The following is a 56,269-nucleotide window of genomic DNA, read 5'->3' as shown; positions in this document are numbered from 1 at the left end:
CTCCTTATTCTTTTTTTCTATGGCCACCACATCCAACGTCGACCAGTTGTTCGCGCAAGCGATTCAGTTCCACAACGAGGGCAAGCTAGCTCAGGCCCTGCAAGTCTATGAACATGTGTTGCGGCTCGAACCCCAGCATTTCGACGCCCTGCACAACACCGGCATCGCCGCCTTCCAGAGCGGCAATTTCGAAGTGGCGGCCAGCTTCTTCCGTTCCGCGCTGAAGCTCGACCCCGATCATGCCGACGCCCACAACAACCTGGGCAACGCGCTGCGCGAGATGCAGCTGATGGAGGACGCGCTGCGCAGCTACGACCGCGCGCTGGCGCTGACTGGCGGCGACGCCAACACCCATTTCAACCGCGCCGTGACGCTGCAGTCCCTGATGCGCGCCGACGAAGCGCTGCAAAGCTACGACAAGGCGCTGGCGCTGGACGCCAACGACGACCAGGCCTGGAGCAACCGCTCGACCCTGCTCTGGCAAGCCAAGCAATACGACCTGGCGCGCATCAACGCGGAGCAGGCGCTCGCGCTCAACCCGCACAACATCGAAGCGCACAATAATTGCGGCAATATCTTGCAGGACCTGGGGCAAGCCGAGCAGGCCGAGGAAAGCTACCGGCAGGCGCTGGCGCTGCTGCCGGAGTACGCCGACGCGCATTACAATCTGGGCCGCCTGCTGCTGGCCGAAGCGCGCCATGCGGAAGCGCTGCACAGCCTGGACCAGGCGGTCAGCCTGCATCCCCAGTTCGTGCAAGCCCACCGCCAGCGCGCGCTGGCGCTGCGCCGGCTGGACCGGCCCGATGACGCGCAACGCGCCGAGGACGACGCGTCGGCGCTGCAACGCCAGCTGACCGCCGCCTACCGCCAGCGCGGCCAGGAACTGGAACAGCTGGGACACTACGAATCCGCCGCCGCGCTGTACGCCACCGCGCTGGAATTGGACGGCGGCGACGCCGAGCTGCGGCAGCTGCACGCGCGCGCGCTGGCCAACACGCGGCAACGCGAAGAAATACTGACCGGACTACGCCAGGCGCTCGAACTGAAAATGGAGCGCGCCGCGCGCCATGCGCCACCGGAGCTGGTGCAAAGCATGAACCCGGCGGAAGATTACGAAAAGGCGCGCATCGCGCTCGAGAAGCTGACCAAGATGGCGCCCGCCAATCCGCGCGCCTACGTCAACCTCGGCAGCATCCTGACCAGGCTCGGTTTGACGGACCAGGCGATGGCCAACTACGAACGCGTGCTCGCGCTCGATCCCGACTCTGCGCTGGCCCACTGGAATCGCGGCTTGCTGCTGCTGGGCCGGGGCGACTATGAACGCGGCTGGCAAGGTTACGAATACCGCTGGAAGGCGAAAGATCTGCCGCTGTCCAAATACAAGCGCAACTTCCTCAAGCCGCAGTGGACCGGACGCGAGTCGCTCAAAGGCAAAACCATTCTGCTGCACGCCGAACAGGGGCTGGGCGACGCCATGCAGTTCTGCCGTTACGCGACCCTGGTCAAGCAACGCGGCGCCCGCGTGGTGCTGGAGATGTTCCCCAGCCTGGTGCCGCTGATGGCGTCGCTGCAAGGCGTGGATCAGATCGTGCCGAGCAAAAGCCCGCTGCCGCACTTCGACTATCACATTCCGCTGTTGAGCCTGCCGCTTGCGTTCAATACCCGGATCGACAGCATCCCGACCGCGACCTCGTATCTGGCCAGCGATCCGGCCAAGCGCGAACAATGGAGTCAGGTGCTCGGCAGCAAAACCCGCCAGCGCATCGGCGTCGTGTGGAGCGGCAACGTCACGCACGGCAACGACCACAATCGCACGTTGCCGCTGTCCGTGCTGGCGCCGTTGCTGACGGAAAAGCACGAGTTCATCTGTCTGCAAAAAGACATCCGGTTGGAGGACAAGGAGTTGCTGGACACGCTGCCGATCCGCCAGGTCAGCCATCTGCTGAACGACTTCAGCGACACCGCCGCGCTGTGCGACCTGATGGACGTGGTGATCACGGTCGACACCAGCGTGGCCCACCTGGCCGGCGCGCTGGGCAAGCCGGTGTGGGTGATGCTGCCGACGCCGTTCGAATGGCGCTGGCTGGAACACGGCGAAACCAGTCCGTGGTATCCGACCGCGACGCTGTACCGCCAGGAACGCATCGGCGACTGGCGCCCGGTGATCGACGCCGTGGAAGCCAGCCTGAATCAACTGCCGGCCACTGCCGACGGCGGCCCCGCCTAGCCCACCGTGCCGATGATGCTCACTTCGCGGTTTTCCGGGATCTCGTTGTAAGACAACACGTGCAGGCCCGGCGCGAACAGGCGCGCGTAGCGCGCCAGCAGCGGCCGGATCTGCGGCAGCACCAGCAGCAGCGGCGGCGTCGCCTGCTGCTTCATCTGCTCGCGCGCGACCGGCATGTTGACCTGCAATTGCGCCAGCAGGTGCGGGTCGATCGGATAATTGTCCAGCACCACCTTGCCGCTCTGGCGCGCCTGGTTCAATGAACCCAGCAGCATATTCTCCAGGTCGCCGCCCAGGTTGAAGGCCTGCATCTCGGTCTTCTGCCCGAACAGCCCGGTGACGATCTGCCGCCGCAAGGCGCAACGCACCTCGGCCGCCAGCAGGATCGGGTCCTTGGTGGTCTCGGAACTGTCGACCAGCGTGGTGGCGATCGGTACGATGTCCTTCAGCGACACGTTCTCCGCCAGCAGCACGCGGAACACGCGCAGCATCTGCGTGTGCGTCAGCGCCTTGTCCAGCGAACCGGCCAGTTTAGGCGACAGCGACGCCAGCCGCTCCATCAGCGCCGGCACGTCCTCATGGCGGAACAACTCCGGCAGGTATTCGCGGATCAGCTTGGACAAATGGGTGGCGATCGCGCTCGGCGCCTCGACCACTTGGTAACCCAGGCCCAGCGCGTTGGCCTTCTCGCTGGTCTCGATCCAGGTCACCGGCATGCCGTAGGCCGGCTCGATGCCGGGGATGCCGTCGATCTGGCCGTAGATGTTGGGCGACGGGATCGCCATCAGCCGGTCGGCGAACACTTCCGCCTGCGCCACCACGCTGCCCGACAACATCACCGAATACTGCGACGGCTTCAGCCCCAGATCGTCGCGCACCACGATGGTCGGCAGCAGCAGCCCCATCGATTCCGAGATGCTCTGCCGCACGCCCTTGACGCGCTTGGTCAGCGGCTCGCCGTGCGCCTTGTCGATCAGCGCCACCAGCTTGTAGCCCAGCGCCACCTGCAGCTGCTGCACCGCCGGCAGGCTGTGCCAGTCGAGGTCGGGTGCGCGGTCGTCGCGCAGCGCGGCCTCGATCGCGTCGAGATTGGCGGTGTCGGGCTTGGCGACCTTGGTCAGCAGCTTCCAGCCGACATACGCCAGCACCGCCGCGAACGGACCGAACATCTGCCATGGCATGCCCGGCACCAGCGCCAGGATCAGCATCATGCCGGCCGCGCTCAGCATCACCTGCGGCGAGGTCAGCACCTGGCTGCCCACCTGCTGTTCGAAGTCGCCAGAATCCGAGATCCGGGTGACCAGGATCGCGGCGGCGGCCGACAGCAGCAGCGCCGGGATCTGCGCCACCAGGCCGTCACCGATGGTCAGCAGCGCGTATTGCTTGAAGGCGTCGCCGAACGACATGTCCTGCATGATCGAACCGATGGCGACACCGCCGACCATGTTGATGATCAAAATCAGGATGCTGGCGACCGCGTCGCCGCGCACGAACTTGGAGGCGCCGTCCATGGCGCCGTAGAAATCCGCCTCGGCGGCCACGTCCTGGCGACGCGCCTGGGCTTTTTCCTGGTTGATCAGGCCGGCGTTGAGGTCGGCGTCGATCGCCATCTGCTTGCCCGGCAAGGCGTCCAGCGTGAAGCGCGCCGACACCTCGGAAATCCGCTCCGCGCCCTTGGTCACCACCATGAAGTTGATGATCATCAGGATCACGAACACCACGATACCGACCACGTAGTTGCCGCCGATGACGACCTTGCCGAAGGCCTCGATCACCTGGCCGGCGGCGGCTGTGCCCTCATGGCCGTGCAGCAGCACCACCCGGGTCGACGCCACGTTCAGCGTCAGCCGCATCATGGTGGTGGCCAGGATCACCGTCGGGAACACCGAGAAATCCAGCGGCCGGCGCGCCGACACCGAGACCAGGATCACGATCAGCGCCAGCACGATGTTGAACGTGAACATCACGTCCAGCAGCACCGGCGGCAACGGCAGGATGATCATCGCCAGGATCACCAGCAGGAACGCCGGCGTGGCGAACTTGTGGCGACGCGCTTCCGCCACCAGCCTGTTCAGAAAATTCATGTCTCGCTAACCTCGCTCATCGATTTGGGCACTACAACTTCTTTTGGATAATCCGGCTGGGCGGCGCGGCGCCCGGTGCGGAAGGCTTGCAACTGCAGCACATAGTTCAGCACCTGCGACACCGCCTGGTACAGCTGCACCGGGATCTGCTGGTTGACCTGGCTGGTGTTGTAGACGGCGCGCGCCAGCGGCGCCAGCTCCATCACTTCGATCTTGAATTCGACCGCGATCTGGCGGATGTACAGCGCCATCTCGTCGACGCCCTTGGCGATCACGTACGGCGCCTCGGCCTTGGCCAGGTCGTACTTCAGCGCCACCGCGTAGTGTTCCGGGTTGACGATCACCACGTCGGCGGTCGGCACCGTCTTGCGCGCGCTGCGCCGCGCCATCGCCCGCTGCAGCTGGCGGATGCGGTTCTTCACCTCCGGCCGGCCCTCGGAGGACTTGTGCTCCTCCTTCTGGTCCTGCTTCGACATGCGCTGGTTCTTGGCGAAGAAATACGCCTGCGCCGGCACGTCGATCAAGGCGAAGATGATAAACACCGCCACCAGCGACATCAAGCCGTCCAGCATCAGATTCGAGCCCGACATCAGCGCCTGCCCCATCGGCAGGTTCTGCAACTGGGTGTAGTCTTTCACGGTCGAGCGCGCCACGTGGATCAGCACCGCGATCAGCACCCCGGCCTTGCCGATCGACACCAGCAGCTCGAACGCGTGCTTGCCGGTGAACAGCTTGCCCAGGTTGGCGACCGGGCTCATGCGTGAAAACTTGGGCGCCATGTTCTTGGTGCTGGCGACCCAGCCGCCCGGCACCATCGCGCCCAGCACGATGAACAGCGGCACCACGAACAGCGGCAGCAGCATCTTGATCAGCAGCCACATCGAGTTGCTGAACGCGGTCGACATGGCGTTGTCGATCGCGCCGTCGCTGTCGAACGGGGCGAAGCTTTGATGGAAGATCTCGTTGAATTCGGCCATGTAGGTCGGCAGCAGGTAGACGAACAGCTTCAGGCTGACCAGGATGCCGATCGCGGTCGACAGGTCGCGCGAACGGACCACCTGCCCTTCTTCGCGCGACTTCTTCAGCTTCTGTTGTGAAGCCTTTTCTGTTTTGTCGCCGGTGCTCGATTCAGCCATGGGCCGCCACCTGCATCTGCTGGCGGATCAGTTCCAGCACCATATTGGTCATGCGCACATAGTGCTCGGGAATGAAGCGCACCACCTGCGCCAGCATCATCAGGCCGAAGATGGTGATCACCGAAAAGCCCAGCGCGAACAGGTTCAGGCTGGGCGCGACGCGGTTGAGGAAGCCGAAGCCGATCTGCACCACCAGCGTCGAGAACACCACCGGCAGCGCCAGCAGCATCGCCGCCGAGAAGATCCAGGCCACGTTGTAGGCGACCGCCTCCAGCAGCATCGGGCCGTAGCCGTGGCCCAGCGGCCAGGCCTTGAAGCTCTGGCCGATCACGTTGGCGATCACCAGGTGGCCGTCGATGGCGAAGAACACCATGATCGCCAGCGTCGACAGCAACGCCGACACCACGTCCGACGATTGCCCGTTCATCGGATCGTTCATCACCGCCATCGACATCCCCATCTGCGACGACACCATGAAGCCGAGCACGCCGATCACCGACATGGCGAAGTGGAAGGCCAGCCCCAGCACGAAGCCAATGATGGCCTGCTCCAGCGTCGCCACCACGCCGTGCAGCGAAAACGGATTGATCGCCGCCGGGCCCCAGTCGACGCCGCTGGTCAGCGGCAGCATCAGCACCGCCAGCACCAGCGCGATCAGGATCCGCACCGTGACCGGCGTGACCGCCTCGCCCAGCACCGGGGCGCCGATGAACATCGCCAGGATGCGGCAGAACGGCCACCAGATCGCGGTCAGCATCGGCAGCAATTGGGCGAGGACGGATTCCATGGCGGAAAGGCTAGCCGACCAGGGTGGCGGCGCGGGTAAAGATGGAGACGCAGAAGTCCATCAGGTAGGTCGCCATCCAGCGCCCCATCAGGATGATGGCCAGCAGCGTCACCAGCAATCTGGGCAGGAAACTCAGCGTCTGTTCGTTGATCTGCGTGGCGGCCTGCACCAGCGCCACCAGCAAGCCCATGATCAGGCCGGGCACCACCAGGATCACCACCAGCAGCATCACGATGTGCAGCGATTCGACCACCAGGTCGACCGCGATTTCGGGCGTCAGCATGCGTGCTTTCCTTTCAGTACGCCTGCACGCTGGTGACCAGCGTGTTGACGGTCAGCGTCCAGCCGTCGACCAGCACGAACAGCAGCAGCTTGAACGGCAGCGAAATGACCAGCGGCGACAGCATCATCATCCCCATCGCCATCAGCACCGACGAGACCACCAGGTCGATCACCAGGAAGGGAATGAACAGCATGCAGCCGATCTGGAACGCGGTCTTCAGTTCGGACAGCACGAACGCCGCCAGCTTGACGGTGAAGGCGTGCTCGGACGGGGTGGCGATCTTGTCCTCGCCGGCCAGGTGCGAGATCTGTTGCAGCGCGGCCTTGCTGGTCTGCGCCAGCATGAAGCGCGAGATCGGCTTCTCGGCGATCTGCAGCGCGGTCTCCAGCCCGATCTTGTCCTGGTCGTAGGGGATGAAGGCGTCGGTCCAGATCTGCTCGCCGATCGGGCGCATCACCAGCAGGGTCAGGATCAGCGCCACCCCGGTGATGACCCGGTTCGGCAGGCCCTGCTGCAAGCCCAGCGCCTGGCGCAGCAGCGACAGCACGATCACGAAACGGGTGAAGCTGGTCATCATCATGACCATCACCGGGAGCAAGCCCAGCAAGGTCATGATGATCAGGATTTGCATCTTGACCGTCAGTTCGGTCTTCGCGCCCGGCACCACGTTGGCCAGCAGGTCGACCGCGTGGGCCGGCGCCGCCGCCAGCGCCAGCAGCAGCGCGGCCAGCGGCATGCCCCACCACAGGCGGCGCTTCATCCCCCAGGTCATGGAGTCATCATGTCCAGATTGAGACCGTCCAGGTCGATCACTTTGAGGCCGTAGTTTTCGCCGGCCACCACCACTTCGGCGCGGCCGATGGCGGTGCCGTTGACCTTGATCACCAGCGGTTCGCCGGCCAGCACGTCGAGTTCGACCACGCTGTCCGGGCCGATCGCCATCAGGTCCTGCAGCGAGATGCGGGCCGAACCGACTTCCAGCGTCAGCGTCACCGGGATCTTGCGCATCATCGCCGGCAGGTCGCGGCGCGGCGCGGCGGCCGGCACGTCGGTCAGCTCGGTGCCGACCTGGTCGATGATCATCTCTTCGGACAGGTCGTCCAGCAGGGCATCGCTAGGGTTGGCTACGTTCATGTTCATCATTATTCGGCGTCTTCAAAAGAGGTTAAACAGAGTTTGCCCTTGTGCTCGGTGACCGCCGCGGTGAACAGGCGGGAATCTTCGAGCAGGACGTCGGCCCTGGCCAGGCTGATCGGGATCACGTCGCCGACCTGCAGGTCGAACAGGCTACCCAGTTGCACTTCCTTGCTGGCCAGGCGGCCGGTCAGGCCGACCTGCAGCCGTTGCGCCAGCGGCGGCGGCGCCTTGGCCTTCTTGCCGGCGTCGCGGTCGCGCAGCAGGCCGCGCAGCACGCCGGCCATCAGCTGCTTGTCGAGCGCGAACCAGAAGCGGCCGGTGGCGCCGCCGGCGACGTCGGCCAGCGTGACCACGATGGTCCAGCTGCCCTTGGCCGGATGCGCGCCCGGGGCCGGCTTGAAGCCGGCGTCGGCCGCCTCGGCGGCGCCGTCGGCGGGCGCCGGCTTGTCGCCGGCGGGCAGGTTGAGTTCGATGCGTCCGGCCAGCGTGCCGGCCAACTGTTGCCCCAGCACCACAGCCAAACGTTCTTCGGTGGCGGTCACTTTGACCGCGCTTTCATCGACCGCGACGGCCGATTCGCTGGCCTTGGCGTTGCCGTAGCGGTAGTTGAGCACGCTGAGCAGCACCTTGCGCTCCAGCGAAAAGCCGATCTGGCCGGCCGGCGCGGCAAAGCTGAGCCAGCGGCCGCGCGCGTCGCTGGCCTCGAGCCGGCTGAAGGCGACGTCGTCGACCTGGAATCCGCCCCAGTAGCGGCGGTTCATATTGAGCCGCATCGACTGGGCCAGATCGTCCCGCAACTGCGCCGCGAAAATGTGCAGCAGGTGCACCGGCCGCCCCAGCAGGGTCGGGTCCAGCACTTGATGTTGCGTCTGTTTTGTCATTGTCATGTATGGCCCATGTCGGGTATTTCTGCGCTACTCCGCCATCATCGCACTATCCAGCCAAAAACTGGTTACTTCCAGCGCAATTTTTTGTTGCTTTGCGGATTGGAATGCCGATCCGGTAGCACAGGATACATCAAAATTCACATTATTGCTATTGAACAATATTTGACTTTGTAAATTTCCGGAGGGTAAATTCCACTTTACAAGAATGTTGCTAGCCGGTAAGCTTAAAGCATGTAGTTGCGGTCTTACGCTGCTCTGCAACAAACATCAACTGCACACGCTTAGTGAATGATTCATAACGAATTTTGCCACAAGAAAACTGTTTTGATACTGAATTCACAGCACGGTGCAATAAGATTACTTCCAGTAAGTAAATCGATAAGAAATCAGGACATCGACCCCCATGCGGCGTCGGCGTTTGACCGACAGGCCTACACTATCTTTTTTACAAGACTGTGACATGGACCCGGCGCTTACTCGGCTTATATACAACGGAGGGCTTGCTGCTTTCCGGCAATCTCGATAAGGTAGGCATGTGGGACAAATGTGGGAACGAACGGGGGTGGCAAGATGAGTAACGGATTTTCCAGCCTGATCCAGGCTGACCTGGCGTCGCTGACCAATGCGGCGCACAGCCTGGCCAACAGCAGCGGCACCATCGCCGCCGCCAACCAGTTCGGCGCCCAGGATGCGCAGGCGGGCGGCTCCTTCGCCCAGTCGATGCAGGAAGCGATCGGCAGGGTCAACAACCAGGACGCGGCGGCCGGTCAACTGATGGCCGACGTCGACGCCGGCAAGAGCGACGACCTGGTCGGCGCCATGCTGTCGAGCCAGGAAGCCGGCCTGTCGTTCCAGATGCTGATGCAAGTTCGCAACAAAGTGATGGGCGGCTTGGACGAGCTCATCAAATTACCGCTGTAACGTTTCCGCGAAAGCACACCCCGTGATTAACACCTTCAAGTCCGCCTTTGAGCGCTGGCGTGCGAGCCCGGCCGCCATGTCGCTGCCTCCGAATCTGCTGAAAAACCTGTACCCCCTGCTGTTGCTGGCGATCGGCGTGACCGCCATGGTGTTGATGTACCTGTGGAGCGACCAGTCCGGCTACAAGCCGGTGTTCGGCGCCCGCGAGCGCGTCTCGGCGCCCGACATGATGGCGGTGCTGGATACCGACCACATCCCTTACCGCCTGCATCCGGAAAGCGGCCAGGTGCTGGTGCCGCAGTCGATGCTGGGCAAGGTGCGCATGCTGCTGGCCGCCAAGGGCGTCACCGCGCAGCTGCCGGCCGGCCTCGAACTGATGGACAAGAACGACCCGCTGGGCGTGTCGCAGTTCGTCCAGGACGTGCGCTTCCGCCGCGGCCTGGAGGGCGAACTGGCGCAATCGATCATGACGCTGGACGCCATCTCGCACGCGCGCGTGCACCTGTCGATCGCCAAGTCGACCTCCTTTGTCTCCTCCGACGGCGAGAAATCGTCGGCCTCGGTGGTGGTGGCGCTCAAGCCCGGCCACATCATGTCGCCGGAAGCGATCGCCGCCGTGGTCAACATGGTCGCCGGCAGCGTCGCCAGCCTGAACCCGCAGCGCGTCAGCCTGGTCGACCAGACCGGCAACCTGCTGTCGGCCCACATCGACCTGACCGACGGCTTCGACGCCAGCAGCAACGGCAACGACGCCGGCAAGCGCTACCAGGACGAGGTCAAGGCCAACGTCAAGAATCTGCTCGGCCCGGTCATCGGCGACGACAACTACCGCATGTCGGTCGCGGCCGCCGTGGACAACGACAAGGTCGAAGAAACGGTGGAGAAATACGGCGCCGATCCGAAGGTCACCAGCGAAGCCATGCGCGAAGAGCAGGACCGCAACCGCCAGGTGATGGGCGTGCCGGGCACGCTGTCGAACCGGCCGCCGCCGGCCAGTCCGAATCCGGCCGACGCCGCCAAGCCGGCCGCCGATCCGTCCGCCCTGCCCGACGGCAGCGCGCGCAAGAACGCCACCACCCGCCAGTACGCCTACGACCGCAGCATCGTCCAGACCAAGCGCAGCCGTGGCCGGCTTGAAAAGCTGAGCGTGGCCGTGGTGCTGGCGCAGGCCGCCGCGCCGACGCCGAAGACCGGCTGGAGCGCCGCCGAGATCGCCAACATCGACAAGATCCTGCGCAACGGCCTGGGCATCAACGCCGCGCGCGGCGACCAGCTGGTGGTGTCGGCGATGAACTTCCCGCCCAAGGCCGCCGTGCCGCAATGGTGGGAAGAGCGCGACAACATCGTCGACATCAGCACCTACGTGATCTACGGCATCGCCGCCCTGCTCGGCTACTTCCTGCTGCTGCGCCCGATCATGCGTCTGGTCACCATGCGCTTCACGCCGGATCCGAAGGAAGCGGCGCGCATCACCGCCGAACGCCGCGCCGCCGAAGCGGCCGCCGTGGCCGCCGCCAAGGAAGCCAAGGAAGCGGCCGCCAAGGAAGCCGGCGTGCTGCCGGGTCCGGCCGGCGCCGGCGCCCCGGCGCTGCCGGGCGCGGCCCAGCAACCGGGCATGCCGGTGGTGCCGCTGCTGGAAAACTACGACCTGCCACCGCCCGGCTCCGCCGTCGACGTCATGGTCGACCACCTGAAAGTGCTGGCCGCCAAAGAACCGGAACGGGTCGCCGAAGTCGTCAAACAATGGATGCAGAAAAATGGCCGATCTCAATAACATGGACGACGAGTCCGAATACAACGCCGGACCGGCCAAGCTGTCGCCGGTGGAACAGGCCGCGATCGTCCTGCTGAGCATAGGCGAGGAGCCGGCCGCCGCCGTGCTGCGCTGCCTGTCGCGCGAGGAATTGCTGGAGGTGACGCAGGTGATGTCGCGCATGAGCGGCATCAAGGTGGAGTCGGTCAAGACCGCGATGCAGACCTTCTTCGACGACTACCGCCAGCAGTCCGGCGTGCACGGCGCTTCGCGCAGCTACCTGAAGCGCTCGCTGGACCTGGCGCTGGGCGGCGACCTGGCGAACACGGTGCTGAACAACATCTACGGCGACGAGCTGCGGCCGAAAATGGCGCGGCTGCAATGGGCCTCGCCGAAATGGCTGGCCGACTACATCTCCAACGAACACGTGCAGATGCAGGCGGTGTTCGTCGCCTTCCTGCCGGCCGCGCTGGCCGGCCAGATCATCGACGCGCTGCCGCAGGACGGTCGCGACCTGGTGCTGCTGAACCTGGCGCGCATGGAGGAAGTCGACCGCGACCTGCTGCAGGAGCTGGACGACCTGGTGGTGCGCTGCCTGTCCTCGTTCGATTCGCAGAGCACCAGCGTGGAAGGCATCCGCCAGACCGCCGAGATCCTCAACCGGCTGCCGAGCAACCGCGCCCAGATGGTCGAGCTGCTGCGCGCCCACGATCCGGACGTGGTGTCCAAGATCGAGCTGTCGATGTACGACTTCTTCATCCTCGGCAACCAGTCCGAGGTGGCGATCACCCGCATCATCGAGGAAGTGCCGCTGGAACAATGGGCGATCGCGCTCAAGGGCGCCGAAGTGTCGATCCGCGACGCCGTGCTGAAGACCATGCCGAAACGCCAGGCCCAGGCCTTCGAGGACATGATGCGCCGCGCCGGCCCAATGCCGATGTCGCGCATCGAGCAGACGCGGCAGGAAATCATGGCCAGCGTCAAGGCCCTGGCCGACGCCGGCGAGATCGAGATCCAGCTGTTCGCCGAACAGGTGATCGAATGAAGCAGTTCCGCGCCTACCGTTTCCCGCCGCTGGCGCAGTTCACCAACATGGCGCACCAGCGCGCGGCGGCGCAAAGCCACAACAACGGCAACGACGGTGGCGCCCAGTGGGCCGCCTCGGTCAGCGAGGGCTTCGAACAGGGCCAGCGCGACGGCTACGAAATCGGCCTGGCGCGCGGCCAGGAGGACGGCTTTGAAACCGGCCGCCTGTCCGGCCAGGAACAGGGCCGCGAGGAAGGCCGCCACGAAACGCTGGTCGCCTACGACCAGATGGCGCGCCCGGTCGACGCCATGCTGAAAAGCCTGAAGAAGCTGCGCTCCGACTACCGCGCCGCGCAGCGCAAGGAAGTGGTCGACCTGGTGGCCAAGGTGGCGCGACAGGTGATCCGCGCCGAACTGGCGCTGCAGCCGGTGCAGCTGATGGCGCTGGTCGAGGAGACGCTGGCGTCGATGCCGCCGACCCGCGAGGAGATCGACGTGTTCCTCAATCCGGAGGAATTGAAGCGCATCGCCGAACTCGATCCGAAGCGCTCGAAGCGCTGGAATCTGATTCCCGACGCCCGCCTCGACGCCGGCGAGTGCCGCATCAAGGCTGGCGATAATGAAGTTGATGCCGGATGTCATCAACGTCTTGCCGCTGTCATGGAACAGGTCGATAATCAATTGCAGGCCGCCGACGGCGGCGACGAATCGGAGAGCGACGAGTGATAGCCGACGCCTTACGCAACCTGGAGCTGGGCTCCGTGCCGATGGCGACCCCGACCGGCCGCCTGGTCGGCGCGTCCGGCTTGTTGCTGGAGGCCGTAGGTTGCCCTTTGCACACCGGCCAGCGTTGTCAGATTGAGACAGTCGGCGGCGAATGGCTGGACGCGCAGGTGGTTGGCTTTCGTGACAAGCTTTCCTTCCTGATGCCGTTCAAGAAAGCGATCGGCCTGACCACCGGCGCGCGGGTGTTGCCGCAGCCGGAAAAAGTCAGCCTGCAGATCGGCTCCAGCTGGCTGGGCCGCATGGTCAACGGCCTCGGCGAACCGATCGACGGCCTCGGCAAGCTGAGCGGCGACTTCCCGCTGGAGGCGCAGCCGCCGCGCATCAATCCGCTGAAGAAAAAACCGGTCACCGAACCGCTCGACGTCGGCGTGCGCGCCATCAACGCCATGCTGACGCTGGGCAAGGGTCAGCGCGTCGGCCTGATGGCCGGCTCCGGCGTCGGCAAATCCGTTTTGCTCGGAATCATGACGCGCCAGACCGTGGCCGACGTGGTGGTGGTCGGGCTGATCGGCGAACGCTCGCGCGAGGTGCGGGAATTCGTCGACATGTCGCTCGGCAAGGAAGGCTTGGCCAAGGCGGTGATGGTGATCGCGCCGGCCGACGAAAGCCCGCTGATGCGCATCATGGCGACCGAGCTGTGCCATTCGATCGCGGCCCATTACCGCGACCAGGGCAAGAACGTGCTGCTGCTGGTCGATTCGCTGACCCGCTACGCGATGGCGCTGCGCGAAGTGGCGCTGGCGCTGGGCGAGCCGCCGGCCACCAAGGGCTATCCGCCGTCGGTGTTCTCCAACCTGCCGCAGCTGGTGGAATCGGCCGGCAACGGCGAGAACCAGAACGGCAGCATGAGCGCCATCTACACCGTGCTGGCCGAGGGCGACGACCAGCAGGATCCGGTGGTCGACACCGCCCGCGCCATTCTCGACGGCCACATCGTGCTGACCCGCGAGCTGGCCGAGCGCGGCCACTACCCGGCGATCGACGTCGCCGCCTCGATCAGCCGCTGCATGACCCAGGTCATCAGCCACGAGCACATGCTGGCGGCGCGCGCGCTCAAGGCCAGCATGGCGCGCCACGACCGGGTGCGCGACCTGATTCCGCTCGGCGCCTACATGCCGGGCGCCGATCCGGTCACCGACAAGGCGGTCCAGCTGCACCCGCGGGTCGAAGATTTTTTGTGCCAAGGCACCAAGGAAGAGGCGCCGTTCACGCCTTGCGTAACGCAACTTGAGAAGCTGATGACATGAGCCAACACAATATCCGCAACCTGACCACCCTGGTATCGCTGCGCAACACGGAAGTCGAGCGCCTGCAGACCGAAATGGCGGAAAAGACCAGCCTGCGCGACCGTTACCAGAAGAACCTGGAGCGCCTGACCGGCCTGTACACCAACAGCGGCGCCAGCGGCAATCTGCACCCCGCCCTGGCCGGCAACTGCGGCGACTACAAGCAGGCGGTGATGCGGATGGCCGACAGCCACCGGCTCGACCTGCACATGCACGAGGCCGACATGGCGGTGTCGCAGCAGGCGCTCAACGCGGCCTGGGCCAAGCGCGAAGTGCTCGGCAAGGTGTTGGATAAACAGCAAAAGGTGGTGCTGAAAGAACAAAACGCCAAGGAACGCAAGCAGCACGACGACCTGGCGACGCAGTTGTGGTTGCGCAGTCAAAAATAACCACAGTTACAAAAAATAGTTAGAAATATTTTCATACGGAAACGATTAGGGTCGCCCTATATCAGGGTACACTTCATTTCATCCTTTCCAGGAGCAAGATCATGTCAGTTATCAGCAGCCCCGTCTACGACCCGGTGAAGTACTCCGAAGGCTTGGCGAACGACTACGTGGCCGGCGCCAAGGCCGCCAACGACGCGCGCACCGCGGCCGCCGCCGCGACCGCGACCGCGCTGGGCACGCTGGGCACGGCGCTGAGCGCTTTCCAGAGCGCGATGTCGGCGCTGCACTCGAACACCACCGCGATCACCGCCAACACCGCCGTCTTCAGCAACACCGCGATCGGCACCGCCACCGCCGGCGCCGACGCGGCCGCCGGCACCTACTCCTTCTACGTTGAAAAGCTGGCCACCGCCGGCCAGGTGTCGTACGACGTCGGCGACAGCGCCGCCGTGGGCGCCGGCTCGATGAACGTGATGCTGGCCGACGGCTCCAGCTTCCAGGTCAACCTGGCCAACGCCGACAGCAACGGCGACGGCACGCTGACCGCCAAGGAAGTGGCCGCCGCCATCAACGCCACCGCCGCCAACAACTCGCGCGTGACGGCCTCCACCCTGACCGTCAACGGCCAGGCCAAGCTGGTGCTGACCTCGGCCGAGACCGGCGCCGACAACGCGGTCGCCTCGATCGACGTCAGCGGCCTGGGCAGCGCATCGCTGCAGTCGCAGCTGTCCAGCGGCACCGTGCTGACCACCGCCAACGACGCCATCGTCTGGGTCGGCGGCACCAACGGCACCAAGGTGGAACAGGCGTCCAACACCTTCTCCGTGATCGACGACGTCAAGTTCACCATCACCGCCGCGCAGGCCACCGGCGCCGCCCCGGTCACGCTGACCGTGGCCGCCGACAAGACCAGCACCGCGACCAACGTGCAGACCTTCGTCACCGCCTACAACACCCTGCTGGCCGTGTTCGACAAGCTCAGCGCGGCCGGCGACCACACCGTGATCGAGCCCAGCACGCCGGACGGGGTGCCGACGCCGACCACCGCCGACGGTCCGCTGTACAACGACGCCGGCCTGTCCAACCTGCGCGACCGCCTGGGCGCCGCGCTGCGCACCGCCACCGGCGGCCTGTCGCTGATCAGCTTTGGCATTTCGTCCAACAAGGAAGGCGTGCTGACGCTCGACACCAAGCGCCTGGACAAGGCGGTCGCCGCCAATCCCGGCAAGCTGGAATCCTTGTTCGGCCGCGCCGGCATCGGCGTCGACGCCGGCGCGATGGGCGCGATGAACAAACTGGTCAGCACCTGGAATTCCGGCTCCAATAGCGTCATCAGCGGCCGCAAGGAACAGAACAGCCGCCTGCAAACCGACCTGGCGCAGCGCGCGGTGTCGATCAAGAGCCAGTTCGACAGCGCCTACAAGCGCTACCTGACGCAATTCACCTTGTTGCAGACGCTGCAGGCCTCGATGACCAACACCTCGAACATGTTCGAGGCGATGTTCTCCACCAGCAGCAATAATTAATCCTTAGCAAACGCTCCACGCATCATTACCGTACGGTGAACACCATGTTGAACCAGGAAGCCTACAGCAGTTACCACTCCACCAATCTGGACGCCCAGGTCGCACGGGCGTCGCCGATCGAGCTGGTGCTGGTGCTCACCGACGGCCTGCTCGAAGAGCTGGCGCGCGCGCGCGGCCACATCGTCGGCAAGCGCTACGAGCGCAAGGCCATCAGTCTCAACAAATGCACCGACATCATCAACGGCCTGTCGAGCTCGCTCGACTTCGACAACGGCGGCGAGGTGGTGGAAAACCTGGGGCGCCTGTACGAATACTGCGCCGGCCGGCTGTACACGGCCGGCGTCAGCCTCGACCCGACCATCATCGATGAAGTCACCACGCTGCTGACCACGATCAAGAAAGGCTGGCTGGGCGTGCAGGCCAAAAATGGATAGACAACGCACTTTGCTGCAAATGGCGCAGAAAATGAGCGCCGCCGTCGCCGCCGAAGACTGGAACATGCTGGCGGCGATGAACACGTTGATGACCACGACATTGCCGCAGATGGCCGCGCACGGTCCATGGAACGCCGGCGAACGCGCCGCCCTGTCGGCGCTGCGCCAGATCCATGACGAGGCGGTCAAGCGCTGCGACCGCGCCGCCGAGGATCTCGGGCGCCGGATGAATGAAATGCAGGCCAACCAGGAAGGCTGGCTGGCCTACGCCCTTTACAGCGACCAAGCAGATAACGGAATCAACGCATGAGCATGACTCTCTCGAACGCCGCCGCCGCGGCGAAAGCGGCGCAAGCCGAGCTGACCGCGCCGGTGGCCGCCAATAACGGCGCGGCCGCCGCCAAGCCGGCCGGCAACGGCAACGGCGCCAGCGTCGCCACCGCCAAGGGCAACACCGCCCCAGCCAAGCCGGCCGCGCAGGCGCAGGCCAAGCCGGTCACGTCCGGCAAAGCCGCCCAGCCCGCCCCGGCCGCGCCGCAGCAGGCCGCCGCCCAGCCCGCCCAGCAGCCCGCCGCCGACGTCGCGCCGGCCGCCGCCCCGGCCCCGGCCTTCGCCCAATTGCTCAACCTGGCCGACCTGGCCGCCGCCGTCGCCAGCGACGACGGCAGCGACACCAAGACCGCCGCCGACGACACCACCGGCTCCGGCAGCGGCGCCGCCGACAGCGTGCTGCCGGCCATGATCACCTCGCTGCTGAACCTGTCCGCCGCGCCGCCGGCCCCGGCCGCGCCAACCGCCACCGCCGCTCCGGCCGAAGGCGAGACCGCGCGCGTCGACGGCGTCGGCGCCGGTGCGACCTTGAACAACAGCGCCACCCGCCTGAACCTGTCGGCCGCCGGCGTCGCCGTCAACCCGGCCAGCGACGCCGCCAGCGTCGCGGCCCAGGCCGCCAACGCCGCGATCCAGGCCGCCGCCGCGCCGGCCGGCACGCCGCAAAATGTCTACACGCTGGCCAACAGCGCCACCCAGGCCGCCGCCGCGCGCCAGGGCAAGGCCGAAGCGCCCGCCCCGGTCGCCGCCGACGCCGCGGCACCGGCGCCCGCCCCGGCACCGTTGGCCGCCGCCGCGCCGAGCGACAACACCGCGCCCGCCGTCGCACAGAGCCTGCCGCGCGTGGCGCCGCGCGCCGCCGACAGCGCCGCCGCCGCGACCCCGGCCGCCGCCGCGCCGGCCGCGCCGCGCGCCACCACGCTGGCCCAGGACGACGCCGGCCGCGCCAGCGCCGTTCCGGCCTCCAACACCAGCGGCGTCAGCCTGGCACAGGCCGCGCCGGCCGCCACGCCGGCCGCCGCCGCCGCCACCGTCAAGCTGGCCGGCGCGCCGGAGCAATGGCAGCAACCGCTGCGCGAAGCGCTCGGCGACCGCCTGCAGGTGCAACTGCAACGCAACAACGATCACGCCGTGATCCGCCTGGAACCGCCGAACATGGGCAGCATCGAGATCTCGATCCGCCACAGCGCCGGCGCGCTGCAGGTGAATCTGTCGGCCAGCAACAGCGAAGTGGTACGCCAGCTCAACACCATCGGCGACAGCGTGCGCCAGGACCTGTCGACCCGCCAGTTCGCCGACGTCGCGGTGACGGTCTCGTCGTCGCGCGCCCAGGCCCAGGCCCAGGGCGACGGCGCGGGCGGCCGCAACGGCCAGCAGCGCGACCAGAACGAAGGCCGCACGCCCGGCCGCGCCCTGTCCGACGACGACAGCACGTCCACTTTTGCCATGACCGACCGGGAGTAATCCGTTAAATGAAGAACATGAAAATCATCATCGCATTCGTGCTGGTCGCCGTGGTCGGCGCAGCGGTCGCGGGCGGTGCAGTCTGGTACATGTCGAAAGGCGACGAGCCCGCCGCCGAAGCCAAGGGCAAGGACGGCAAGGAAGGCAAGAAAGTCGCCAAGAAGGAAGAGAAAAAGGATAGCCTGCCGCCGAAGTACCTGACGGTGGACAAGGTGATCATCATGCTCAAGCGCCAGCCCGGCGACAACCTGACCCATTATCTGTCGGCCGACCTGGTGATCACCACCGACGCCAAGCTGGAGAAGGAAGCCAAGGAAAACCTGCCGCTGCTGCGCAGCGTGGCGGTGCGCACCCTGTCCAACCTGCCGATGGCCACCGCGCAAGGAATGAGCATCGACCAGTTCGCGGCCGAACTGAACAAGGCATACGACGAGACCTTCGAGCACGAGGGCCGCGAAAAGCCATTCACCGAAGTCATGATTGGCAAACTCATCATCGAGTAGCGGCATTGAGCGGGCAAGCATGAAGACCAGTGGAGCGGGCATGGGATACGTAGAGCAATTCGCAGACGCTTATGCCGAAAGCTATGGCGAGGGCGGCGCCGCGCCGACCGCGCACAGCATGGCCGACGAGCAGAAGCATCTGCTGGCGTATGCGCCGCTGGTCAAGCGCATCGTGCGCCAGTTGAACTCGCAGATCGCCGGCGCCATCGACCGCGACGACATGGAGCAGATCGGACTGATGGGTCTGCTCGAAGCGCTGCGCCGCTACGGCGAGCCGGACGGCGCCTTCGGCAGCTACGCCAGCCTGCGCGTGCGCGGCGCCATCCTCGACGAACTGCGGCGCCAGGACTGGCGTCCGCGCGCGGTGCGCCAGCAGAGCCACAAACTGCGCGACGCGGTGCGCGCGCTGACCCGCAAGCTGGGCCACGAGCCGAGCGAAGCCGAGATCATGGCCGGGCTGGCGCTGACGCCGGAAGCCTACCAGGCCTACCAGATGGACGAAAACGCCGAGCTGATCGCCAGCTTCGACGAAGTGCTGCAGGAAAGCGTCAGCAACGACAGCGCGCCCAGCCCGGAAGACCAGTTGATGGTGCGGCGCAGCCTGGAGCAAGCCTTGCGCGGCCTCGACGAGCGCGAACAACGGGTGGTGCAGATGTACTACGAGTTCGAGCTCAGCTACAAAGAAATCGCCGCCGTGCTGGACCTGACCGACGCCCGCGTCTGTCAGCTCAACAAGGCGGCGCTGGGGAAGATGAAAGCAGTTCTGCAAAGCGCCTGACCGGCGCGGTGCGGCAAAGGATAGAAAAATGACGCGGAAAGGCGAATCATCATGCAGCAAATAGTCGGCATACTCATAGTTTTAGGCAGCGTCTTCGGCGGCTTCTTCCTGATGGGCGGCGCCTTCCATCAGATCTGGCAGCCGATCGAGCTGATCGTGATCGCCGGCTCGGGCCTCGGCGCGCTGGTGATCGGCAATCCCGGCCACGTGCTCAAGGAGATGATGACGCAGATTAAAAAAATCATCACCAAGAAAAAATACGACTCGGAATTCCAACGCCAGCTGCTGCTGCTGATGTACGAACTGCTGCAACTGGCCGCCGGCGGCCTGAAGGCGCTCGACGCGCACGTCGAGGCGCCGAAGGACAGCCCGCTGTTCCAGCGCTATCCGCGCGTGCTGGAGGAGCCCAAGCTGCTGGCCTTCATCGTCGACAACTTCCGCCTGATGGCGATGGGCAAGATCAACGCGCACGAGCTGGAAGGCGTGCTGGAGCAGGAACTGGAATCCATCCATACCGAGCTGGAGCAGCCGGCCAAGTCGCTGGGCAAGATCGGCGAGGCGATGCCGGGCTTCGGCATTCTGGCCGCCGTGCTGGGCATCGTGATCACCATGAACACCGTCAGCGAAGGCGCGACCTCGGGCGAGATCGCCGAGCACGTCGGCGCCGCGATGGTCGGCACCTTCATCGGCATTTTCCTCTGCTACGGCCTGATCGACCCGCTGTGCAACATGATGAAGCAGCTGGTCAGCTCGGAAAGCTCGAACAAGGAAACCGTCAAGGTGGTGCTGGTGACCCACGTCGCCGGCAAGCCGCCGCTGCTGGCGATCGACGCCGGCCGCCGCCTGGTCGCGCTCAACATCAAGCCGAGCTTCGCCCAGCTGGAACGCTGGATCAACGACCTGGAGGGCCGCGACAGCGCCCCAGCCGATGACAGCTCGCGTCGTGGAGGCCGTGGTGCTAAAGCCGCATGACAAGGCCGGGCATGAGCAAACCATCGTCAAGCGCGGCGGTGGCAAGCACAAGCACGACGACCACGGCGGCGCCTGGAAGGTAGCCTTCGCCGACTTTTGTCTGGCGCTGATGTGCCTGTTCCTGGTGCTGTGGCTGATGGCCGCGCGCAACACCGAGTCGCTGCAACAGATCCTGACCGAGGCCGACGGCGCCAAGACCGACCAGGGCAAGGGCGTGATGCCGGAGCAAGTCGGCGGCCCGCGCGGCAGCCTGATCGACCGCTTCCCGATGCCGCACACCGGCAGCACCGAGGAGCCCGGCGACCGCAAGGCGCGGGGCGAGGCCAACACCCGCACCAGCGGCGACAGCGGCGACACCGGCGCGCCGGCGGAGGAAACCAAGGTCAAGTACGACAGCCCGTCCGACCTGGCGGCGCTGTCGCGCGCCTTGACCAAGATGAGCTCGGACTTCGGCCTGACCTCCAACCTGGAAGCCATCGTCACGCCCTACGGCCTGCGCGTGATGTTGCACGACACCGACCGCCAGGGCATGTTCGTGCGCGGCAGCGCGGTGCCGACCGACAAGTTCCGCGCCCTGCTGCGCAAGATGGGTCCGCTGTTCCGGCAAATGGAAAACCAGATGCTGATCGTCGGCCACACCGATTCGCTGCAATACGCCGACACCAGCTACGCCGCCTATTCCAACTGGACGCTGTCGTCCAACCGCGCCATGTCGGCCCGGGCCCAGCTGCTGGCCGGCAGCATGAACCCGGAATCGGTGCTGCAGGTGGTGGGCATGGCCGACCGCGCGCCGCTCGACACCAAGCGGGTCGACGCCGGCGTCAACCGCCGCATCGAACTGCTGATCCTGACCACCGGCCAGGCCAAGACCATCGCCGCGATGTTCGGCATGCCGGAAAACAGCAATATGCTGATCCATGACGTCGACACCGCGCTGCCGGACGCCACCCTGCTGCAAAAGTTGCGCAACCAGCTCGGCGGCGGCGGCGACAGCCCGCTGCGCGATCCGCGCCGCAACAAATAAGAGTTCGTATGGAAACCAAGCCAACCAGAGGCACACGTATGAGAATCTCGACATCGACACCGGACGGCGTGGCCGTCCAGCGCGTGGCCGACAGCGCCCCGGCCGACGCCGCCGAAGCGGTCGGTCACGCGCCGGCCCCGGCGCCGCTGCAATCGGCCGTGATGCAACCCGCGCTGCAGGCGATGCGCGAGATGCCGGAAATCGACCAGGAAAAAATCGACATGCTGCGCGACGCGCTGGCCAAGGGCGAACTGCCGTTCGACCCGGCCAAGCTGGCCGGCCTGATCCAGCGTTTCCACGGGAGCGAACCGTGAGCGTGGCCGCCCTGACCCGCCAGGACGCCATGCGCCAGCTGTTGGACGGCATGGCGCAGGACCTGGTGGCGTACCAAGGCTTGAAGGACTTGCTCGGAAGGCAATTCGAGGCCGCGATCAGGCACCGCACGACCGAGCTCGGCACGGTGGCGGAGGCGATTTCGACGCTGGTCGACGAGCTGCAGGCGCGCCGTCAACACCGCGTGGCGCTGGTGCAACGTCTGGTGGGGCCCGCCGCCGGCATGCTGCAGGCTTTTGCCTTGCTGAAAAATGCCGGTCGGGAGAGAATGGAGGCGGACTGGAAAACGCTGGAACAGTCGGTAATCGAATGCAAGCGTCTCAGCAAGCGCAACAGCGATTTGATGGTTGAGCAATACAGCATCATGCAGCGCGTGCTGCATGGCGAGGAGCAGATTTATGCGCCAGCTTAGCGGGACGCAGGCCACCGCGCCCACCACCGCCACGGTATCGAACATGAGCGCCAGCCGCCCGACCGCGGCGCTGGGCGCCGCCGCGTCCCAGGGCGGCTTCAACGCCACCTTTACCCGGGTGCAGCACGATGTGGCCGCCTACATCGCCAACGGCGACGGCGGCTTCGCCAACGACGCCCCCGCCGCCTCGTCGGCCCAGGCGCTGAGCCTGCAGGCGATGGCGCTGCGCAACCGCAGCGCCGGCGCGATCGCCGGGGCAGGCGCCGACACCGACATCCAGCAACAATTCCTGGCCTCGATCAAGCCCTGGGCCGAGGAAACCGGCGCCAGGCTGGGGGTGTCGGCCGACGTGGTCGCCGCCCACGCCGCGCTGGAATCCGGCTGGGGCCGGCAGCCGCTGAAGACCGCCGCCGGCAGCACCAACAACCTGTTCGGCCTGAAGGCCGGCGGCGACTGGCGCGGCGCGGTCGCGGCCGCCAGCACCACCGAATTCGAACACGGCGCGATGCTGCGCAAGACCGAGACCTTCCGCAGCTACCCGGACGCGGCCAGCGCCTTCCGCGACTACGCCGACCTGCTGACCAGCAATCCGCGCTACCAGGCCGCGCTCAACACCGGCAGCGACGCGCGCGCCTTCGCCAGCGGCCTGGCGCGCGGCGGCTACGCCACCGATCCCAACTACGCCGACAAGCTGAGCAAGATCGCCACCCAACTGCAACGCGGCGGCGGCATCGCCCGCCTCACTCCGTCGGCGGACTGATGGCGGCGGGCATGTCGAGCGGTTCCACCGTCGCCGCGCCCGTCACCCGGGCCCGGATCACGGTGCCGTTGGCATTCTTCACCCGCACCGCGCTGCCGCGCGCGCCGCTGTCGAGCGCCTCGCCGGCCATGCTGACCTCGATCTGCTCGCGCCGCGCCACGATGCGCACCGGCTCGCCGCGCTTGACCATGGTCGGCGACGCCAGCAAGGCGCTGCGCAACACCTCGCCGCCGCGCAGCGCGCGCTTGCCGCTCAAGCCGACCGCTTCCTTCGGATCGGCGATGCTGTCGGCGATGGCGGAGATATCGTGGCGCTCCAGCAACACATCTTCATCTGCCAGAATTTTCCCCGCGCCAACATCGTTTGCCATCACGGCAATGCGCGCCGACACCTGGGCGCGCACGATGAACTCGTACCGCCAGCCGTCGGCGCCGGCGCAGACGGCGATGAAACGCATGCGCGCCGGCTGCCGCGTATCGGCCGCCTCGACCGTCACGGCCCGGCCGCACGGGGCCAGCGCCCTGCTGCCGCGCACCACGTTCAGGCTGAAGTTCGGCTCGACCAGGCCGGCGCCGTCAGCCCAGCGCTGCACATGCAGCTTCGCCGCCGCCTCGACGATGGCCGGCACCTGCTCGGCGGCGGTCGAAACCGGCGCCGCCAGGGGCGTAGAAATTGTGATGCAAAGCAGCAATACGCCGGTCAAACCAGTTACAATACATTTGTTGAACATGAGCAATACCTCTACTATGATGCCGAGAGCGGCGGCGCGTCATGCGCTCGGCCGCCATTCTACATGGGCGATGGCGGTTTGCACTCATGCGATAACGCAACACCAGTATCACCGCAAAGACAGTAAAGGGGAAGAACATGGGCATTAACTTCAAAGACGTGTCCGGCCTGCACGGCGACGCGCTACACCTGCGCTCCGACCGCACGCGCATCCTGGCTGCCAATATCGCCAATGAGAACACGCCCGGCTTCCAGGCCCAGGACATGGACTTCGCCGCCACGCTGGCCAACACCCAGGCCGAGGCCGGCGGCGACATCGGCGACGGCGGCGACAGCGCGCTGATGTACCGCGTCCCCTACCACCCCACCCGCGACGGCAACACGGTCGAGATCGGCGTCGAACAGGCCGCGTTCTCGCAGAACGCCACCGACTTCCAGACCAGCCTGACCTTTGTGAACATGAAGTTCAAAGGTCTGGCGAAAGCCATCAACGGCCAGTAAGAAGGAGCAGCGCATGTCGTTCAAGAATATTTCGGAAATCGCCGGTTCGGCGATGGCGGCGCAGTCGGTCCGCCTCAACACCATCGCCAGCAACCTGGCCAACGCCGACTCCGTGGCCGGCACCGAGGGCGAGACCTACCGCGCCCGCAAGCCGGTGTTCGCCACCGTCATGAGCGACGGCCCGGACGGCATGAACTCGGCCGGCGGCAAGGTGCAGGTGCTGGACGTGGTCGAATCGTCCGAGCCGCTGCGCAAGGTCTACGAACCGGGCCATCCGATGGCCGACGGCGAGGGCATGGTGTACTACCCCAACGTCAACCAGGTGGCCGAGATGACCGACATGATGTCGGCCTCGCGCGCGTTTGAAACCAACGTCGAAGTCCTCGGCCGCATCCGCACGATGCAGCAGTCCCTCCTTAAACTCGGTGAAGGTTAAGCCATGACAGTCAGTCTCCTCAACAACAACGGCGGCAGCGGCAGCGCCGACACCGGCACCAGCGTGTTCGGCAACAGCGCCAGCGAAACCTCCGACATGTTCACCAAGCTGCTGGTGGCGCAGATCCGCAACCAGGACCCGTTGTCGCCGACCGATCCGGCGCAATTCGTCCAGCAGTTGACCCAGCTGTCGCAGACCGAATCGCTGCAGAGCCTGACCAGCGTCACCACCGCCAGCGCCAGCGCGCTGTCGAGCCTGCAGGTGATGGCGCTCGGCGCCCAGGTCGGCGCCGACCTGATGATCACCACCAAGCAAGTCGTGCTGGACGGCGGCACCAAGGTCAGCGGCCAGACCGAGCTGACCGCGGCCAGCAGCGCGACCAAGCTGGTGCTGACCGGCAGCGACGGCGTGCGGCACGAAACGGACCTGGGCACGCAGCCGCCGGGCCCGCTCACCTTCAGCATCGATCCGGCCAAGCTCGGCCTGCCGGCCGGCACCTATGCGGTGGAAGTGACCACCAGCAGCAAGGAAACCCCGAGCATCGACATCCAGGGCCGCCTGAACAACGTGCGCCTGCTGGCGACCGGCGCGGTGCAGCTTAATGTCAGCAACATCGGCAACACCGGTTCCGACACCATCAGCGCGTTCAACGGCAAATCCGCCTCCGCCACTCAATCTGTTCTCTAAGGAAGGTCTCCACCATGAGTTTCGATATCGCATTGTCTGGCATCCAGGCCATCAACACGGCGCTGGACGTCACCAGTCACAACATCGCCAACGCCGGCACCTACGGCTACAAATCCAACCGCGCCAACTTCTCGACCCTGGTGGCCGGCAATCAGCTGACCGGCGTGACGGTGGGCTCGACCACGCAGAGCATCGGCTTGTCGGGCGGCATCCTCAACACCGGCAACACGCTGGACGCGTCGATCAACGGCCGCGGCTTCTTCGTCACCAAGGCCAGCGACAACAGCCTGCAATACACCCGCGTCGGCATCTTCAAGACCTCGACCGACGGCTACCTGACCGACGCCTCGGGCCGCAAGGTGCAGGGCAAGACCATCACCCCGCCGAGCACCGCGCTGGGCGCCGAAGGCGACCTGAAGATTCCGAACGGCGCGATTCCGGCGCAGGTCAGCACCGCCGCCAGCTACCTCGGCAACCTGTCGTCCGACTGGAAGGTCGCGGCCGCCTATCCGGGCGTGGCCACCGTCACCCCGGACACGCCGCCGGACAGCAGCACCTACAACCTGACCCGCGTCACCCCGCTGTACGACACGCTGGGCAAGCAGCACAGCCTGACCCAGTATTTCAGCCTGACGGCCGCGGGCACGGTGGCGGTCAACTACACGCTGGACGGCAACGCCATCCCGGCCACCACCACGCTGAATTTCGACACCGTCTCCGGCCAGCTGATCCCGGCCGATCCGGCGGTACCGAAGACCGTGGTCGACCTCGGCGACCTGAGCTCGCTCGACACCAGCGACGCCACGCTGTGGCCGAACTTCGTCAGCGGCGCCAAGATGGCCACCGACGTCACCATCGACTACACCGGCACCACCTTCTTCTCCGGCGAATCGACCACCGCCACCAACACCAACCTCGACGGCTACAGCTCGGGCACCTACGCCGGCATCGAGCTGGGCAACGACGGCTCGGTGATCGCCAAGTACAGCAACGGCCTGAAGCAGTCGGTCGGCAAGCTGGTGCTGGCCACCTTCGCCAACGAGGGCGGACTGACCCAGATCAACGACACCAGCTGGATCGCGTCGGCCGAATCGGGCATCGCCAACACCGACGTGGCCGGCACCGGCATGAACGGCAAGCTCAGCGTCTCCACGCTGGAACAGTCCAACGTCGACATCACCTCCGAGCTGGTCGGCCTGATGACGTCGCAGCGCAACTACCAGGCCAACTCCAAGGTCATCCAGACCGAGAGCACCATGCTGCAATCGCTGATGCAAGCGATCTAAGGAACGGCTGACGAATGGACGCGCTGATCTACACTGCCATGAGCGGGGCCGAACGGGCCCTGCGCGGCCAACAGGTGCACGCCAACAACCTGGCCAACATCGACACCGGCGGCTTCCGCGCCAATATGGAGCTGTCGACCTCGCAGACGGTCAACGGCTACGGCTATGACGACCGCCACCTGTCGCAGCTGCAGGCGAACTCGGTGTCGACCCGCCAGGGCACGCTGAAGTCCACCGGGCGCGACCTCGACGTCGCGGTGTCCGGCGCCGGCTTCCTGACGGTGCAGACGCCGGCCGGGGCCGAAGCCTACACCCGCGCCGGCAACATGGTGCTGGACGAAACCGGCACGCTGCGCATCAACGGCAACGTGGTGCTGGGCGAAGGCGGCCCGATCGCCATCCCCGAGTACAACAAGATCGACATCGGCGCCGACGGCACGGTCTCGATCCAGAGCCCCGGCACCACCACCATGCAGGTGATCGACAAGCTGCGCCTGGTCAAGGCCGAGGGTTCGGAACTGACCAAGAACGAGGCCGGCCTGCTGGTGACGCGCAACGGCGCGCCGCTGGCGACCGATCCGACCGTCACCGTGCGCCCCGGCCACCTCGAAGGCAGCAATGTCTCGGCGGTGGAGGAAATGGTGGCGACGATGAGCTTGAACCGCACCTTTGAAATCCAGATGAAGTTGTTCAAGGCCACCGATGCGATGGCCGAAACCGGTAACCGCCTGGTCGGCGGCTAAGCCGATCCACGTACCACCCAACAGGAGAATTCGATGAATCCAGCAATGTGGATCAGCAAGACCGGCGTGCAGGCGCAGGACCAGAAACTGCAAACCATCGCCAACAACCTGGCCAACGCCAACACCGTCGGCTTCAAGCGCGACCGCGCCGTGTTCGAAGACCTGTTCTATTCGGTCGAGCAACAGCCGGGCGCGCAGCGCGCCGACAACAACACGCTGGCGCCGTCCGGCGTGCAGCTGGGTAACGGCGTGCACCTGGTCGGCACCCAGAAGGTGTTCACCCAGGGCATCCTGCAAACCACCGGCAGCCAGTGGGACGTGTCGGTGATGGGCAACGGCTTCCTGTCGGTGCGCCAGCCGAACGGCGAAACCGCCTACACCCGCGCCGGCCAGCTGGGCAAGGACGCCAACGGCATCCTGATCAACGCCAACGGCCTGCCGCTGATTCCGCAGATCACCATTCCGGCCAACGCCACCGCGCTCAGCATCGGCGAGGACGGCACCGTGTCCGCCAAGTTGGGCGACAGCGCCACCCCGAGCCAGCTGGGCCAGCTGACCTTGACCAGCTTCATCAACCCGACCGGCCTGCTGGCCCTGGGCGAGAACCTGTTCGCCGAGACGCCGTCCAGCGGCACCCCGACCGAAGGCGCGCCGGGCACCGCGCAGTGGGGCATCCTCAAGCAAGGCACGCTGGAGGGCTCCAACGTCCAGGTGGTCGAGGAGATGGTCGACATGATCGCCGCCCAGCGCACCTATGAAATGAACACCAAGGTGCTGTCGGCCGCCGACAATATGCTGCAGTACCTGTCGCAGGCGGCACGCTGATGAAAGCCGCGCTGCCCACCCTGCTCGCGACGCTGTCGTTGGCCGGCTGTGCCGCGTTGCAGCCGCCGCCGGTGCGGCCCGGCCCGTCCGACGACGCGCCGACCGTGTCGCGCAGCATCGGCCCGAAAGGCACGTCCGGCGGCGTGTTCAGCTCCGACCTCGGGCTGTCGCTGACGTCGGACAGCCGCGCCTTCCGCGTCGGCGACGTGGTCACCATCAATCTGCAGGAAACCACGCAGGCCAGCAAGAAGGCCGGCACCAGCTATTCCAAGGATTCCAGCGACACCATCAACGCGCCGCAACTGCTGGGCAAGACCTTCCCCAAGGGCGGGCTGGGCCTGGGCGCCTCCAACAGCTTCACCGGCGACGCCACCAGCACCCAGCAGAACGCGCTGACCGGCGCCATCACCGTGATCGTGCAGGAAGTGCTGCCGAACGGCCTGCTGCGCGTCTCCGGCGAGAAAACCCTGACCCTGAACCAGGGCGAGGAATACGTCCGCCTGCGCGGCTACCTGCGCGCGGCCGACATCGACGCCGACAACCAGGTGTCGTCGCTGCGCATCGCCAACGCCCGCATCGCCTATTCGGCCCAGGGCACCCTGGCCGACACGCAATCGGCCGGCTGGCTGTCGCGTTTCTTCAACGGCCCGTTCATGCCGTTTTAAGCTTTTGAAGCCGTACCTTTTTTACCGGATGGTCCCATGAATTTCCGCTCGCTGCACCGCCTCCTTGCCTTGCCCTTGCCCCTGGCCCTGTGCTTCGCGCTGACGGCCGCCGTGCCGGCCCAGGCGGCGCAGGTGCTGCGCAACCTGGTCGCGGTCGAAGGCATGCGCGACAATCCGCTGGTCGGCTACGGCCTGGTGGTCGGCCTCAACGGCAGCGGCGACTCGACCCAGGTCAAGTTCTCCAGCCAGTCGGTGATCAACATGCTCAAGCAGTTCGGCGTCAAGGTGCCGGACGGCACCGACGCCAAGTCGAAGAACGTCGCCACCGTCATGGTGTCGGCGGTGTTCCCGCCCGGCTACCGCCGCGGCCAGAGCATCGACGTGGTGGTGTCGTCGATGGGCGACGCCAAAAGCCTGCGCGGCGGCGCCCTGCTGCTGACCCCGCTGCGCGCGGCCGACAACGAAGTCTACGCGCTGGCCCAGGGCAACGTGGTGGTCGGCGGCTTCAGCGCCCAGGGCAAGAGCGGCTCCTCGATCACCGTCAACACCCCGACCTCCGGCCGCATCCCGAGCGGCGCCGCGATCGAGCGCGAGATCGCCACCGATTTCTCGACCAAGCCGACGGTGCGCCTGTCGCTGCGCCATCCGCACTTCCAGACCGCGATCAACATCGTCGATTCGATCAACAAGCGCTTCGGCGACATCGCCACCGCCAGCGACGCCACCAGCGTCGACGTGGTGGCGCCGGCCAATCCGACCCAGCGCGTGGCCTTCATGGCCAAGCTGGAGGCGCTCAACATCGACGTCGGCGACGACGCGCCGAAAGTGGTGTTCAACTCCCGCACCGGCACCGTGGTGATCGCCGAGGGCTTGCGGGTGCGCGCCGCCGCCGTCACCCACGGCTCGCTGAAGGTGGTCATCTCCGAGAGCACCAAGGTCAGCCAGCCGAACGCGCTGGCCGGCGGCACCACCGTGGCCACGCCGCAATCCCAGGTCACGGCCGACCAGGGCGCGGCGCAGATGTTCAAATGGCCGGCCGGCGCCAAGCTGCAATCGATCATCGACGTGGTCAACAGCCTGGGCGCCTCGCCCGACGACATCATGGCCATCCTGCAGGCGCTGGACCAGGCCGGCGCCATCGAAGGCGAACTGGTCGTCATCTAAGGAATTCCCATGAGCTTCACGCCTCCTCCACTCGATCCCTCCCTGCTGCGCAAGGGCGTGGCCGGCAAACTGAACGACAGCTACCCGGTCGCCGGCGCGGTCCCGGGCGACAGCGTCGACCCGGCCTACCGCGCCAAGGCCACCGAGGCGGCGGTCAAGTTCGAGAGCTTCTTCATCGGCGACATGCTGCACAAGATGCGCGACGCCACCCGCGCGCTGGCGGCCGACGACAGCCCGACCAAGGACCGCATCAACGACGACATGCTGGACATGGCCGACAACCTGGTGGCCGACCAGCTGGCCGGCAAGCGCGCCTTCGGCGTGGCCGACGCCATCCTGCGCCAGTTGCTGCCGCAGCAGGCGCCGCCGGCGGCGACCGCCCCGGCAGTTGCCGGAACGCAAAATTTTAGCGCGACGCTTAATTCCGCCAAGTAAGCGGTCGCCTTTGCTAGATAACGGACCGGTGGCGGCAGCCTAGACACTGCGGGCAACTGGTCCTCCGGCCTTCACCAGGAAAGACCCCGCTACATGACCATCACCTACAACGCACTGTCGGGCGCCCTGGCCGCCCAGGCCGCATTGAACACCGTCAGCCAGAATCTGGCCAACGCGCAGACCAAGGGCTACACCCGCCAGGGCGTGCTGCTGGTGGCGATCGCCTCCGACCCCGGCGCCAAGTCGGCCGGCAACGGCGTGCAGATCGGCTCGCTGCTGCGTTTCAGCGATTCCTACAAGTCGCAACAGATGTGGCGCGCCGCCTCCGAGCTCGGCTCGCACGCGCAGACCCAGCCCTACCTGACGCAGCTGGAAACCGTGATGAGCGACAACAAGTCCAGCATCAGCTACGGCGTCGACAACTTCTTCAAGGCGCTCAACGCGGCCGGCGTCGATCCGACCTCGACCCCGCTGCGCCAGCAGGTGATCACCGCCGCCGATTCGATGTCGCAGCAATTCAACAGCATCTACAACCTCACCGCCACCCAGCTGGTGTCGGTGCAGCAGCAGCAAAGCGCGATCCTGCCGTCGCTCAACGAATCGCTGGCCGGCATCGCCGCGCTGAACAAGCAGATCATCGAAGTCGGCGCGTCCGGCAGCAACACCTCGGCCCTGATCGACAAGCGCGAACAGCTGATCGACGGCGTCGCCTCGCAGGTGGCGGTGGAAGTGATCACCAACCCGGACGGCAGCGCCAACATTTCCCTCAAGGGCGGCCAGCCGCTGGTGGTGACCAATATCTCGGCCACGCTGTCGTACCAGACCGGCACCGACGGCCCGACGCTGACGCTGAACTTCGGCAACACCAAATTCAAGCTGGACGATACCCAGGTCGGTGGCCAGCTCGGCGGCCTGGGCGACTACAAGAAAAACACCCTGCTGCCGCTGCAAAAGTCGATCGCCGACATCGCCGAGCAGATGAGCAAGAAGGTCAACGACCAGCTGGCCCTGGGGTTCAAGAACGCCACCGAGATGGGCCCGCCGCTGCTGGTGTTCAATCCGGCCAGCGCGCTCGGCCTGCTGCAGGTCGCGGACGGCTTCCAGACCGGCGACCTGGCGTTTTCCAGCGACGGCACGCCCGGCGACAGCGGCAACCTGCAACAGCTGATCGACATCAAGAGCCAGCCGATCACCGTCACCTCGCTGGGCACCGTGCTGCTGAACGACGCCGACACCCAGCTGGTGGGCAAGCTGGGCATCGACAGCCAGCAAAACCAGTCGCAGCTGCGCACCGCCACCACCATCCGCAACCAGTCCGAAGACGACTGGAAATCGACCAGCGCCGTCAACACCGACGAGGAAGGCATCAACCTGATCGAATTCCAGAATATGTACCAGGCGAACATGAAGGTGATCGCGGTCGCCAACACCCTGTTCGATTCGACTTTACAAATGTTCGGTTAAGGACAGCACCATGCGCATCGCCACCAGCCAATTCCAGGCCACCATGAACCGCGGCCTGCAGGACAACCAGAGCCAGATCGCCACCTTGACCGCCGCCATCGCCAGCGGCAACCGCATCCAGGTGCCGTCGGACGACCCGGTCGGCAACGTGCGCCTGTCGCGCCTGACCCGCGAGCAAGCCATCGTCGACCAGTACATCGACAACATCGGCGCCATCAAGATCCGCCTGTCGTCCAACGAATCCTACCTGTCGAGCATGGTCAACGATATCACCCAGAGCCACGACCTGCTGGTCTGGGCCTCGGACGGCAGCAACACGGCGGACGACCTGAAGGCGATGACCGCCACCATGACCTCGCTGCGCGACAGCATCTACTACAGCGCCAACGAAAAAGACCAGGAGGGCCGCTACATCTTCTCCGGCACGCTGACCGACCAGCCGGCGATCACCTACGATGAAACCGCCCCGGTCGGCTCGCGCTACAGCTACACCGGCAACAACGGCCAGCAGAAATCGGTGGTCGGCAACGGCATCAGCCAGGTCATCAACGTCGACGTCGACGGCCTGGAAAAGCTGCTCAACCAGATGGACACCACCATCACCGCGCTGGGCGCGCCCGACGGCAGCGCCGGCACCCCGCCATTGAACGAGGTCCTGGCCGCCAACATGGACGGCGCCGCCGCCGCGCTGGACTTCGTCGCCGGCAAGATCGCCACCTTCGGCGGCGCGCAAACCGTCATGGAAACGCTGGCCAACAACCACAACAACGTCGGCCTGTCGAACAAGACCGCGATCAAGAGCATCTCCGAGCTCGACATCGGCGAGGCCACCATTGAAATGAACGGCTACACGCTGGCCTTGCAGGCCTCGTACAAGGCATACTCGAAAATTTCCAGCCTGTCGCTGTTTAACATCCTGTAATCCAACCACCGGTCCCGCGCATGCAAATTTCTCCTTCCTCAACCCCCACCGTCGTCGTTCCCGGCGCCAACGCCGGCAATGCCAGCGCGGTGGACGGCACCTCCCTGGGGTTGAATGGAGAGAACGCGGCCACCGCCACGCCGGTCAATCCGACGCCGAACTCGGCGGCGCCGCTGCGTCGCGGCCTGGGCAACTGGGACCAGCCGCTGCAGGGCGACATCTCCGGCGCCCAGCAGGCGCTCGATTTCCTCGAACAAAGCGCGGCCCAGCTGCGCAACCTGAAGGCCGACCTGAGCTCGCGCCTGGCCGCGCGCCAGCGCGCCGACGGCGTGCTGGAGTCGCGCGTGCGCCAGTTCAGCAACACCTGGCGCAACCGTGGCAACGCCTCCGGCGGCACGCTGGACTCGCAACTCAATTTCAGCAACAAGGGCGCGAGCACCCAGTTCACGGTGCGCGGCATGAACCTGGCCAACCTGCGCGGCGGCGCGCGCGAAGTGCTGGCGATCTCCATCGGCGGCGGCCAGAATCTGCGCTCGGTGGTGCTGGAGCCGGGCCTGAGCGACGAGCAGATCGCCCAGCGCTTCGACGAGGCGCTGGCGCCGGCCGGCGTGCGCGTCAAGCTGGGCGACGGCGCCCAGCTCGAGTTTTCCACCCCGGAAGCGCAATGGGCCAATGTGCGCGACACCATCGCGGTGCAAGGCAGCGGCATCCGCTTCCCCACCGGCCAGCTGAACCGCGTCAAGGCCGAGGCCGAGGCGCCGGCGGTCGATCCGGACACCTGGCAGACCGCCGACATGGAAGCGATCCGCGCCACGCTGCAACAGGTGGTGCAGGCGCTGGCCCAGGTCGAACGCTCGATCGGCTCGGTGCAACAGGCGCTGAACCAGGTTAACGCGCGGGTACAGAGCGCGGCGCCGAAAGGCAGCAAGGCCGGCATGGACCAGGTGGCGCAGAATTTCGTCTCGACCGCCAGGCAGCCCGGCTACCAGTCGTTGCTGTCGATCACCTCGGCGCTGGCCGGCATCAGCCGCGAACGCGTGATTTCGCTGCTGAGCCTGCGCTAGTCGGGCAGCGCCACGCCGCGCCTGCTCAGCGCGCTCAGTTCCGCCGCCGGCATCGGCCGCGCATACACATGGCCTTGCGCGAAATCGCAGCCGGCCATCGCCAGCAGTCCGCTTTGCGCCGCCGTCTCCACGCCCTCCGCCACCACCCGCAGCCCCAGCTTGTGCGCCATCACGATCAGCGCCTCGCACATCGCCAGGTCGCCGCTGTCGCTTTCCAGCCGGCCGATGAAGCTGCGGTCGAGCTTGAGCAGGTCGATGCCGAAATGCTTCAGATGCGCCAGCGACGAATACCCGGTGCCAAAGTTGTCCAGCGCCACCTGCAAGCCCATTTCGCGCAACTCGCGCACCCGGCCCGCCACCTGGCTGCCGGGATCCAGCAGCACGCCTTCGCCGAGTTCGATCACGAGGTTGCGCGGCGCCAGCCCCAGCTCGGCGGTGTAGGTCAGCCAGCCGACGTAGAGCGCGGTGTCGCCGCGGAACTGCGCCGCCGATTGATTGATGCCGACCTTGAAGCCCGGCCCCAGCTCATCCTGCCAGGCGCGCGCCTGCCGCGCCGCCTGGCGGAACACCCAGTCGCCGATCTCCACCATCAACCCGCCCGCCTCGGCGCACGCCAGGAACTCGGCCGGCGCCAGCATGCCGCGTTGCGGATGGCGCCAGCGCAGCAGCGCCTCGGCCCGTGCGATCTTGCCGGTCTTCAGGTCGACGATGGGCTGGTAGTGCAACTCGAACTGGCTGTCGGCCAGCGCCGAACGCAGGTCCAGCGTCACCTGCCGGCGCGCCTGCGCCGCCAGCTGCAGGTCCGGCGTGAAATAGCTGTAGCGGTTGGCGCCGTCCTGCTTGGCCGCGTACATGGCCTGGTCGGCGTGCCGCAGCAACTGCTCCGGCGTGGCCGCGTCCGACGGGAACAGCGCGATGCCGATGCTGGCCGAAATCGACGGGCTGGCCGCGCCCAGCGCGAACGGCCGGTTCAGCAGCGCCAGCATGGACTGCGTGATGCGGTCGATGCCGCTGACCTGGTCCAGCCCGGACAGGATCACGACGAACTCGTCGCCGCCCAGCCGCGCCACCGTGTCCGAGGCGCGCACGCAGGTGGTGATGCGGCGCGCCGCCTCCACCAGCAGCGCGTCGCCCTGCTCGTGGCCCAGCGTGTCGTTGACCTGCTTGAAATTGTCGAGATCGATGAACAGCAGCGCCAGCAGCACGCCCTCGCGGTGCGCCTTCTTGACCTCCTGCGCCAGCCGGTCGTGCAGCATGTGGCGGTTGGGCAGCGCGGTCAGGTCGTCGAAATTCGCCTGGTGCCAGATCAGTTCGGCGGAGGCGCGCGCCGCCGTCACGTCGTTGACCAGCGCCAGCGCGCCCAGGTAGCCGCCGTCGGCGCCGAAGATCGGATTGGTGGCCAGCGTCACCCACAGCCCGCTGCCGTCCTTGCGCAGGAACTTGAATTCGCGCCGCTCGTCGGCGTTGCCTGGCTGCTGGCGGCGCGCGATATTGCGTTCCAGGATGGCGCGGCCCTCGTCGTCCATGAACGCCACCAGCGGCTGGTCCAGCATCTCCTCGATGCCGTAGCCCAGCATCCGCGCCATCTTCGGATTGACGAAGCTGGTGCGGGCGGCGGCGTCGATTTCCCAGATGCCCTCCTCGGCGCTGTGGACGATGCGGCGGAAGCGTTCCTCGCTGCGTTCCAGCGCGGCCAGCATGCCTTCGGCCGGTTCCAGCACCACGCGCAACGCGCCGCCGCCGTCGGCGCTGGCGCGCAGCGTCACCGGAATGCCTTGCGCGCTGCGCGAGCGCACCAGTTGCAGCGAGCACTGTTCGGCTTGCCGGCTGTGGACGGCGCGCCGCAGGAACCGGTCGAAATCGTCGAAGAAGCGCGGCGCGACGAAGGGGCGGAACGCGATCCGTTCCGGGTTGTTGCGCGGCAGGCCGAGCAGGTCGGCGCCGACCACGTTCATCTGCAGGATGGTGGTGTCGGCGCCAAGCACGAAATAGCCGACCGGCGCCAGCAGGTAGATATCGTTGAAATAACCGGCTTCCCCGGCGCCGTCGCGGATCGGGGCGAGGTCTGGCGTGGCGGCCGCCTCGGCGACCACGGCCATGCCGGCCAACGCATCCGGGCGCGGCGGCCGTCTGCGGGCGTGCATTTCGGTTCTGGACGACTGCGCTGGCTTCTCCATACCACCCCTTTTCCGATGTCTTCAGACTAACATTTAAGCCGGTCCGTGTCGAGAAAAGGGGCGATCGTCAACGGTGCGCGCGGTTCAAGCGTTGTTCCGCGCGCCGTTGCAGCGCCTCGAACAGCAGGCTCAACACCCAATAGATGCCGGCGGCGGCCAGGTACAGCGGCAGCGGCTGGAAGGTGGTGGCGATCACTTCCTTGGTCGACAGCATCAGCTCGGTGAGCGTGATGACCGACACCAGCGAGGTGTCCTTGATCAGGCTGATCAGCGTGTTGCTCATGGCCGGCACCGCGATCCGCAGCGCCTGCGGCAGCACCACGTGGTACAGCGTGAACCAGTAGCCCAGGCCGAGGCTGTAGCTGGCCGCCCACTGCCCCTTGCTGACCGCGCCGATGGCGCCGCGCAGGCTTTCCGACAGGAAGGCGCCGGAGTTCAGGCTCAGCGCCAGGATGCCGGCCGTGACCGGCGTGAACTCGATGCCGATGCCCGGCAGGCCGTAATAAATGATGAACATCTGCACCAGCAGCGGCGTGCCGCGCATCAGGCTGACGTACAAGGTGGCCGGCCAGCGCAGCAGGCGGTACGGCAGGATCCGCATCACCGCCACCGGGAAGCCGATCAGCAGGCCGCCGACCATCGCGGCCAGCGCGAACAGCACCGTGTAGCCGGCGCCGCGCAGCATCACCGGCGCGGCCTCGCGCAACAACTCCATCAACTCCATGCTTACGGCGCCTTGCTGACGTCGGTGCCGAACCACTTCAGCGAGATCGCCTTCAGGCTGCCGTCGGCGGCGGCGTCGGCCAGCACCTTGTTCAGCGCCGCCTTGAACTGCGGATTACCCTTCTGGAAAGGAATGCCCATGCGCTCGACCGCGCCGACCTGCGCGCCGGCCTTGATCGGCAGCTTGGAGATCTTCAACAGGTAGGCCGACATCAGGCTGTCGTTCAGCGCCGCGTCGAGCCGGCCGCTGGCCAGGTCCGACATGGTGTCCGGCGCGGCCGCGTAGCTGCGCACTTCGATGCCCGGCACCGCTTTGGCCTGCTGCTCGTAGACGCTGCCCTGCCCGACGCCCAGCTTCTTGCCCTTCAGGTCGGCCAGGCTGGTGTAGGCGGCGGTCTCGTTCTTGCGCACGATCAGCTGCGGCATCGAATAGATATACGGCGCCGAGAAATCGAAGGCCAGCTCGCGCTTGGGATTGATGCCGACCTGGGAAATGATCACGTCATACTTGTTGGCCGACAGCCCGGCCAGGATGCTGGCCCACTCGCTGCTGACGAATTCCACTTTCACGCCCAGCCTGGCGCCGACCAGGCGCGCCACGTCGACATCGTAGCCGGCCAGTTCGCCATTCTTCTCTTTGTAGTTGAACGGCGGGTAGGTGCCCTCCAGCGCGACCTTGAGCGTGCCGCGCGCCTTGACGGCGGCCAGCAGATCGGCGGCCGAGGCCGGCAACGCCACGGCGCCCAGGGTGGCGGCCAGGCCGGCCAACAGCGCGCCGCGCGCCAGCGTGAAAGTGAAATCGCGTTTGTGCATTGTTTTCCTTATTATTATGTCGGCCTTACCAGGCGCCCATCCGCCGCCGCAGCCCGAAGTTATGGCCCACGACCAGCATCGAACTGGCGATCAGGCCGCTCAGTCCTATCATCAACTGTATCAGTTTATCGTCCGGCAGCACCCACGTCGATCCCTGCGGCGCCTCGTCGATGCGCGCCGCCGCCATGATCAGCGGCGCGATCCAGGCCGCTTCCGGCGTCACATCGAGGATCAACGCCCCGTCCTGCGTGGTCTGCATATAGATCTCGCCGCCTTCGGCCAGCGTGAAGCAGACGCCGTAGCCGGTTTCCTGCGGCCCGATGTTTTCCTGCATGCTGAGGTTGTGCTCGGCGATCCACAGTTCCACGTCGGCCGGCGTTTCCAGCCCGCTCCACGGCACCGGGCGGAAGCGCGGCGGCTCTTTATTGTCTTGCATGCTCATTCCCGTTCACTGACCAAGCCGGCAGTGTAGCCGATACCGCCTCAACCTTTCCAGGTGCGTTTCAGGCCGGTGTCGGCGTGGATCCATCCGCCGCGCGCGCCGGCGCGGTAATAGAAGCCGACGCCGCCCTGGCGGAAGCTCTTGACCAGCCCGCCCAGCACTTCGGAATTCAGGTTGGCGAGACGGATGTCGGCGGCGCGGCCCTCGATGTGCAGCGACTGGCGCGCGGCCGGCACACCGGCTTCGCGCAGCTTGTTGTTGGACGCGGGGGTGCGGTAGCCGGACAGGATTTCCAGCGGCGTGTCGATGCCGTAGCGCTGCACGAAGGCTTGCGTGCCCCACAGCGTTTCAAACAGTTTGGGATCGATGCGCGCGGTCTCCTTGCCGTTGACGTCGCGCAGCAGATGGCACAAGTCCTGGTAGGCCGAGTCGATGATCTCGCCGTCGCGCCAGTACAGCAGCTTGGCGCGTTCGTTGCTGGCCGGCCGGTACACCTCGATGGTGCGCGGCTTGAGCCAGAACTCCAGGTCCAGCGCCTGGGCGTCGAAGATATCCGGCGGCGGCTCCGGTTCGCCCCGCGCCAGCGATGGCGCCGACTGCTCCGACGCGCGCGCCATGGCGGCCGCCGGACGGGCTTGCGCCACCGCCGGCGAAGGCGCCGCGTGCGAGACGGGCTTGGCGACCGCCGCCGTGCTGCTTTGCCGCGCCGGGCTGCTGCTGGCGCAGCCGATCAGCGGGACCGACAAAAAGCTTGCGGCCGTCAGGCCAAATCCCTGCTGTAAAAACTCTCTGCGCGATGCCATAGCCCATCCGTCAAAATCAATACGCCTACTATAGCGTATGCGGAGGGAAATGAAAAACTAGCGCATAGCGAACGACATCACTTTTTCCGGCACGATTTCGCCGCTGGAAAGCTTTTGCGCCGGCACCACCATGTGCACCCAGCCGTTGGCGTCGCCATCGTCATGCAGATTGATTTCCATCTTCAGTTGCCGGTCCAGCGCGACGAAGGTATTGGGCGCGACCGCGACCAGCTTGTGCCATTTCTCGTTGTCGATGTAGGCCACCATATTGGTGCCGAAGCTGCGGATCGACAGCGTCTGGCCGTTGGAGAGGTTGTACGCGCCTTTGTAGGCTTCGTATTGGTCCGGCCACATCTTCTTGTAGCTGGCCGGCAGCTCGATGCTCTGTTCGACCGGCGGCAGCGGAACGATCACCCTATCCTGTTCCTGCTGCTGAGCCTGGGTGGCGGGCACCACCGCGAACATGGCTGCGAGCGTTACCAAAGTAATGATCTTCATGACGAACCTCCTTTGACTGAGAGGTTCCATTTAAGCAGCCGAGCACAAAAATACAAATTTCATATCGTTATAGCTCACCAGCAGCCATTAATATTCGAAATGATGCAGATGTGCAAGCAAGTCACTTTTCCTGTATCGCAAAAAGTTAGCGGTAACATTTCAGTACCCATCGGCAACTACTTTTACCTCTAGAAACAGGGTAGTTATGCGGTTAGGACATGCCAGCTATCAGAACAATAAATTTTCAATATATGATGCGGCGCAGTATATTTGAGTGGTACCAGCTGTGTTTGGACACAACTTAACGAATCTACCTGGAGCCCTACCATGACCAAGACCACCATCCTCGCCGCCGCCACCGTTCTGCTGTTGGCTTCCTTCGCCGGTCAAGCCAGCGCCGCCGGCGCCGTCGGCACCGCCGCTTCCCGTCTGGCCGACGCCGACTGCAACGTGCCGAGCTATCGCAACTCGTGGCAGGACGACGAAGTGCAAGGCGCGGTCAAGCTGGCCGTGCTGGTCGACGCCGAAGGCAATGTACAGGAAAGCAAAGTGATCTCGTCGAGCGGCCACGTCTCCCTGGACAAGGCTTCGCAACGCGCCAGCGCCACCTGCAAGTTCAAGGCCGCCGCCAAGGACAGCAGCGCCGCTCCGGTCTGGGCACAAGTGCAATACAACTGGGTTCTGAACTGATCCCCGCGTCCCCGCTCATGCGGCGCGGCGTGCCGGCTCCAGCAGCGCGGCACGCGGCTCGTCGAGCAGATAGCCCTGCACCAGCAGCGACACGCCCGCCGTGTCGCCCAGCTGGCGCAGCGCCGTCAGCTGTTGCGGCGTCTCCAGCCGCTTGAACACCAGCGTCACCTTGTCGGCAGCGCAACGCTGCAGCAGTTCCAGCAAGGCCGCCTGATCCTGCAAGTCCCGCGCATCCAGTTTCAACACGTCCGGCCGCAAGCGCCCCAGCACGTGCAATCCGTCGCGCGCACCCGCCACATTGACCGCGAAACGGAAACCGTTGCGCCGGTAGTTATCCGACACATAATTCAATAGCCAGCCCTGCTGCGGCGTCGCCGCCGGCAATTGCAGCACCACCCGTTCCACCGGCAGTTCCAGCGCATCGAGGATGCGGCGGAAGGCGTGGCCGTGATTGCTGCTGACCGCGCTCAGCAGGCGGTCGTGCACGTTCAGGTACAGATCGGCGTGCGCGCTCGGCGCGCTGTCGGCCTGGCGGAAGAAATTAATCGAGTGCAGCATGCGGCACAACCGGTCCAGCTCGATGGACTCGTCGTCGCTGGCCGCGTGGTCGAGCAGCTTCCACAGCGACAGGCCCTGGTCCTGGGCCGAGACGCTGCGCGCCAGCCCTTCATAGGCGTGCACCGCGCCGCTGTCGGCCTGGCGGATCGGCTGGAACGCGCTGCTCATGGTGCAATTGAAAAACCGCCCCTGCGCCTTGCCCTCGTGATCGAGCCAGATGCTGGTGGCGGCGCCGGTCGCGTCGGATAGCCGCGCCAGATACTTTTGCAGGATGGGAAATGACATGAAACCCTCGACGGATACTGAGAATGTCGACAGCGTATGCCCGCGCGCGGCAAAGCAGAACGAATGCTTTCACCTATGGTTATGCCAAAACATTCGTTCCGCCTATGGCGCGCGGCCGTTATCGTGGGACACCGTTTAACTTCGCCCCACGCCCATGTGCCAACTCCTTGCGATGAACAGCAGCAAACCCGCCGCCGTGGACTTTTCGTTCGCCGGCTTCTCCGAACGCGGCGGCCGCACCAGCGACCACAAGGATGGCTGGGGCATCGCGCTGCACACCTCGGCCGGCTGCAGGCTGTACACCGACCACCTGCCGTCGATCGATTCGCCGCTGGCGGCGCAGTTCAAGCAAAACCCGATCAAGGCCAGGAACGTGGTGGCGCACATCCGCAAGGCCACGCAGGGCCGCATTTCGCTGGAGAACAGCCATCCGTTCACGCGCGAGCTGTGGGGCCGGACCTGGTCCTTCGCCCACAACGGCGACCTCAAGCTGTTCGAGCCGAATCCCAGCCTGTACGCGCCGTGGGGCGACACCGACAGCGAACGCGCTTTCTGCCACCTGCTGTCCGGCCTGGCGCTGCGCTTCGACGCCGAGCCGGAGCGGCATCTGCTGTATGCGGCGCTGCAAACGCTGGCCGGCGAAGTGGCCGCCTTCGGCACCTTCAACTTCATCCTCTCCAACGGCGAGCTGCTGTTCGCCCATTGCAGCACCGATTTGCACGTGGTGGTGCGGGAATATCCTTTTTCGGTGGCGCAGCTGATCGATTGCGACCTGAGCATCGACTTCAGCAAGCACAATCATCTGGACGACCGCATCGCGGTGATCGCGACCCAGCCGCTGACCTCGAACGAGGCGTGGACGCGCTTCGCCCCGGGCGAACTGAAATTGTTCGCCGGCGGCGAGGAAGTGGGAGCGGCGCCGGCGCAGCGCCGGGAATGGCGGTTGGAAGTATGTTATTAGAACTGAACTGCTAGACTGAATTGCAGTTGCAGAAACGCTTGCGCTTGGCACCGTCCGGCGCGCTGGCGTCGGCGTCCAGCTGCTTCCAGAAGAACACCGTCTCCACACCATAGGGCGAGCGCACCATGCCGGCGTCGATGTAGCCGCGCTGCGCGAAGAAGGCCTTGCCGGTGGCCGTGCTGTGCAATTGCAGCGCCTTGACGCCCCAACCGCAAGCCTGCTCCTCCATCCGCGCCAGCAAAGCCTTGCCGACGCCACGGCCGCGCGCCTCCGGCAGCAGATAGCACAGCGCCAGCTTGCCGGCGCCGGTCAGCAGCGCGACGCCGACGACTTCGCCTTCACTGACCGCGACCAGCGAAAAATTGGTCGGCGAACTAAACCAGTTCGCCACCATTTGAGGGGTTTTGTTGCCCAGCCAGGCGTCCAGAATGGCGGGATCGCTCTTATGATCCAGTTCGCAGCATTCCGTAATCGAACGGCGCAACACATGGCACGCCGCTTCCGCATCTGTCGAAGCAGCAATACGAATTTCAAGACTCATGTACGCTCACAAAACATTCCAATAGCAAAAGGATGTTGCCACCTCAGTGCTTACAACCGACTATACACCAAGCCGCGAAAACCGGTACGCACACGTCCGGATCGCGTCTCGACAGGCTAGGTGCTGACGCCGCTTTTGCCCACGAATGTTTTCAAAAATCCTTATGCGGTTTTTTGTGCAAACCCCGTGGCATACATACCATCTAAGCATATTACGAAAAATTCGTATCTTTTCCGGGCGAAATTTTACACCATGGGCGTCTGTTATTACGAAAGCTCATTATGACCAACAAAAATACTGCTCGCCGTCTCGTTGTCACCTCATTCCTGGCCGCGTCCGCCGCGATGCTGGGGCTGCCGCTGCAAGCCGGCGCGGCCGATACGGTGCTGCTGAACGCCTCGTACGACGTCACGCGCGAACTGTTCAAGGACATCAACCCGGCCTTCGTCGCCGACTACAAGAAGGCCACCGGCGAGACCGTCAACGTCAACCAGTCGCACGGCGGCTCGTCGAAGCAAGCCCGTTCGGTGGCGGACGGCATGGAAGCGGCCGTGGTCACGATGAACCAGGCCAACGACATCGACATCCTGGTCGATCGCGGCGTGGTGGCGGCCGACTGGGCCAAGAAATTCCCCAACGGCGCCGCGCCGTTCTATTCGACGGTCGTGTATCTGGTGCGCAAGGGCAATCCAAAACAGATCAAGAACTGGGACGACCTGGCCAAGCCGGGCGTGCAAGTGATCATCCCGAATCCTAAGACATCGGGCAACGGCCGCTACACCTATCTGGCGGCCTGGGGCTCGGTGCTGAAAAAAGGCGGCAACGAAGCGCAGGCGCGCGAACTGGTCGGCAAGATCTTCAAGAACGTGCCGGTGCTGGACGCCGGCGGCCGTGGCGCCACCACCACCTTCACCCAGCGTGAAATCGGCGACGTGCTGGTGACCTTCGAGAACGAAGTCAACCTGGTGCGCACCGAGTTCGGCGACAAGTTCGACGTGGTCTACCCGCCGGTCTCGATCCTGGCGGAATCGCCGGTGGCCGTGGTCGACAAGGTGGTCGACCGTCGCGGCCTGCGCAAGCGGGCCACCGCCTACCTGAACTTCCTGTACAGCGAAGAGGGCCAGGAAATCATCGCCAAGCACTCGCTGCGTCCGCGTTCGGAAAAAGCGTTCAAGAAGTACAACGCCAACTTCCGCCAGATCAGCCTGTTCTCGGTGGATGACGTCTTCGGCGGCTGGAAAGCGGCGCAGAAGAAGCACTTCGACGACGGCGGCGAGTTCGACAAAATCTATAACAAATAACCATATACGGATCGATTCGTTCCCAAATGGCCGTCGCGCCCGTACTCTGGTGGTGTACCAATCAACCACTCAAAGGAAGCGCGATGGCCATTTCTGAAATCAACGTACGTAACCAGTTCCGCGGCAAAATCAAGGAAATCATCTTCGGACCGGTGGTCTCGGAAGTCGATGTCGAGACCCAGCACGGTATCGTCACCTCGGTGATCACCTCGCGCTCGATCCACGACCTGGACCTGAAAGTGGGCAGCGAAGTCATCGCCCTGGTCAAATCGACGGAAGTGTCGATCGCCAAGATCAGCAGCTGATCCGCCACACCCTCCCGCCAGCCCCGCGACCGCCGTCCCGGGGCTTTTTTGTTTGTATCACGCCATGGAAACAAATTAATGGAATCGTGCACTTGCATTCAATAGACGAGAAACCACTTTAATGTTATTGTCTATCCTTCGTATTGCCCCACAGCTACTCCATCTCCCACAGAATACCCGCCATGCTCAAGAAAATTGTTGCTGTATTGCTGAGTACGTTTACCGCTGCAGCCCTCGCGGTACCGCTCGGCTCGCAGTCGGTGCTGGTCGTCGAAGACGACACCGGCAAGATACTGCTTGAAAAGAACGCCAACGTCCAGGTTCCCATCGCCTCGCTGACCAAGCTGATGACCGCGATGGTGGTGCTGGACTCCAAACTCGATATGGACCAGCCGATCAGCATCGATCGCGCCGACGTCGACATGCTCAAGCACAGCACCTCGCGTGTGCCGGTCGGCGCCGAGATCGCCCGCCGCGACGTGCTGCAACTGGCGCTGATGTCGTCGGATAACCGCGCCGCCGCCTCGCTGGCGCGCACCTTCCCCGGCGGCCAGCCGGCGTTCAAGGCGGCGGTCAACGCCAAGATCCGCGCGCTGGGCCTGACCCAGACCGTGATCGAAGAGCCGACCGGCCTGTCGCCGAACAACCGCTCCACCGCGACCGACCTGATCAAGATGGCCAGCGCCGCCTCGACCTATGCCGAGATCCGCCGCATCACCACCGACACCAAGGACGTGATCAACATCAAGGGCCGCAAGGTCGAGTACCACAACACCAACCGCCTGGTCGGCGCCAAGGGCTGGGATGTCGGCCTGTCCAAGACCGGCTACACCGAGGAAGCCGGCCGTTGCCTGATCATGCGCTTCAAGTCGGGCGGCAAGACCAATACGCTGGTGCTGTTGAACGCCAAGGCCAGCTCGGCCCGTTTGATGGACGCGTTCAACATCCGCCGCTTCGTCGCCGGTCCTGACGACACGCCGAAAGTCATGAAGGCCTCGGTCAAAGCCAAGAAGAAAGCCGTCAAGCAAAGCAAGCGCACGCGCCGCGCGATGTAAGCGGCAGCGACAACCGGACCGGGGGTCCGGTTTTTTTTTCGCCTAATTGCCCAGCAGGCCGCGCAGGCCGGAAGCGCGCTGCGTGCGCAAGGCGATGGCGTCGAGCAGCACCTGGCCGTTCGGCGTCAGCAGCGTGAAGTAGTCGCGCGCGCGCGTGATGCCGGTGTAGATCAATTCGCGCGCCAGCATGCCGCCTTTCTCCTTCGGCAGCACCAGCACCGTGTGCAGGAACTCCGAGCCCTGCGATTTATGCACGGTCATCGCGAACGCGGTCTCCACATTGCGCAGCCGCGTCGCCAGCACGCTGCGCACTTTTTCGCCGTCCGAGAAATACACCCGCAGCGCGCCGGGACGCGCCGGATCCGGCAAGGTCAGGCCGATATCGCCGTTGAAGACATTGGTGCCGTAATCGTTGCGGGTCACCATCACCGGCCGCCCCGCATACCATTCGCCGCTGCGCTTGAGCAGGCCGGCCGTCTGCAAGCGCTGCTCGATCACATCGTTCAAGCCGCCGACGCCCCACTCGCCCTCGCGCACCGCGCACAGGATGCGGAAGCTTTCAAAGCTGGTCAGCACCGTCTTGACCCAGGCCAGATGGCCGGCCTCGTCGCCTTCGGGCGGCCCGGCCTTGATCATCTTCAGGTAGGCCTGGTAGCCGCCGGCCGCGCCGGCACGGCCGGCCAACGCCAGCTGCAGCAGATCGGAAGGCTGTGCCGGATCGATCCACGCCACCTTGCCGTCCTCGCCGGCGCGCAGCACCTCGACCGCCGCCGCCGCGTGGCCGGCGTTGACCGCCAGCGCCAGCGCGCCGATCGGGCCGCCGAAGCGCCGGCTTTCGCGCAGCATCACCGTCTGCTGCGCGATCGGCCCGCCGTCGCCGGCGAAGCTGTCGGGAATCCGCTGGCCGGTGCTGGCGTGCACATACGACAGCGTCTCCGGCAGATACGCGCCGGCTTCGGCGTTGTGGCACAAGTCGCCCAGCACCGCGCCCGCCTCCACCGACGCCAGCTGGTCTTTGTCGCCGAGCAGAATCAAGGTCGCGCCGGCCGGCAGCGCGGCCAGCAGCGCCGACATCATCTCCAGGTGGATCATCGACGCCTCGTCGACGATCAGCACGTCGACATCCAGCGGATTGCCGGCATGATGCAGGAAGGCGCGGGTGTTCGGCCGCGCGCCCAGCAGGCTATGCAAGGTGCGCGCCGCGCCCATGCGGCTGGCCAGGTCGCGCAGCGGCAAGGCCGATCCGGCTTTGTCGGCCAGGTCGTCCAGCGCCACATCGATCGATTGCTTCAAACGCGCCGCCGCCTTGCCGGTCGGCGCCGCCAAGGCGATGCGCAAGCCGGCCTGGCGCTCGCCGGCGGTGGCGAACAACAAGGCCAATAGACGCGCCACGGTGTAGGTCTTGCCGGTGCCCGGGCCGCCCGTGATGATGCCCAACTTGCCGCGCATCGCCACCGCGCAGGCGACCTTCTGCCAATCGGTGTCGCCGCCGCGCGCCGGATGCGGGAACAGGATATCCAGCCAGCGCCGCACTTCGGCGGTTTCGGCATCGGCGTCGGCCGCCAGCACGCCGCCCAGGGCGCGGCCGCGCACCGCGTCCGCCACGCTGGTCTCGTCGCGGTAGTAGCGGCGCAGATACAGGCGCTCGCCGTCCAGCACCAGCGGCTGCTGGAAGTCGAGGTCACCGACCGCCCAGACCTGGTCGCAGGCCGCCAACAGCGTTTGCCACGCGGCGGCGTTCTTCGGCCAATCGGCGACGGTGTCGCGCAGCGCGCGCCATTCGTCGCCGCTCCAGCCCAGCAGCGCGGCCGGATCGGACGACAGCTCACCCAGCACCAGGCAGCTGTGGCCGCGCCCCTCCAGCTCGGACAGCAATACGCACGCCAGCATCAGCTGCGGCGAGCCGCCGCCGACGCTGGCGATGAAGCGCGCGAAGGCGCCGCTCAAACGGCGCAGCTGGCCGTTCTCGGTCAGCGCGTCGACCTGCGCCAATAATTCAATACTCATCGTGTGCCTCGGTGTCCAGCAAGCGGTCCAGCCCATCCAGCAATGCCGGATCGGGCGCCATCCAATAGCAACCGCGCGTCTGCGGATTGGCTATGCCGCGCAGGAACAGGAAGATCGCCCCGCCCAGCTGTTCGGCCGGATCGTAGTCGTCGCCCAGGCGGCTTTGCAGCAGCCGGTGCAGCGCCAGCATGTAGATCGCGCCCTGGATGTCGTAGCGGTGGTCGGCCATCGCCGCCACCAGCGCCGGCTGATGATAGGCGGCGTCGCCCGCGCCCAGCGCGTTGGATTTGTAGTCCAGCACCCAATAGCGGCCCTCGTGCTCGAACACCAGGTCGGCGAAGCCTTTCAGCATGCCGTGCAGCTGCCGCTCCGGTAGTGCGGGCCGCGCCACGCCGCCCAGCAGGCGCTCGGCGCACAGCTTGTCGAGCGCGCCGGTGCTCAGGCGCTCGCTGGGGAACCAGAACTCCATCTCCGGCAGCGGCGAGTCGATGCGGCTCAGCGGCGCGTTCAAATGCGGCAGCGGCGTGGTGGCGATTTCGCGCAGCCAGGCCAGCGTGTCGTCCAGCCGGTTGCCCCAGCCGGCGCGTTCGACGCGGCGCGTCAGCCGCGCGTTGAAGTTCTCGTCGTCGACGATGGCGAAGCCCTCCTGTCCCATCCACTCCAGCTGCTCGTGCAGGAAATTGCCCGGCACCGAGCCGCGCGGGAAGCGGTGCCACGGCGCGTCCTCGACCCGGGCCGGCGGCGCGGTGGCCGGCAAGTCGGCGCCTTCCAGCAGCTTTTCCTGCGCCGCGTCGCGCGGCACCAAGGCCGGGCCGGCCGCGCCGATGATGCCGGTCGGGCCGGTGCGCCGCGCCAGCGAACTGAAACTGCCCACCGACCAATCGCGCTCGAAGCGGCCGGCGTACTGCGGCGACTCCAGCAACGGCGGCCGCTGTTCGACGCGGCTCAGGCGCGTGACCTGCCGCATCGCCATGTCCAGCGTGGTGATGCGGATCGGATCGCAGTCCTTGCAGGCGTGCTCCCAGCGCTCCATCATCAGCTCGGACGGCAGCGGCGAGCCGCCGGTCAGCAGGTAGCCGAGCGCCGAATCGTGCAGCGTGTTGTCGCCCGCCTTGCGGCTGGCCAGCGCGGTCACGCCCAGCCACAGGAAATGGCGGGCGCGCGTCAGCGCCACGTACATCAGGCGCAAATCCTCCTGCAAGCGCGCCCGTTCCACCAGCTCCAGCGCGGTATCGGTCAGCGCCATGTCGATGCGGCGCACGCCGTCGTCGTCGCTGAACTCGAAGAAGCTGCGGTTGCGCCGCTCCACCTTGCGCGCCGTGACCGCGAACGGCAGGTACACCAGCGGATACTCCAGGCCCTTCGATTTGTGCACGGTGACCACCTTCACCAGCTCCGCATCGCTTTCCAACCGCAGCACGCGCTCGTCGCCGGCGCCCTCGCCGCCTTCGATCTGCTCGGCCAGCCAGCGGATCAGCGCCTGTTCGCCGTCGAGCTGGCGGCTGGCCGATTGCAGCAGTTCGGCCAGATGCAGCAGATTGGTCAGGCGGCGTTCGCCGCCGGGCTGTTGCAGCAGGGCCGCCGGCAGTTGCAGCTCATGGATGAAACGGCGCAGCATCGCCAGCACGCCTTGCCGCTGCCAGATGATGTGCAGCGCCTTCAATTGTTCAACGCGCTCCTCCCACGCCAGTTCATCCGACGACAGGCGCGCCAGTTCCGCCAGCGGCAAGCCGCTGGTGCGGGTGGCGTAGGCCGCGCGCGCCAGGGCGCCGTCGAGCGGATTGGCCACGGCCGACAGCCAGCGCAGCACGTCGGCCGCCTCCTCGCTGTCGGTGACCGAGTCTTTGTCGGACAGGTAGACGCTGGGGATGCCGCGCCGTTGCAGTGCGCGGCGGATCGCGGCCGCTTCCTTGCGGTCGCGCACCAGCACCGCCACGTCGGCCGGCTTGAGGCGCACGAAGCCGTCCTTGCCGCCGTCAAAGCCGGCGCGCTCGTCGTTCAGCCGGGCCACGATATCCTCGGCGCAGTGGTGCGCGAAGAATTCGCGGTAGCCTTCCGCCTTCAGCTCCTGGGTCGCGCTGCAGGCGATGACCAGCGCCGGCGCGTCGCCGTCGGCGGTCACCATGCGCTCGTCGCGGCCCTTGGCGCCGACCGCCTCGAACGGCAGCGGATTCTCGCGCGAGACCACGTCGCGGAAGCGGAACGCGCCGCGCGGGAAGCCGCCTTCATGCGGCTCGCCTTCGGCGTTCAGGAACAGGCGGTTGACCGCGTCCACCACCGGCTTGGTCGAGCGGTAGTTGGTGCCCAGCTGGTAGTGGCGGCCGGCCGTGGCCTTGCGCGCCGACAGATAGCTGTGGATGTCGGCGCCACGGAAGCCGTAGATCGACTGCTTCGGATCGCCGATCAGGAACAGGCCCGTCTCCGGGTCGTTGTCGGCCACGCGGTACAGCAGGTTGAAGATCTGGTACTGGTTCGGCGCGGTGTCCTGGAACTCATCGACCATCGCCACCGGATACTGGTCGGTGATGCGCTTGCGCAGCGCGGCGGCGTTTTCACCCTGCAGCGCGGCGTTCAAGCGGTCCAGCATGTCGGCGAAGCCGAACTGGCGGCCGCGCTTCTTCAGCTCGGCCATGCGCAGCGACACGGCGGCGGCGGCGTGGCGGTACAAGACGTGCGACAGCGGCTCGATCTCGTCGAGCGCCCGCTTCAGCGGCTCGACGGCGTCGAAGTCGTCCGGCACGGTGGCGGTGTAGCCTTTGGAGAACGCGTCTTCCAGGCCGGACGGCGTCAGGCGCTTCCAGGCGGTGTCCGACAGGCCGGGCATGACGGCGGCCGGATTCCGCGCCCACTCGCGCAGGGCGCGGAACCAGCCGGTCACCGAGTCGGCGCGCATCTTGGTCCCATTGAAGCATTTGGGCGACAGCACGCGCTCGGTGGCGATCCATTGTTCCATCCGGTCGGCGCGCGCCAACCAGCCATCCTTCAGCGCGACGAGTTGCGCCTGCTGCGCGCGCTGCACCTCGGCGATCAGGCCGGCCAGCGCCTGCGACGGATCGATGTCGCCGATGATGTCGGCGCGCTTCACCAGTTCGCGCATCGAACGCTTCAAGGCGTTCACGTCGCCCCAGCACGACAGCAAGGCGTCCAGCGACGCCGCGTTCAATGGATAGACCTGCTGGCGCCAGTAATCGTTGGCGGCGTCCTCGAACAGCGCCTGCTCGTCGCTGACCAGTTCCTCGTCGAACAGGCTGCCGCTGTCGAAGGCGTGCTCGCGCAGCATGCGCTGGCACCAGGCGTCGATGGTGAAGATGGCCGCTTCGTCCATCGTCTCCGCCGCCAGTTGCAGGCGGTGCGCGGCTTGCTGCCGCGCGCTGTGGTCGGGATAGGATTCAAGGATCTGGTCGAGGTAGGCGTCGCCGTCGGCCGCGTCGTCGTGGCTGCGGAAGTAGGCGGCGGCTTCGACCAGCCGTTCGCGCACGCGGTTGGACAGCTCGCGCGTGGCGGCGCGGGTGAAGGTCATCACCAGGATGTCGGCCGGCAGCAGCGGACGGCGGTAGCCGTTCTCGCCGCCGTGGCCGAGCACCAGCCGCACGTACAGCGCGGCGATGGTCCAGGTCTTGCCGGTGCCGGCGCTGGCTTCGATCAGGCGCGAGCCGTGCAGCGGGAAGGTCAGCGGGGCCAGTTGGTTCGCGGTGCTCATGCTGCTTCCTCGCCGTTGATCCTGGCTATCGTGATGTGTTGTTCCAGCCAGTCCGCCAGCGGGCCATACAGCGCCATCGACACGTCGGCAAAGTCCGGCTGCGCGCTCAGCGCGGCGAAGTCGGGCCAGAGGCGGGCCAGGCACAGGTCGACGTTCTCGCCGGAGAGTTCGAAGCCGCCGTCGTAGACCGCGCGCGCGTCGCCGCCCTGCGCCAATGCCAGCGCGGTCTTGCAGGCGGTCGGCAGGGGGCGGTTCATGCCGTCGCGCCACAGGCAGACCAGTTCGCGCAGCGCTTCGCGCGATTCCGCCTGGTCCAGCGGTTTCATGGTGACGATGGCGTCGCGTGCGACCAGGTAGCCGCTGACCGGCTTGCCGGCCGCCGCCAGCGCCAGCTGGCGCAGCCACATCGGGATCAGTTTGTCGCCGCGCGGCTTGCCCTGCTTGTCCGTCACCTTGGACGACATCTGCATCAGCCACACGGTTTCACCGCCGTTGCCGCGCAGCTGATCGATCCAGTCGTCCAGCTGGACGCCGCCCAGTTGCAAGTCCAACGCCACCTTGGACGCCGTCAGCGGATAATGCTGGCGCAAGGTCAGCCACGCGCTGCGCACCGGCGCCAGCGCTTCGACCAGCTGATGCCGGTATTGCTGGCCGATCAAGCCGATCGGCAGCACGCCCTTGCGCACCAGCTCCATCGCGCGCTCATTGAGCTTGTCGTAGACCTGGTCCAGCTCCTCCTCTTCGACATCGCCGCCCAGCATGTCGTCTTCCAGCTGGTAGCGTTCCAGCCCGTTGAGCGCGAACGGCTCCTCGTCCTCGCCGACCAGCGCCGCGTCGCCGAACATCACGCCGAGGCGCTGGCGGAAGAAGAAGCGCGCCGGCTGGCGCAGGAAGTTGACCAGCACCGACAGCTTGAGCCGGTACTTGTCGTCGATCTCGTACGGCGGCAGCTCGGCGGCGGCGCCCTCGGCGAGCTCCTCGCCGTGCGCCTCGCGCCATTCGCGCGCGTAGGTCAGCAGGCCGCCGGCTTCGAAATAGCGACGGCTGAACGGTTGCAGCGCATGCTCGGTGGTGCGCGCGTGCAGGTCGAGTTGCCAGCCGTTGACCAGATAATCGCGCAACTGCGACACCAGCACCGACGGCGGCTGTTCGCTGTTGTCGCGCACATTGCGGCCGACCCAGCTGATATACAGCTTGTCGCGCGCGGCCAGCAGCGCCTCCAGCATCAGGTAGCGGTCGTCGTCGCGGCGCGAACGGTCGCCGGGACGGGCCTGGCCAGGCTGCGACAGCAAATCGAAATCGGCCTTGGGCGCGCGGCGCGGGAAGTCGCCGTCGTTCATGCCCAGCAGGCAGACCACGCGGAACGGCACCGCGCGCATCGGCATCAGCGTGCAGAAGGTCACGCCGCCGGAGACGAATTGGTGGTTCAGCGTCGGCTCGTCCAGCAAGCCTAGCCACGCCTCGCGCAGCACCGCCAGCGGCACCGCTTCGTCGAAGGCCGCGCCTTCGCAGGTCTCCAGCCAGTTGTTGAGCGCATCGTCGAGCTGCGCCAGCGTCAGGCGGTCGCCCTCCTCGTTCCCCTTGAAGAAGGCCGCCATCAGCGCGCGCGCCTGCACGCCCCACTCGGCCGGCGAGCGCGATTGCGCCAGCACGCCGCGCCAATGCAGCAGCGCTTCGACCAGCTGCGCCAGCGATCCGGCCAGCGCGGCATCCAGCCCGCCGACTTCTCCGTACGGCTCGATGCCGGCGAAGCTGCCGCCGCCATTGCGGCCGCTGTCGCCGCTGGCGTAGCCTAGCAGCATGCGGCGCACGCCGAAGATCCAGGCGTTCTGTTCGCCGGCCGGGCCGAGACCGAGGCCGCTGCGGTGCTCCTGGTCCAGCCCCCAACGCACGCCGGCGCCTTCGATCCACAGGCCCAGCGTCGGCAAGTCTTCCGGATACAGGCCGAAGCGCGCGGCCAGCGCCGGCACGTCCAGCAGGTCGCGCACTTCGCTTTGGCGGCAGCGCTGCTGCGGCAGGCGCAGCAACCATTCCAGCGCCACCAGCAGCGGGTTGACGCTGCGGTCGTTGACGTCGCCGATCTCGAACGGGATGTAGCGCGGGTCGCTGCGGCGATGCTGGGCGAAGACGGCGTGGATGGCGGCGGAGAAGGTGTCGATGTCCGGCACCATCACCACCACGTCGCGCGGACGCAGCCTGGTGTCGTCGGCGAACATCTTCAGCAGCTGGTCGTGCAGCACCTCGACTTCGCGCTGCACGCTGTGGGTGACGTGGAATTCGATCGAGCGGTCGTCGTCCGGCGGCGCGATCTGCGGGTGTTCTGACAGCGGCAGCAGGTCGCGCACGGCGGCCTGCACCTGCGACAGCAGGGTCTCGCCCTCGCCCTCGCTGAACAGATCGATGCGCAGCGGCGACGCTTCGTCGCTTTCGGCGGCGGCCGCGGCGGAGGCCTCATCGAATTCGTCCAGCATGCGGATGAAGTCGCGGCCCTGCCGCCCCCAGCTGGCCAGCAGCGGATGGCTGTGCGCGTGCAGTTCTTCCAGCGGGATCGCACCGAGGTCCTGGCCGTTGCGCAGCTGCTGGCGGCGATGCGCGGAACGCAGCAGGTCGCGGCCTTCGATGATGTCGCCCCAGTAGAACTGGCATGGATTCGGCACCGCCAGCACCACCTGCGTATAGCGCGATAGCGAAGCCAGCGCCTGCAAACTCTGATACGGCAGCGCCGAGACGCCGAAGATGACGATGCGGCGCGGCAGTCGGCCCAGCGGTTCCTCGCCGGCGGCGCTGGCGCGCACGAATTCGGTGTGCACCGTGGCGCGGCCCAGGCCACGCTCGTGCGGTTCGACGTCGGCGTTCACGGCGCGCCACAACTGGCCTTGCCAGCGCTGATCGTCCGGCAGCGGCACCGCTTCGCCGCGCGCGTTGCGCATCTGGTCGCGGCCGTACTCCCAATCCTCCAGCCAGTCGGCGCGATAGACCTGGTATTGATCGAACAAGTCGGCCAGGCGCTCGGCCAGTTGCAGGCGCCGCTCGGCCTCGCCGTCGGCCAGGAAGTGGCGCAGCGGCGTGAACACGGGATCGGCCAGCAAGGTGGGCAACAAGCGCATCAGGCGCCAAGTCAACGGGCCTTTATCGAAGGCGGAGCGCACCGGCACGCGCTCGCGTCCCAGCATGCCGCGATAGGTCTCCCACAGGAAGCGCGCCGGCAGCGCGACACGGGCGGCGGCGCAGATGCGCATCTCCTCGGCCAGCGCGATCTTCAGCCATTCGGCCACGCCGTTCGATTGCACCAGGAAGATGTCCGATTCCAGCGCCCCCAGCGGATTGTTGCGCAGCCACTGGAACACGGCGGCGCGCAGCTGTTCCATCTGATTACCGTGCAAAATCAGCAGGCCGGGGGTGATGCTTGGATGCATAAGGCTCTTCGTTAAGATCGAAGCCGTATTATCGCTCTAGCCCGGGTCGTAAGCCAGTAGTTCCTGTTCGATATGGCTATCCAGTACGTCGAGCATGGCGTGCATCTGCCGCACCAGCTGGCCGGCGTTGGACATGTCCGGGTCGTCGCGGCCATGCTCCAGCGCCAGGCACAGGTTCCCGAACTGCATCGCGCCCACCGCGCGCGCCGAGGATTTGATGCGGTGGCCCAGCTCCGACAGCTGCGCCAGGTCCTCCTGCGCCAGCGCGGCGTCGACTTCCTTCAGGCCGTCGCGGGCCGATTCGAGGAACAGCAGCGCGTATTTGCGCATCTTGTCAGGCTTGCCGCCGAAGGTCTGCGCCAGCGCCGCGACGTCGAACAGCTCCGCCGGCGCGGGCGCGGAGGCCGGCGCAGCGACGGCGGGCGGCGCCGGCGGCGACGCCGGCAACGGCAGCGCCACCGCCCGCGTCGCGAACAACTCGATGGCCGCCGCCGTGGTCCCGCCATCGGCCATGGTGAAGTACGACGGTGGCGGCGGCACCGCCTTGCGCTCCGCGCGGGCCGCCCTGGCGCGCTGCGTCATCCACTTGGCCAGCATATTGAGCAACAGCTTGGGCGCGATCGGCTTGGTGACGAATTCGTCCATGCCCGCGCTCAGACAGCGTTCCTGGTCGCCGCGTCCCGCGTTCGCGGTCATCGCGATGATCAGCGTCGCCGACAGCTTGGGATGGGCGCGGATCAGGCGCGTGGTCTCATAACCGTCCATCACCGGCATCTGCACGTCCATCAGCACGCAATCGAAATGCTCCTTCAGCAGCAGATCGATGGCCTCCTTGCCGTTGTTGGCCACGCAAACCATGGCTCCCGCGTCCTCCAGCAGCTCCTGCCCCACCTGCTGGCTGAAGATATTGTCCTCGACCAGCAGGATCGAAGCGCCGCGTATGCTGTCGAGCACCTCGGCCTCCACCGTATCGTCGCGCACCCGCAAATGCGTTCCCTTCGCCAGCCGCGCCGTGAACCAGAAGGTACTGCCCTCGCCCGGCGCGCTGTCGACACCGACGCCGCCGCCCATCAACTCCGCCAGCTGCTTGCTGATCACCAGCCCAAGTCCGGTGCCGCCGTAGCGGCGCGTGGTCGAGGTGTCGGCCTGGTGGAAGGAGCGGAACAGCTGCGACACCTGTTCCTGCGTCATGCCGATGCCGTGGTCGACCACCTCGAAGCGCACCATGATATGGCTGTCGCGCTCCTCCAGCGGCCGGGCGCGGATGATCACCTTGCCGTTCTCGGAAAACTTGATGGCGTTGCAGGCGAAGTTCAACAGCACCTGCTCCAGCCGCAGCGGATCGCCGCGCAGCTGGTGCGACAGGCCGGGCCAGATTTCGTACACCAGCTCCAGCCCCTTGGCGTGCGCGCCCTCGCCCAGCTGGCTGGAGATATTGGCCAGCAGCGTATCCAGCGTAAAGTCCAGCACCTCCAGATCCATCTTGCCCGCCTCGATCTTGGAAAAGTCGAGGATGTCGTTGATGATGCCCAGCAGGTGCTGGCCCGAGTGGTAGATCTTTTGCAGATAGTCGCGCTGCTTCGGATGCACCACCGACTTCAGCGCCAGGTGCGCCATGCCGATGATGCTGTTCATCGGCGTGCGGATCTCATGGCTCATGTTCGACAGGAAGTCGCTCTTGGCCTGGTTGGCCGCATCCGCCTCGTCCTTCAGCTGGTGCAGCTCCGTCACATCGGTCGACAGTCCGATGACGGCGGTGGCGGCGCGGCCGATTTCCACCGGCACCTTGACCGTCCACTGATGGCGCACCACGCCGTCGCGGCCGACCAGCAGCG

At 66.1% G+C, this 56,269-nt stretch carries 55 protein-coding genes (1 of these 55 running past the window's edge); 35 read left to right on the top strand and 20 right to left on the bottom strand.

The features are described 5' to 3' along the window. Positions 1-19: 19 nt before the first annotated feature. Positions 20-2,227 (top strand): tetratricopeptide repeat protein, encoded by a 2,208-nt coding sequence (locus GW587_RS24635; protein WP_166107541.1) that lies wholly within the window; start codon positions 20-22, stop codon positions 2,225-2,227. On the opposite strand, the gene GW587_RS24630 is transcribed toward GW587_RS24635, so the two are convergent. The 7 genes from GW587_RS24630 to GW587_RS24600 are packed head-to-tail and all read right to left on the bottom strand — an operon-like array spanning position 2,224 to position 8,541. Further along, positions 2,224-4,311 carry a flagellar biosynthesis protein FlhA gene (locus GW587_RS24630; RefSeq protein ID WP_166107540.1) on the bottom strand — a complete coding sequence of 696 codons (2,088 nt, stop codon included), beginning with the start codon at positions 4,309-4,311 and terminating at the stop codon, positions 2,224-2,226. The two genes, GW587_RS24635 and GW587_RS24630, sit on opposite strands and share 4 nt — an antisense overlap. Next, complete coding sequence (locus GW587_RS24625; RefSeq protein WP_166107539.1) at positions 4,308-5,447, bottom strand: EscU/YscU/HrcU family type III secretion system export apparatus switch protein; 1,140 nt, start codon at positions 5,445-5,447, stop codon at positions 4,308-4,310. Before GW587_RS24625 ends, GW587_RS24630 begins: the two co-directional genes overlap by 4 nt. After that, a complete protein-coding gene (locus GW587_RS24620) occupies positions 5,440-6,234 on the bottom strand; it encodes a flagellar biosynthetic protein FliR (protein WP_166107538.1) in 795 nt (264 codons plus the stop codon). The genes GW587_RS24625 and GW587_RS24620 overlap by 8 nt, the downstream gene beginning before the upstream one ends. A 10-nt stretch (positions 6,235-6,244) precedes the next feature. Continuing rightward, on the bottom strand, positions 6,245-6,517 hold the full coding sequence (locus GW587_RS24615; protein WP_166107537.1) for a flagellar biosynthetic protein FliQ: 273 nt from the start codon (positions 6,515-6,517) through the stop codon (positions 6,245-6,247). Between the two features lie 13 nt (positions 6,518-6,530). Continuing rightward, positions 6,531-7,289 (bottom strand): flagellar type III secretion system pore protein FliP, encoded by a 759-nt coding sequence (gene fliP, locus GW587_RS24610; protein WP_166107536.1) that lies wholly within the window; start codon positions 7,287-7,289, stop codon positions 6,531-6,533. Beyond that, the gene (locus GW587_RS24605; RefSeq protein WP_207393631.1) at positions 7,286-7,657 is read right to left on the bottom strand and encodes a FliM/FliN family flagellar motor switch protein; all 372 of its coding nucleotides are present in this window, start codon (positions 7,655-7,657) and stop codon (positions 7,286-7,288) included. Before GW587_RS24605 ends, fliP begins: the two co-directional genes overlap by 4 nt. A gap of 2 nt (positions 7,658-7,659) precedes the next feature. Continuing rightward, positions 7,660-8,541, bottom strand: a complete 882-nt coding sequence (locus tag GW587_RS24600) for a FliM/FliN family flagellar motor switch protein (protein ID WP_166107534.1) — start codon at positions 8,539-8,541, stop codon at positions 7,660-7,662. A gap of 570 nt (positions 8,542-9,111) precedes the next feature. Here GW587_RS24600 and fliE point away from each other — a divergent pair. The 17 genes from fliE to GW587_RS24515 all read left to right on the top strand — a co-directional run bounded on the left by fliE (position 9,112) and on the right by GW587_RS24515 (position 23,238). Beyond that, entirely contained in the window at positions 9,112-9,462 is a 351-nt protein-coding gene (gene fliE, locus GW587_RS24595) for a flagellar hook-basal body complex protein FliE (RefSeq protein WP_166107533.1), read from the top strand. Between the two features lie 22 nt (positions 9,463-9,484). After that, a complete protein-coding gene (fliF, locus tag GW587_RS24590; protein WP_371875651.1) occupies positions 9,485-11,236 on the top strand; it encodes a flagellar basal-body MS-ring/collar protein FliF in 1,752 nt (583 codons plus the stop codon). Next, complete coding sequence (locus GW587_RS24585) at positions 11,220-12,260, top strand: flagellar motor switch protein FliG (protein WP_166107532.1); 1,041 nt, start codon at positions 11,220-11,222, stop codon at positions 12,258-12,260. The genes fliF and GW587_RS24585 overlap by 17 nt, the downstream gene beginning before the upstream one ends. Beyond that, the gene (gene fliH, locus GW587_RS24580) at positions 12,257-12,967 is read left to right on the top strand and encodes a flagellar assembly protein FliH (protein WP_166107531.1); all 711 of its coding nucleotides are present in this window, start codon (positions 12,257-12,259) and stop codon (positions 12,965-12,967) included. Before GW587_RS24585 ends, fliH begins: the two co-directional genes overlap by 4 nt. Continuing rightward, positions 12,964-14,274: a flagellar protein export ATPase FliI gene (fliI, locus tag GW587_RS24575; RefSeq protein WP_166107530.1), complete on the top strand. Its 1,311-nt coding sequence runs from the start codon at positions 12,964-12,966 to the stop codon at positions 14,272-14,274. Before fliH ends, fliI begins: the two co-directional genes overlap by 4 nt. After that, a complete protein-coding gene (gene fliJ, locus GW587_RS24570; RefSeq protein WP_166107529.1) occupies positions 14,271-14,702 on the top strand; it encodes a flagellar export protein FliJ in 432 nt (143 codons plus the stop codon). Before fliI ends, fliJ begins: the two co-directional genes overlap by 4 nt. Before the next feature lie 101 nt (positions 14,703-14,803). Then, positions 14,804-16,228, top strand: coding sequence for a flagellar filament capping protein FliD (fliD, locus tag GW587_RS24565; protein ID WP_166107528.1), 1,425 nt, complete (start codon positions 14,804-14,806; stop codon positions 16,226-16,228). A gap of 44 nt (positions 16,229-16,272) precedes the next feature. After that, positions 16,273-16,662: a flagellar export chaperone FliS gene (gene fliS / locus GW587_RS24560; RefSeq protein ID WP_166107527.1), complete on the top strand. Its 390-nt coding sequence runs from the start codon at positions 16,273-16,275 to the stop codon at positions 16,660-16,662. Beyond that, a complete protein-coding gene (locus tag GW587_RS24555; protein ID WP_166107526.1) occupies positions 16,655-16,972 on the top strand; it encodes a hypothetical protein in 318 nt (105 codons plus the stop codon). The genes fliS and GW587_RS24555 overlap by 8 nt, the downstream gene beginning before the upstream one ends. Continuing rightward, positions 16,969-18,456 (top strand): flagellar hook-length control protein FliK, encoded by a 1,488-nt coding sequence (locus GW587_RS24550; protein ID WP_166107525.1) that lies wholly within the window; start codon positions 16,969-16,971, stop codon positions 18,454-18,456. The genes GW587_RS24555 and GW587_RS24550 overlap by 4 nt, the downstream gene beginning before the upstream one ends. A gap of 8 nt (positions 18,457-18,464) precedes the next feature. Beyond that, positions 18,465-18,959, top strand: a complete 495-nt coding sequence (locus GW587_RS24545) for a flagellar basal body-associated FliL family protein (protein ID WP_166107524.1) — start codon at positions 18,465-18,467, stop codon at positions 18,957-18,959. A 40-nt stretch (positions 18,960-18,999) separates the two neighbouring features. Beyond that, complete coding sequence (locus tag GW587_RS24540) at positions 19,000-19,737, top strand: FliA/WhiG family RNA polymerase sigma factor (RefSeq protein ID WP_166107523.1); 738 nt, start codon at positions 19,000-19,002, stop codon at positions 19,735-19,737. Positions 19,738-19,788: 51 nt separating this feature from the next. Continuing rightward, positions 19,789-20,709 (top strand): flagellar motor stator protein MotA, encoded by a 921-nt coding sequence (gene motA / locus GW587_RS24535; RefSeq protein ID WP_166107522.1) that lies wholly within the window; start codon positions 19,789-19,791, stop codon positions 20,707-20,709. Beyond that, the gene (locus tag GW587_RS24530) at positions 20,693-21,733 is read left to right on the top strand and encodes a flagellar motor protein MotB (protein ID WP_371875650.1); all 1,041 of its coding nucleotides are present in this window, start codon (positions 20,693-20,695) and stop codon (positions 21,731-21,733) included. The genes motA and GW587_RS24530 overlap by 17 nt, the downstream gene beginning before the upstream one ends. A 38-nt stretch (positions 21,734-21,771) precedes the next feature. After that, entirely contained in the window at positions 21,772-22,047 is a 276-nt protein-coding gene (locus GW587_RS24525) for a flagellar biosynthesis anti-sigma factor FlgM (protein WP_166107520.1), read from the top strand. After that, complete coding sequence (gene flgN, locus GW587_RS24520) at positions 22,044-22,478, top strand: flagellar export chaperone FlgN (protein WP_371875649.1); 435 nt, start codon at positions 22,044-22,046, stop codon at positions 22,476-22,478. Before GW587_RS24525 ends, flgN begins: the two co-directional genes overlap by 4 nt. Next, complete coding sequence (locus GW587_RS24515; RefSeq protein WP_166107519.1) at positions 22,465-23,238, top strand: glycoside hydrolase family 73 protein; 774 nt, start codon at positions 22,465-22,467, stop codon at positions 23,236-23,238. Before flgN ends, GW587_RS24515 begins: the two co-directional genes overlap by 14 nt. On the opposite strand, the gene flgA is transcribed toward GW587_RS24515, so the two are convergent. Continuing rightward, entirely contained in the window at positions 23,219-23,941 is a 723-nt protein-coding gene (flgA, locus tag GW587_RS24510; RefSeq protein WP_229259634.1) for a flagellar basal body P-ring formation chaperone FlgA, read from the bottom strand. The two genes, GW587_RS24515 and flgA, sit on opposite strands and share 20 nt — an antisense overlap. 164 nt (positions 23,942-24,105) lie before the next feature. Between flgA and flgB the strand changes: the two genes are divergently transcribed. The 12 genes from flgB to GW587_RS24450 all read left to right on the top strand — a co-directional run bounded on the left by flgB (position 24,106) and on the right by GW587_RS24450 (position 34,159). Then, positions 24,106-24,468, top strand: coding sequence for a flagellar basal body rod protein FlgB (flgB, locus tag GW587_RS24505; protein WP_166107517.1), 363 nt, complete (start codon positions 24,106-24,108; stop codon positions 24,466-24,468). Between the two features lie 13 nt (positions 24,469-24,481). Continuing rightward, the gene (flgC, locus tag GW587_RS24500) at positions 24,482-24,904 is read left to right on the top strand and encodes a flagellar basal body rod protein FlgC (protein WP_166107516.1); all 423 of its coding nucleotides are present in this window, start codon (positions 24,482-24,484) and stop codon (positions 24,902-24,904) included. Between the two features lie 3 nt (positions 24,905-24,907). Continuing rightward, positions 24,908-25,591, top strand: coding sequence for a flagellar hook capping FlgD N-terminal domain-containing protein (locus GW587_RS24495; protein WP_166107515.1), 684 nt, complete (start codon positions 24,908-24,910; stop codon positions 25,589-25,591). A gap of 14 nt (positions 25,592-25,605) precedes the next feature. Further along, entirely contained in the window at positions 25,606-26,877 is a 1,272-nt protein-coding gene (locus GW587_RS24490) for a flagellar hook protein FlgE (RefSeq protein ID WP_166107514.1), read from the top strand. Positions 26,878-26,891: 14 nt separating this feature from the next. Continuing rightward, the gene (locus GW587_RS24485) at positions 26,892-27,620 is read left to right on the top strand and encodes a flagellar basal body rod protein FlgF (RefSeq protein ID WP_166107513.1); all 729 of its coding nucleotides are present in this window, start codon (positions 26,892-26,894) and stop codon (positions 27,618-27,620) included. 33 nt (positions 27,621-27,653) lie between these two features. Then, on the top strand, positions 27,654-28,445 hold the full coding sequence (gene flgG, locus GW587_RS24480) for a flagellar basal-body rod protein FlgG (RefSeq protein WP_207393625.1): 792 nt from the start codon (positions 27,654-27,656) through the stop codon (positions 28,443-28,445). Then, positions 28,445-29,110: a flagellar basal body L-ring protein FlgH gene (gene flgH / locus GW587_RS24475; RefSeq protein ID WP_166107511.1), complete on the top strand. Its 666-nt coding sequence runs from the start codon at positions 28,445-28,447 to the stop codon at positions 29,108-29,110. Before flgG ends, flgH begins: the two co-directional genes overlap by 1 nt. 36 nt (positions 29,111-29,146) lie before the next feature. Continuing rightward, the gene (locus GW587_RS24470) at positions 29,147-30,274 is read left to right on the top strand and encodes a flagellar basal body P-ring protein FlgI (protein ID WP_166107509.1); all 1,128 of its coding nucleotides are present in this window, start codon (positions 29,147-29,149) and stop codon (positions 30,272-30,274) included. 9 nt (positions 30,275-30,283) lie between these two features. Further along, complete coding sequence (locus tag GW587_RS24465; protein ID WP_166107507.1) at positions 30,284-30,709, top strand: rod-binding protein; 426 nt, start codon at positions 30,284-30,286, stop codon at positions 30,707-30,709. 93 nt (positions 30,710-30,802) lie between these two features. Next, a complete protein-coding gene (gene flgK / locus GW587_RS24460; protein ID WP_166107505.1) occupies positions 30,803-32,173 on the top strand; it encodes a flagellar hook-associated protein FlgK in 1,371 nt (456 codons plus the stop codon). Between the two features lie 10 nt (positions 32,174-32,183). Then, on the top strand, positions 32,184-33,095 hold the full coding sequence (flgL, locus tag GW587_RS24455) for a flagellar hook-associated protein FlgL (RefSeq protein ID WP_166107503.1): 912 nt from the start codon (positions 32,184-32,186) through the stop codon (positions 33,093-33,095). A 20-nt stretch (positions 33,096-33,115) separates the two neighbouring features. Beyond that, the gene (locus GW587_RS24450; protein ID WP_166107501.1) at positions 33,116-34,159 is read left to right on the top strand and encodes a hypothetical protein; all 1,044 of its coding nucleotides are present in this window, start codon (positions 33,116-33,118) and stop codon (positions 34,157-34,159) included. On the opposite strand, the gene GW587_RS24445 is transcribed toward GW587_RS24450, so the two are convergent. From GW587_RS24445 to GW587_RS24420, 6 genes are all read right to left on the bottom strand, one after another. Continuing rightward, entirely contained in the window at positions 34,156-36,303 is a 2,148-nt protein-coding gene (locus GW587_RS24445; RefSeq protein WP_229259633.1) for a putative bifunctional diguanylate cyclase/phosphodiesterase, read from the bottom strand. The genes GW587_RS24450 and GW587_RS24445 overlap by 4 nt on opposite strands. 100 nt (positions 36,304-36,403) lie before the next feature. Beyond that, entirely contained in the window at positions 36,404-37,060 is a 657-nt protein-coding gene (locus tag GW587_RS24440) for an amino acid ABC transporter permease (RefSeq protein WP_166107497.1), read from the bottom strand. Positions 37,061-37,062: 2 nt separating this feature from the next. Continuing rightward, the gene (locus tag GW587_RS24435; protein ID WP_166107496.1) at positions 37,063-37,872 is read right to left on the bottom strand and encodes a transporter substrate-binding domain-containing protein; all 810 of its coding nucleotides are present in this window, start codon (positions 37,870-37,872) and stop codon (positions 37,063-37,065) included. A 25-nt stretch (positions 37,873-37,897) separates the two neighbouring features. Continuing rightward, the gene (locus GW587_RS24430; RefSeq protein ID WP_166107494.1) at positions 37,898-38,308 is read right to left on the bottom strand and encodes a hypothetical protein; all 411 of its coding nucleotides are present in this window, start codon (positions 38,306-38,308) and stop codon (positions 37,898-37,900) included. A gap of 47 nt (positions 38,309-38,355) precedes the next feature. After that, entirely contained in the window at positions 38,356-39,117 is a 762-nt protein-coding gene (locus tag GW587_RS24425; RefSeq protein WP_229259632.1) for a YcbK family protein, read from the bottom strand. A gap of 57 nt (positions 39,118-39,174) precedes the next feature. Then, the gene (locus tag GW587_RS24420; protein ID WP_166107492.1) at positions 39,175-39,615 is read right to left on the bottom strand and encodes a hypothetical protein; all 441 of its coding nucleotides are present in this window, start codon (positions 39,613-39,615) and stop codon (positions 39,175-39,177) included. A gap of 327 nt (positions 39,616-39,942) precedes the next feature. Here GW587_RS24420 and GW587_RS24415 point away from each other — a divergent pair, with 327 nt between their 5' ends. After that, positions 39,943-40,305 (top strand): TonB family protein, encoded by a 363-nt coding sequence (locus tag GW587_RS24415; protein ID WP_166107490.1) that lies wholly within the window; start codon positions 39,943-39,945, stop codon positions 40,303-40,305. Positions 40,306-40,320: 15 nt separating this feature from the next. Here GW587_RS24415 and GW587_RS24410 read toward each other — a convergent pair whose 3' ends face one another. Continuing rightward, positions 40,321-41,148 (bottom strand): EAL domain-containing protein, encoded by an 828-nt coding sequence (locus GW587_RS24410; protein WP_166107489.1) that lies wholly within the window; start codon positions 41,146-41,148, stop codon positions 40,321-40,323. A 154-nt stretch (positions 41,149-41,302) separates the two neighbouring features. On the opposite strand from GW587_RS24410, the gene GW587_RS24405 reads away from it, so the two are divergent. Beyond that, the gene (locus GW587_RS24405; RefSeq protein ID WP_166107487.1) at positions 41,303-42,109 is read left to right on the top strand and encodes a class II glutamine amidotransferase; all 807 of its coding nucleotides are present in this window, start codon (positions 41,303-41,305) and stop codon (positions 42,107-42,109) included. Between the two features lie 10 nt (positions 42,110-42,119). Here the strand turns inward: GW587_RS24405 and GW587_RS24400 are convergent, their stop codons facing one another. Next, positions 42,120-42,650, bottom strand: a complete 531-nt coding sequence (locus tag GW587_RS24400; RefSeq protein WP_166107486.1) for a GNAT family N-acetyltransferase — start codon at positions 42,648-42,650, stop codon at positions 42,120-42,122. 281 nt (positions 42,651-42,931) lie between these two features. On the opposite strand from GW587_RS24400, the gene GW587_RS24395 reads away from it, so the two are divergent. The 3 genes from GW587_RS24395 (at position 42,932) to GW587_RS24385 (ending at position 45,311) form a co-directional block, all read left to right on the top strand. Continuing rightward, positions 42,932-43,951: a sulfate ABC transporter substrate-binding protein gene (locus GW587_RS24395; protein ID WP_166107484.1), complete on the top strand. Its 1,020-nt coding sequence runs from the start codon at positions 42,932-42,934 to the stop codon at positions 43,949-43,951. Positions 43,952-44,034: 83 nt separating this feature from the next. Then, positions 44,035-44,256: a TOBE domain-containing protein gene (locus GW587_RS24390; RefSeq protein ID WP_019919846.1), complete on the top strand. Its 222-nt coding sequence runs from the start codon at positions 44,035-44,037 to the stop codon at positions 44,254-44,256. Between the two features lie 182 nt (positions 44,257-44,438). Then, entirely contained in the window at positions 44,439-45,311 is an 873-nt protein-coding gene (locus GW587_RS24385; RefSeq protein ID WP_166107483.1) for a serine hydrolase, read from the top strand. A 42-nt stretch (positions 45,312-45,353) separates the two neighbouring features. Here GW587_RS24385 and recD read toward each other — a convergent pair whose 3' ends face one another. The 4 genes in view from recD to GW587_RS24365 are tightly spaced (at most 36 nt apart) and all read right to left on the bottom strand, a layout consistent with a single transcriptional unit that may run on beyond the window. Further along, the gene (gene recD, locus GW587_RS24380) at positions 45,354-47,318 is read right to left on the bottom strand and encodes an exodeoxyribonuclease V subunit alpha (RefSeq protein WP_166107482.1); all 1,965 of its coding nucleotides are present in this window, start codon (positions 47,316-47,318) and stop codon (positions 45,354-45,356) included. Further along, positions 47,308-51,018 (bottom strand): exodeoxyribonuclease V subunit beta, encoded by a 3,711-nt coding sequence (recB, locus tag GW587_RS24375; protein WP_166107481.1) that lies wholly within the window; start codon positions 51,016-51,018, stop codon positions 47,308-47,310. Before recB ends, recD begins: the two co-directional genes overlap by 11 nt. After that, positions 51,015-54,434, bottom strand: coding sequence for an exodeoxyribonuclease V subunit gamma (gene recC / locus GW587_RS24370; RefSeq protein WP_166107480.1), 3,420 nt, complete (start codon positions 54,432-54,434; stop codon positions 51,015-51,017). Before recC ends, recB begins: the two co-directional genes overlap by 4 nt. Before the next feature lie 36 nt (positions 54,435-54,470). Continuing rightward, positions 54,471-56,269, bottom strand: the 3' portion of a protein-coding gene (locus GW587_RS24365) for a CHASE domain-containing protein (RefSeq protein WP_166107479.1). The gene runs 1,336 nt beyond the window's last position; only the last 1,799 of its 3,135 coding nucleotides appear in the window; the start codon falls outside the window, past its right edge; it ends in the stop codon at positions 54,471-54,473.

The sequence above is a fragment of the Duganella aceris genome, from assembly GCF_011090165.1.
In the GTDB taxonomy this organism is placed as follows: domain Bacteria; phylum Pseudomonadota; class Gammaproteobacteria; order Burkholderiales; family Burkholderiaceae_D; genus Rugamonas; species Rugamonas aceris.
This window is presented reverse-complemented; position numbering and strand designations above follow the sequence as displayed.

Bases quoted from the DNA above. Each gene is read 5' to 3' on its own strand.
- GW587_RS24470 (WP_166107509.1), top strand. From the start codon at position 29,147: ATGAATTTCCGCTCGCTGCACCGCCTCCTTGCCTTGCCCTTGCCCCTG.
- flgK (WP_166107505.1), top strand. From the start codon at position 30,803: ATGACCATCACCTACAACGCACTGTCGGGCGCCCTGGCCGCCCAGGCC.
- recB (WP_166107481.1), bottom strand. From the start codon at position 51,018: ATGAGCACCGCGAACCAACTGGCCCCGCTGACCTTCCCGCTGCACGGC.
- GW587_RS24430 (WP_166107494.1), bottom strand. From the start codon at position 38,308: ATGCAAGACAATAAAGAGCCGCCGCGCTTCCGCCCGGTGCCGTGGAGC.
- GW587_RS24485 (WP_166107513.1), top strand. From the start codon at position 26,892: ATGGACGCGCTGATCTACACTGCCATGAGCGGGGCCGAACGGGCCCTG.
- GW587_RS24600 (WP_166107534.1), bottom strand. From the start codon at position 8,541: ATGACAATGACAAAACAGACGCAACATCAAGTGCTGGACCCGACCCTG.
- GW587_RS24605 (WP_207393631.1), bottom strand. From the start codon at position 7,657: ATGAACATGAACGTAGCCAACCCTAGCGATGCCCTGCTGGACGACCTG.
- GW587_RS24445 (WP_229259633.1), bottom strand. From the start codon at position 36,303: ATGCACGCCCGCAGACGGCCGCCGCGCCCGGATGCGTTGGCCGGCATG.
- GW587_RS24540 (WP_166107523.1), top strand. From the start codon at position 19,000: ATGGGATACGTAGAGCAATTCGCAGACGCTTATGCCGAAAGCTATGGC.
- GW587_RS24630 (WP_166107540.1), bottom strand. From the start codon at position 4,311: ATGAATTTTCTGAACAGGCTGGTGGCGGAAGCGCGTCGCCACAAGTTC.
- recD (WP_166107482.1), bottom strand. From the start codon at position 47,318: ATGAGTATTGAATTATTGGCGCAGGTCGACGCGCTGACCGAGAACGGC.
- flgB (WP_166107517.1), top strand. From the start codon at position 24,106: ATGGGCATTAACTTCAAAGACGTGTCCGGCCTGCACGGCGACGCGCTA.
- GW587_RS24585 (WP_166107532.1), top strand. From the start codon at position 11,220: ATGGCCGATCTCAATAACATGGACGACGAGTCCGAATACAACGCCGGA.
- GW587_RS24545 (WP_166107524.1), top strand. From the start codon at position 18,465: ATGAAGAACATGAAAATCATCATCGCATTCGTGCTGGTCGCCGTGGTC.
- GW587_RS24625 (WP_166107539.1), bottom strand. From the start codon at position 5,447: ATGGCTGAATCGAGCACCGGCGACAAAACAGAAAAGGCTTCACAACAG.
- fliP (WP_166107536.1), bottom strand. From the start codon at position 7,289: ATGACCTGGGGGATGAAGCGCCGCCTGTGGTGGGGCATGCCGCTGGCC.
- GW587_RS24415 (WP_166107490.1), top strand. From the start codon at position 39,943: ATGACCAAGACCACCATCCTCGCCGCCGCCACCGTTCTGCTGTTGGCT.
- GW587_RS24410 (WP_166107489.1), bottom strand. From the start codon at position 41,148: ATGTCATTTCCCATCCTGCAAAAGTATCTGGCGCGGCTATCCGACGCG.
- flgG (WP_207393625.1), top strand. From the start codon at position 27,654: ATGAATCCAGCAATGTGGATCAGCAAGACCGGCGTGCAGGCGCAGGAC.
- recC (WP_166107480.1), bottom strand. From the start codon at position 54,434: ATGCATCCAAGCATCACCCCCGGCCTGCTGATTTTGCACGGTAATCAG.
- GW587_RS24515 (WP_166107519.1), top strand. From the start codon at position 22,465: ATGCGCCAGCTTAGCGGGACGCAGGCCACCGCGCCCACCACCGCCACG.
- fliJ (WP_166107529.1), top strand. From the start codon at position 14,271: ATGAGCCAACACAATATCCGCAACCTGACCACCCTGGTATCGCTGCGC.
- GW587_RS24390 (WP_019919846.1), top strand. From the start codon at position 44,035: ATGGCCATTTCTGAAATCAACGTACGTAACCAGTTCCGCGGCAAAATC.
- GW587_RS24615 (WP_166107537.1), bottom strand. From the start codon at position 6,517: ATGCTGACGCCCGAAATCGCGGTCGACCTGGTGGTCGAATCGCTGCAC.
- GW587_RS24450 (WP_166107501.1), top strand. From the start codon at position 33,116: ATGCAAATTTCTCCTTCCTCAACCCCCACCGTCGTCGTTCCCGGCGCC.
- GW587_RS24490 (WP_166107514.1), top strand. From the start codon at position 25,606: ATGAGTTTCGATATCGCATTGTCTGGCATCCAGGCCATCAACACGGCG.
- flgH (WP_166107511.1), top strand. From the start codon at position 28,445: ATGAAAGCCGCGCTGCCCACCCTGCTCGCGACGCTGTCGTTGGCCGGC.
- GW587_RS24405 (WP_166107487.1), top strand. From the start codon at position 41,303: ATGTGCCAACTCCTTGCGATGAACAGCAGCAAACCCGCCGCCGTGGAC.
- GW587_RS24635 (WP_166107541.1), top strand. From the start codon at position 20: ATGGCCACCACATCCAACGTCGACCAGTTGTTCGCGCAAGCGATTCAG.
- fliE (WP_166107533.1), top strand. From the start codon at position 9,112: ATGAGTAACGGATTTTCCAGCCTGATCCAGGCTGACCTGGCGTCGCTG.
- GW587_RS24495 (WP_166107515.1), top strand. From the start codon at position 24,908: ATGACAGTCAGTCTCCTCAACAACAACGGCGGCAGCGGCAGCGCCGAC.
- GW587_RS24620 (WP_166107538.1), bottom strand. From the start codon at position 6,234: ATGGAATCCGTCCTCGCCCAATTGCTGCCGATGCTGACCGCGATCTGG.
- GW587_RS24420 (WP_166107492.1), bottom strand. From the start codon at position 39,615: ATGAAGATCATTACTTTGGTAACGCTCGCAGCCATGTTCGCGGTGGTG.
- GW587_RS24525 (WP_166107520.1), top strand. From the start codon at position 21,772: ATGAGAATCTCGACATCGACACCGGACGGCGTGGCCGTCCAGCGCGTG.
- GW587_RS24465 (WP_166107507.1), top strand. From the start codon at position 30,284: ATGAGCTTCACGCCTCCTCCACTCGATCCCTCCCTGCTGCGCAAGGGC.
- fliD (WP_166107528.1), top strand. From the start codon at position 14,804: ATGTCAGTTATCAGCAGCCCCGTCTACGACCCGGTGAAGTACTCCGAA.
- GW587_RS24385 (WP_166107483.1), top strand. From the start codon at position 44,439: ATGCTCAAGAAAATTGTTGCTGTATTGCTGAGTACGTTTACCGCTGCA.
- motA (WP_166107522.1), top strand. From the start codon at position 19,789: ATGCAGCAAATAGTCGGCATACTCATAGTTTTAGGCAGCGTCTTCGGC.
- GW587_RS24400 (WP_166107486.1), bottom strand. From the start codon at position 42,650: ATGAGTCTTGAAATTCGTATTGCTGCTTCGACAGATGCGGAAGCGGCG.
- GW587_RS24440 (WP_166107497.1), bottom strand. From the start codon at position 37,060: ATGGAGTTGATGGAGTTGTTGCGCGAGGCCGCGCCGGTGATGCTGCGC.
- GW587_RS24395 (WP_166107484.1), top strand. From the start codon at position 42,932: ATGACCAACAAAAATACTGCTCGCCGTCTCGTTGTCACCTCATTCCTG.
- flgL (WP_166107503.1), top strand. From the start codon at position 32,184: ATGCGCATCGCCACCAGCCAATTCCAGGCCACCATGAACCGCGGCCTG.
- GW587_RS24425 (WP_229259632.1), bottom strand. From the start codon at position 39,117: ATGGCATCGCGCAGAGAGTTTTTACAGCAGGGATTTGGCCTGACGGCC.
- GW587_RS24435 (WP_166107496.1), bottom strand. From the start codon at position 37,872: ATGCACAAACGCGATTTCACTTTCACGCTGGCGCGCGGCGCGCTGTTG.
- flgC (WP_166107516.1), top strand. From the start codon at position 24,482: ATGTCGTTCAAGAATATTTCGGAAATCGCCGGTTCGGCGATGGCGGCG.
- GW587_RS24550 (WP_166107525.1), top strand. From the start codon at position 16,969: ATGAGCATGACTCTCTCGAACGCCGCCGCCGCGGCGAAAGCGGCGCAA.
- fliH (WP_166107531.1), top strand. From the start codon at position 12,257: ATGAAGCAGTTCCGCGCCTACCGTTTCCCGCCGCTGGCGCAGTTCACC.
- GW587_RS24555 (WP_166107526.1), top strand. From the start codon at position 16,655: ATGGATAGACAACGCACTTTGCTGCAAATGGCGCAGAAAATGAGCGCC.
- fliS (WP_166107527.1), top strand. From the start codon at position 16,273: ATGTTGAACCAGGAAGCCTACAGCAGTTACCACTCCACCAATCTGGAC.